This window comes from Serratia sp. CY52157, assembly GCF_052168495.1.
GTDB lineage: Bacteria > Pseudomonadota > Gammaproteobacteria > Enterobacterales > Enterobacteriaceae > Serratia > Serratia ureilytica.
Map to the genome: position 1 here is coordinate 1 of NZ_JBJNMO010000009.1, position 56,718 is coordinate 56,718.

Genomic DNA, 56,718 nt, shown 5'->3' on the forward strand with positions numbered 1-56,718 from the left:
GCGGCGGGCAACCCGGTGTACGAAAGCGTTCTTAACAGCGGCACGGCGGGCGAGGCGCGGCAGGCGTTCCGTCAGCTGTCGGGGCAAATCCATGCGGATATCGCGTCGGCGCTGGTGAATGACAGCCGCTACCTGCGTGAGGCGCTGAACGGGCGTCTGCGTCAGGCGGAAGGGCTGGCGAGCTCGTCGGCCATCAAGGCGGACGAGGACGGCGCCTGGGCGCAGCTGCTGGGGGCGTGGGACCACGCGTCGGGCGACGCCAACGCCACCGGCTATCAGGCCTCGACCTACGGGGTACTGGTGGGGCTGGACTCGGCGGCGGCGGCCGACTGGCGGCTGGGGGTAGCGACCGGCTACACCCGCACCTCGCTGCACGGCGGCTACGGGTCGAAGGCGGACAGCGACAACTACCACCTGGCGGCGTACGGCGACAAGCAGTTCGGGGCGCTGGCGCTGCGTGGCGGGGCGGGCTACACCTGGCACCGCATCGACACCAAACGGTCGGTGAACTACGGGATGCAGTCGGACCGTGACACGGCGAAGTACAGCGCGCGCACCGAACAGCTGTTCGCGGAAGCGGGCTACAGCGTGCAGGGCGAGTGGCTGAACCTGGAGCCGTTCGTCAACCTGGCGTACGTGAACTTCGAAAACAACGGCATCGCGGAAAGCGGCGGCGCGGCGGCGCTGCGCGGCGACAAGCAGCACACGGATGCGACGGTGTCGACGCTGGGGCTGCGTGCGGACACCGCGTGGCAGGTGACCCCGGGCACGACGGTGGCGCTGCGTAGCGAGCTGGGATGGCAACACCAGTACGGCGGGCTGGAGCGCGGCACCGGGCTGCGGTTCAACGGCGGCAACGCGCCGTTCGTGGTGGACAGCGTGCCGGTGTCGCGTGACGGCATGGTGCTGAAGGCGGGGGCGGAAGTGGCGGTGAACGAAAACGCCTCGCTGTCGCTGGGCTACGGCGGGCTGCTGTCGCAGCACCATCAGGATAACAGCGTCAACGCCGGCTTCACCTGGCGCTTCTGACGTTCAGCGGTCATTACAACGACAACGGAGCCGGCATGCCGGCTCCGTTTTTATTTGCGGCGGTGGGGGGAGAACGTATGATGGCGCGGCGTCAGGACAATAAAAAACCGGGACCCTGACGGATCCCGGCTCAAAAGTGGGTAAAACAGATTAGCGCTAAAGGCTCAAGCCCCGTTTTGCTTATGCAGTCCGAGCGATGTGAGCATCGTCTCAGTAGCGGCAACGGAACAAATTTTCCCTGGTGTTACTATGGTTATTATTAAAAAACGTGCTGGTGTTGTTTTTTTATAGTGTATTGCTGTATGTCTCTTTTGATACCATGTTTGACGATGCAACATGGTATGTCAAGCAACGTTTTTAACGCATAATTGCATGGGATGCTAGTTTTAGATGTGGCTTTTTCAGCAGAAATAATCAAAACGACTGATAAATCAGTAAAAAAAATCGAAGGAACAAATGGATAACAATCACCAAAAATTCGATTCACAGTCGATTGCCAATCGGGTCAGAGAGCTGTTTTTACATTACGGGATTGGAAAACGTCAGCATGCCCGAGAGCTCAGCCGCATCTTGGATCTGAGTTTTTCACATGCGCACCGCAAATTGAAAGGGCAAAGCCCCTGGACGCTGGAACAGATCAACAGCGTCGCGGCCGCGCTCGGAGAAACGCCGGCGGCGATCGCCGATTTGAGTGCCGAACACGAGGCGGCCGAACCGAACATGGCGCGCGATGCCATCTTTTTTGTGGCAGGGGTCGCGATGCCTTGCGTCGGGCACATCGGCGACGAGCTTCCCGCCGGGCGGCCGGCGGAATTTGTGGCGCTGCGCATCGAGGGGCAATGGCATATCTATCGCGCCGATGAGGCGCCGGCAGGGCCGCGTTATGGCGTCGAGCTGATCGAAATCCGGCCCGGCTATGGCGACGACGAGCGTCTGAGCATTGCGGTATTGGACGATTCGCATCAGGCGGCCGATGAGTTGGCCAAGTATCTTGGCGGCTGCGGTTTCAACGCGGTGGCGTTTTACGACGTCGACAGCTTCTGTCAGGCGTTGCAGCAAAGCCTGTTCGACGGTTACGTGGTGGACTGGCTAATCGGTGAAGAAACGGCGGATCGCTGTATCGCCACCATCCGCGCCTCCGACAACCCGGACGCGCCGGTACTGGTGCTGACCGGTGAGCTGGGCACCGATCGACGCGAATCGGAAATCGCTCAGGCGATGCGCGAGTACGATGTGCTCGGCCCTTATGAAAAACCGGTGCGGCTCCATGTGATCGAAGCCGCACTGCAACGCTGTTTTAATCTTTAGCGGGGAACACCTCGGCCAGCGCGTTCGACAGCGCATCCAGCCGAACCGGCTTCATCAGGTAGTTGTCGAACAGCGCGCGCTGATCCGCCGTGAGCTGCTCCGGCGTGTAGGCGCTGATGCCGATGATCGGCACATGGCGGTTGGGGCCGCGACGATTGCGCAGCTGCCTGGCCAGGGCGGCGCCGTCGATGCCCGGCATCTGCAGATCCAGCAACAGCGCGTCGTAAGGGCGTCTGAGCAGTTTCTGCAGCGCGCGCTCCGGCGAGTCGCACAGTTCGTGCTGGTAACCCAGCTTATCCAGCAACGCCGCAAAGGCGTCACCCACCGACTTGTTGTCATCCACCACCAGCACCTGCTGCGGTTTCTGCTGCAGAGAGGCATTGGCGGCGGCGGGCTCGTCGGCGCGTTCTTCTTCACTGATCTGCACCGGAATGCTGACGATAAAGGTGCTGCCCTTCTTGATTTCGCTGTACACCGTGATGGTGCCGTCGAGCAGCGTCACCAGGCCGTGCACGATCGCCAACCCCATCCCCACGCCGGCATATTGCTTGGTATGCGACTGATCCAACTGGGTAAAGGGTTTGAAGATCTGATCGAGCTGGTCTTTTTCGATACCGATGCCGGTGTCGGTCACTTCGATAATCAACGAACTGCCGCCGGGTTGACGGCGCAGACAGCTGTGCAGCGTAATGCTGCCGCTTTCGGTGTATTTGTAGGCGTTGGTCAGCAGGTTGACGATAATCTGCCGGATGCGCAGCGGGTCGGAATGCACCAACAGGTGGCTGCACTCCACCTCGCAGCTCAGTTTGACCTGCTCTTTGCGGGTCAAAGTAGCGATTTCGTTGGCGGTCTCCGCGATCAGCTTCTGCGCGTCGAACGGCACGATGCGCAGCTCCATCATGCCGCTGTCGAGGTGCGCGTAGTCGGTCAGATCTTTCATTTGGCTTTCGATCTGCTGCGCGGCGGTCTCCAGCCGCTGGAAGGTGTCCGCATGCTCCGCCGATACCCGGGTATTCACCAGCACGTCGATGGCCGACATCACGCTCTGCAATGAGGTGCGCAGCTCGTGGCCGATGGCGCCGAGGAAGGCGTTTTTGGTGCGGGTCGCTTTCTCCGCCTCAATCGCCTTGGCCTGCTGGCGAATGGTCAGCCGCTGCTGACGGAACACGATCAGGGTGATGGCGATCAGCGCGATCACCGAGAACATGACAATCACCAGCCCATAGAAAATGATGTGCCGTTTCTCGATGTAGTCCTCATAGGCGGCGGTGCGCTGCTTCACCTCGGCGTGGTCGGTCAGGTTGGCCATTTCGATGGCGTAAGGCTTAATGGCCTTCATGGCCGCGAAAACCTGATTGAAGTCGATTTTCGGGTTATCCAGCAGTTTATCGATGCGATCCATCTGCAGGCGCATCTGCTTGACCACTTCCGGGTAGCCCGGCTCGGCGTACAGCGGTTGCGTGGATTCGGAGACGGTTTCCAGCACGTAAAAGCGCGAATAGAGGATTTCGAACCGCAGCCGCAGGTTGTCGTTGTCCACCTGCGGCGCGTGGCTCTGCTGCTCGACGAACGTGTCGAATTCCGCCAGCTTGATGGAGAACTTGGCGATCGACCAGGAGTAGTTCTCCTGCGTGCCGGCGATGGCATACAGCCCTTTCTTCGACAGGGTGGCGCTGTAGTAATAGAGCGTGACGGTCGAAGCCACCAGAAACAGCGCGGCGAAGATGGCCGGTATCGCCAGCCTGCTGCCGTTCTTAAAGGTCGTCAGCTTCATTTGATCACGATCCTGTCGACTTGCCAGATAAAGCGCGAGTTGTACAACGGCGAGTTCAGCTCAGGCCCGGCGGCGTCACGCGGGTAAACCAGGAACAGCGGGCCGAAGTTTCTGAGCTTCAGCATCTCCCCGTCCATCTTGTAGGCCAGGATCATGTTGTACTTCTTGACGTCGGACAACGGCACGTCGATGTAATAATCGTTCAGCGCGTAGAAGGTCAGCGTCTCGCCCTTGGCGCCGACGCGCTCCAGGATGTCGGCCACCGAAATCCCTTCAAACTTCCTCTGCGGCGTCCAGGAGGTGGAGGTCGTGATGCTGTGCACCGGCATCGCCAACAGCTGTTTATCGGTGAACAGATAGCTTTTGTTGACCGGATCGGTCACGTTGTCGATCTTGCCCGCCACTTCCAGGGTAAAGCTGAGCGCGCTGCTCTGGGCGATAATCAGGGCCACGCAGGCCATCGCAAGGGTTTTGCATAGTTTGAACAGCATCGGCGTTCTCCAGAGGCGCGGGGAGGTTTGTATCAGTCCCGCTAATTTATCAGGCAGAATAATGGCAGAAAAAGCAGGCGGGTGCGAAGGGAATAGTAAACCGCACAAAAAGAACAGGCCGGTATTTACCCCGGCCTGAGAGTGGGATAAACGTAGCGCTTAGCGCATGGTGACGAACTCTTCCGCCGCGGTCGGGTGGATAGCCACGGTGTTGTCGAAGTCCTTCTTGGTGGCGCCCATCTTCACCGCCACCGCGAAGCCCTGCAGGATCTCGTCCATGCCGAAGCCGATGCCGTGCAGGCCGACGATTTTCTCTTCTTTACCCGCGCACACCAGCTTCATGCGGCACGGCTGGCGGTGCTGCGTCACGGCGCTGTACATGGCGGTGAAGGAGGACTTGTACACCTTCACGTTGTCCGCGCCGAACTTCTCGATGGCTTCCGGCTCGGTCAGGCCGACGGTGCCGATCGGCGGGTGGCTGAACACCACGGTGGCGATGTTGCTGTAGTCCAGGTGCTCGTCCGGCTTGTTGTTGAACAGGCGCTCGGACAGGCGGCGGCCAGCGGCCACGGCGACCGGGGTCAGCTCTACGGCGCCGGTGTTGTCGCCCACCGCGTAGATGCCTTTGACGTTGGTGTTCTGGAACTTATCGACGTCGATGTAGCCTTTCTCATTGGTTTTCACCCCGGTCACGCCGAGGTTCAGGTTGTCGGTCGCCGGTTCGCGGCCGATGGCCCAAATCAGGCAGTCGACGGTGAATGCCTTGCCGTTTTCCAGCTGCAGCGTCAGGCTGCCGTCGGCGTTCTTGACGATTGCTTTCGGCACCGATTCGGTATGCAGGCTCGGCCCCTCGGTGTTCATCACTTCCACCAGGGTGTCGACGATCATCGGATCGAAGGTGCGCAGCGGCGCGTGCTTGCGCACGAACAGGTGCGTTTCCGCGCCCAGCGCGTTCAGCACGCCGGCGATCTCCACGGCGATATAGCCGGCGCCCACCACGGCGACGCGTTTCGGCATGGCGTCCAGCTCAAAGAAGCCGTCGGAGTCGATGCCGTATTCCGCGCCCGGAATAGCCGGATGGCTCGGGCGGCCGCCGGTGGCGATCAGGATGTGATCGGCGGTGATGGTTTCGCCGTTCACTTCCACGGTGTGCGCATCCACGAAGCGCGCGAACCCTTTGATCACGTCAACCTTGTTCTTGCCCAGCACGTTATCGTAGGAATTGTGGATGCGGTCGATATAGGCGGTGCGGTTGGCGACCAGCTTTTTCCAGTCGAAGGCGTTGACGGTGGTGTCGAAGCCGTAGTCCGGGCCGTACTGATGGATGGCCTCGGCGATCTGCGCCGCGTGCCACATGACTTTTTTCGGTACACAACCCACGTTTACACAGGTGCCGCCCAGCTCTTTGGCTTCAATCAGCGCACACTTTTGGCCGTACATGGCTGCCCGGTTGATCGATGCGATACCGCCGCTGCCGCCGCCAATTGCTAGATAATCGTAATGTTTCGTCATCTGGGATTTCCATGAGTTGTGAATTTGAAGAGGGTAAGAGTTTAACGCCTGACCGGGGTTTGTCGCAAAGATTGCGTCGATGGCTGCGATAGGCGGACGCAGGGCGCGGTAAACCGCGCCCTGCCGGGGATTATTCCGGTACCACCCAGTTGACCAGATGGTGGCCGATGCCCGACGGCACCAGCACCTTGTGCAGCCACGGCAGCACGTTTTTCATCTGCTGTTCCAGCTTCCACGGCGGGTTGATGACGATCATGCCGGAGGCGGTCATGCCGCGCTGATCGCTGTCGGGTTTCACCGCCAGCTCGATCTGCAGGATGCGGCGAATGCCGGTGGCTTCCAGATCGCGCAGCATGCGTTTGATCTGCTGGCGCATCACCACCGGATACCACAGCGCGTAGGTGCCGGTGGCGAAACGCTTGTAGCCTTCCTGAATGCCTTTGACCACGTCCTGGTAATCGGTTTTCATTTCATACGGCGGGTCCATCAGGATCAGGCCGCGGCGCGACGGTGGCGGCAGCTGGGATTTCAGCTGCTGATAGCCGTCGGCGCGCTGCACTTTGGCGCGCTCGTCTTTCTGGAACTCGCTGCGCAGCAGCGGGTAATCGCTCGGGTGCAGCTCGGTCAGGTGAATTTTATCCTGAGGGCGCAGCAGCTGGCGGGCGATCAGCGGCGAACCGGGGTAGTAGCGCAGCGTGCCGGAACGGTTGAAGTTGTGCACCACGCTCATGTAGGCCGCCAGCTCCTCGGGCAGATCGTCGCGTTGCCACAGCAAGCCGATGCCTTCCAGGTATTCGCCGGTGCGCTCGGCGTGTTCGCCGCTGAGCTGATAACGGCCCGCGCCCGAGTGGGTATCCAGATACAGGAACGGCTTCTCTTTTTCCTTCAGCGACTCGATGATCAGGCTCTGAACGGTGTGTTTGAGCACGTCGGCGTGGTTGCCGGCGTGGAAACTGTGGCGATAACTTAACATGACGGGTGGCGGTTCCTTGTGCTCCGCAGACGGAGCATTCAATGCAATAAGGCTTATAATCTGCACAGTATAAACTGTCTGGCCGGGAAAAACCGGACTCCGTTGCCGCAGACGTTAACAGAAAGGGACAGGACGATGAGCAAACAGGCGATTTTGGCGAATTACCCCGACGCGGCGCGCTGGGCGTTCGGCGACGGCCCCGCGTTAGCCGACGAACTGCTGGGGTTGGTGCTGAGCGGGGATAAAACCGCCACCTGCAGTTCCTATGCGAGCTATCGTCGGGAACAAACCCCGAGGATCGGCGATTACAGCATCGTTCTCGATGGCCGCGGCGAACCGGCCTGCGTGATCAGAACCCTGGCGCTGCGCCTGGTGCGCTACGACCAGGTGACCGCCGAGATGGCGGCCAAAGAGGGCGAAGGCGACAAAAGCCTGGCGTTTTGGCGCCAGGGGCATCAGGCATTCTTTACCCGCGAGGGGAGCTTTGCGCCGGACATGTGGCTGGTGTTCGAAGAGTTCGAACGGGTTGAAACGCTGTGAATCACAAGGAGAAAGGATGAGCTGCATTTTTTGCGACATCGTGGCGGGCAAGGCGCCGTGCCATAAAATCTGGGAAGACGACGACCATCTGGCGTTCCTGTCCATCTTTCCCAACACCGACGGCTTCAGCGTGGTGATCCCCAAGGCGCACCACCCGAGCTACGCGTTTGATCTGCCGGACGAGGTGCTGAGCGCGCTGATGCTGGCGACCAAGCGGGTAGCAAAGCAGCTGGATCGCGCGTTCGACGACGTCGGCCGCTGCGGCATGGTGTTCGAGGGCTACGGCGTCGACCATGTGCATGCCAAACTGATCCCGCTGCACGGCACCGCGTCGCTGGAGCAGTGGCGGCCGATCGAATCGACCTCGCCGAAGTTTTTCACGCGTTACGAAGGCTACATTTCCTCCCACGACGCCGCGCGCGCCGACGACGAACAGCTGGCGGCGCTGGCCGCCCGCATTCGCCAATGCGCCGTTTAAGGCACGAACGATCAACGCCGGGCATTGATTTTCCTGTTGCCCGGCTCCATGTTAGAGATTCATACGCATTTTAAGGCTCGCCCTCGCGGCGGGCCCCAACGCTAATCAGGACTGCCCTATGACAAATCCGTTGCTGACCCCGTTTTCCCTGCCGCCGTTCTCGGCGATCCGCCCTGAAGATATCGTGCCTGCGGTGCAATCCGCGCTGGCGGACTGCCGCGCCGCGGTAGAGCGCGTGGTCGCGCAGCCGGGGCCGTTCACCTGGGACAATCTGTGTCAGCCGTTGGCGGAGTCGGACGATCGCCTGTCGCGCATCTGGTCGCCGATCGGGCACCTGAACTCGGTGAAAAACAGCCCGGAGCTGCGCGCCGCCTATGAGCAGGCGCTGCCGCTGCTGTCCGAGTACGGCACCTGGGTCGGCCAGCACGAAGGGCTGTACCAGGCCTACCGCAGCCTGAAAGAGGGCGCGGCGTTCGAGACGCTGAGCGTGCCGCAGCGCAAGGCGGTGGATAACGCGCTGCGCGATTTCGAACTCTCGGGCATCGGCCTGTCGGCGGACAAACAGCAGCGCTACGGCGAGATCGTCGCGCGCCTGTCCGAACTGGGCTCTACCTACAGCAACAACGTGCTCGACGCCACCATGGGCTGGAGCAAACTGATTACCGACGAAGCCGAGCTGAGCGGCCTGCCGGAAAGCGCCCTGGCGCAGGCCCAGGCGATGGCGCAGGCCAAAGAGCAGGACGGCTGGCTGCTGACGCTGGACATGCCGAGCTACCTGCCGGTGCTGACCTACGCCGACAACCGCGCGTTGCGTGAAGAGATGTACCGCGCCTTCGCCACCCGCGCCTCCGATCAGGGGCCGAACGCCGGCAAATGGGACAACAGCGAAGTGATGGCGGAAACGCTGGCGCTGCGCCATGAGCTGGCTCAGCTGCTGGGCTTTGACACCTACGCCGACAAGTCGCTGGCGACCAAGATGGCGGAAAGCCCGGAGCAGGTGATCGGCTTCCTGAGCGATCTGGCCAAGCGCGCCCGCCCGCAGGCCGAGCAGGAGCTGGCGCAGCTGCGCGCCTTCGCCAAACAGCACTATGGCGTGGACGAGCTCGACGCCTGGGACATCACCTATTACGGCGAAAAACAGAAGCAGCACCTGTTCTCCATCAGCGACGAGCAGCTGCGCCCGTACTTCCCGGAACAGCGGGTGGTGGAAGGGCTGTTCGAGGTGGTGAAACGCATCTACGGCATCACCGCCAAAGAGCGTAAAGACGTGGATACCTGGCATCCGGACGTGCGCTTCTTCGATCTGTTCGACGCCGACGGCGAGCTGCGCGGCAGCTTCTACCTCGATCTGTACGCCCGCGAAAACAAACGCGGCGGCGCCTGGATGGACGACTGCGTCGGCAGCCTGCGCAAGGCCGACGGCTCGCTGCAAAAACCGGTCGCTTACCTGACCTGTAACTTCAACCGCCCGCTGGGCGACCAGCCGGCGCTGTTCACCCATAACGAAGTGACTACGCTGTTCCACGAGTTCGGCCACGGTCTGCACCACATGCTGACGCAGATCGATACCGCCGGCGTCTCCGGCATCAACGGGGTGCCGTGGGATGCGGTCGAGCTGCCGAGCCAGTTTATGGAAAACTGGTGCTGGGAGCCGGAAGCGCTGGCGTTTATCTCCGGCCACTACCAGAGCGGCGAGCCGCTGCCGAAGGCCATGCTCGACAAGCTGCTGGCGGCCAAGAATTACCAGGCGGCGCTGTTCATTCTGCGCCAGCTGGAGTTCGGTCTGTTCGATTTCCGCATGCACTTCGAATACAGCCCGGAGAAAGGGGCGCAGATCCTGCCGACGCTGGCGGAAGTGAAGAAAATGGTGGCGGTGGTGCCTTCGCCGAGCTGGGGCCGCTTCCCGCACGCCTTCAGCCACATCTTCGCCGGCGGCTACGCGGCGGGTTACTACAGCTACCTGTGGGCGGAAGTGCTGTCGGCCGACGCCTACTCGCGCTTCGAAGAAGAGGGGATTTTCAACGCCGAGACCGGCAAATCCTTCCTCGACAACATCCTGTCGCGCGGCGGTTCGGAAGAGCCGATGGCGCTGTTCAAACGCTTCCGTGGCCGCGAGCCGCAGCTGGATGCTATGCTGCGTCATTACGGCATTAAAGGATAACCCGACACGTGAGCGTGTGTTTATTGTGTGAAGCAGGCGCCGATCCCGGCGCCTTGTCTGTTTTGGCGCAGCGCTGGCGGCTGACGTCCGACGACGATGCGCCGATGGCGCTGGTACTGACCCCGCAGCGGCTGGAGCTGCGCAAGCGCGACGAGCCGAAGCTCGGCGGGATCTACGTCGATTTCGTCTCCGGCGCCATGGCGCACCGGCGCCGTTTCGGCGGCGGCCGCGGCGAGGCGGTGGCCAAGGCGGTCGGCATCAAGGGCAGCTACCTGCCGGACGTGGTGGACGCCACCGCCGGGCTGGGGCGCGACGCCTTCGTGCTGGCGGCGCTGGGCTGCCGGGTGCGGATGCTGGAGCGCAATCCGGTGGTGGCGGCGTTGCTGGACGATGGCCTGCAGCGCGGCTATCAGGATGCGGAAATCGGCCCGTGGCTGCGCGATCGTCTGACGCTGCTGCACGCCTCCAGCCTGACGGCGTTGGCGGATCTCAGCCCGCGCCCGGAGGTGGTGTATCTCGATCCGATGTTCCCGCACAAGCAGAAAAGCGCGCTGGTGAAGAAAGAGATGCGGGTGTTCCAATCGCTGGTGGGCAGCGACGATGACGCCGACGGCCTGCTGGAACCGGCGCGCCGTTTGGCGACCAAGCGCGTGGTGGTGAAACGCCCGGACTACGCGCCGCCGCTGGCCGACGTGCCGGCGCACGCCGCCACGCTGACCAAAAGCCACCGTTTCGATATCTACATGCCGCTGTAATGTCAGCCGGGCCCGCCTTGTCGGGCCCTCAGTTTTCCTCCCGCAAACTTTTCCCCACGCCGCCGCCCGGATGCACCGCCAGCAAGGCGGCCTTGTCATAGCCGCTGCGCGTCATCAGGCAGGCGCAGGCGGCGTCGAAGATCGCCAACACCAGCACAATCGAGGTGGTGGCCAGCATGTTCAGCGGATCTATCTCCTTTTGCACCCCGGTGGCGATCGTCAGCTGCGCCGCCTGCGCGATGGCGGAGTGCGGGTTTTCCGTCACCGCGATCAGCGTCACTCCCTTGGCCTGCAGCGTCGGCAGCAGGCGGGTCAGCTCGTCGGAATTGCCGCCGCGCGAGATCAGGATCAGCAGATCGTCGGCGCGCAGGAAGCCCAGATCGCCGTGCGCCGCGCCGGTGGCGTCGAGATAGACCGCCGGCCGCTCCACGCAGGCCAGCATATGGGCTATCTTGCGCGCCGCAATCCCCGAGGTGCCGACGCCGGTGACGGCGATTTTACCGCGGCAGTCGGCCAGCAGCGCCAGCAGCCGTTGCCAGGTGCGCGCATCGAGGCGTTCGCCCAGCTGCGCCAGCTCCTGGCTGTAGGTTTGCCAGCCCTGCACGGCCTGCCGCCACTCTTGCTGCATCACGCCTCCTCCTGCATCAACCGGCGGTATTTCATGTGGTCGTTGTACAGCTCGTGGAACACCCGGTATTTGCGATCGTAGTAGCTTTTTATCTGGTTGGTCTGCGGCGTCACCGTCTTGCCGATGCGGCTCATGGCGCTCATCGCCTCCGGCAAGGTGTCGAACACGCCGGCCGCCACGGTGCCCATCATCGCGCCGCCCAGCAGCATCGCTTCGCTCTCCTCCGGCAGCAGCATGGCGCAACCGGTGGCGTTGGCGTGCTCCTGCACGAAGATCGGGTTCTTGGTGCCGCCGCCGCTGGCCATGATGGTGTCGATGCTGTAGCCGCTGTGGTTCATGGTTTCGATGATGTGGCGGGTGCCGAGCGCGATGGCCTGAATGGTGGCCAGGTAGTGCAGCGCCATGTCCTCCGGCGTGCGCGACAGCTTCAGCCCGGTCAGGATGCCGGTCAGCGTCGGGTTGGCGCGCGGCGAGCGGTTGCCGTGGAAGTACGGCAGCATGTGAATGTCCTGCGTCAGGAAGGCGATGTTCTCCGGCTCGCCGGCCATGCGGCGCAGAATGGCGTTCAGCACCTCATAGATGGTCTGGCCCTGAGTTTTCGCCTGCGCCAGCAGCTCCTGATAGCACGGGTGCGACTGGATGACGTGGTCGATCAGCGCGCCGGTGGCGGACTGGCCGCCTTCGTTCAACCAGTATTCCGGCAGGATCGCCGAGTAATACGGCCCCCAGACGCCGCCGATAAAGCGCGCGGTGCGCGACATCGCCATATGGCCGGTGGAGGTGCCGCCGATCAGCGCGACGCGGCGGTTGAAGTCGGCCACCTCGCCGGAGACGCCGGTGGCGCCCAGCGTGCCGAGGGTGCCGGCGTGGGCGTCGATGATTGACACGCTCACCGCCGTGCCGGCGATCAGCCCCATCTCGCTGGCGGCGCGCTGAGTCAGGCCGTGGCCCAGCGGCTCGCCCATCATTTTAACGTCGCTGCCGATCTTGGCCGCGTCGTGTTCCAGCACGTCTTCCAGCCCGATCTGCTGGAAGTAGCTCTTGTCCCAACGCTGCTCGTGGCCGAGATAGGTCCACTTGCACACCGTCGAGCACAGCGAGCGGGTGGCGTCCTGGGTGGCGCGCCAGGTGAGGAAGTCCGGCAGATCGAACAGGTAACCGGCGTTGGCCCAGGTGGTGGGCATGTGTTGCTTCAGCCACAGCAGTTTCGGCGTCTGCATCTCCGGCGAAATGATGCCGCCGACGAAGTCCAGCACCCGGTGTTTGGTGGCGTTGATGCGCTCGGCCTGGGCGATCGCCCGGTGATCCATCCACACGATGATGTTCTGCTCGGTGCGGCCGGAGGGGCTGACGGTCAGCGGCTTGCCCTCTTTATCCAGCACCACCAGCGAACAGGTGGCGTCGAAGCCCAACCCCTTGACCTGGATCGGGTTGATGTCGGCCTGGTTGACCGCGTCGCGCACCGCATTGCACACCGCCTGCCAGATGTTATCCGACGACTGCTCGACGAAATCCGCCTTCGGCCGGTACAGATCGATGGCCCGGCTGGCCTGGCCGACCATGCGGCCATTGAGATCGAATACGCCTGCGCGCGCGCTTCCGGTGCCCACATCTACGCCAATAAAATAGCTCGCCATTATTTTCTCCTCAGGCTTTTCGATTCTGTAACGCGATAAACAGGATCAGCACGCCGCCCCACAGGGCCATGGTCAGGTAGCTGCTGACCCCCAGCAGATTGAGGCCGCTTTCCAACATTTGCAGTACGATCAGCGCCAGTACCAGCCCCAGAATACGGCCGAAACCGCCGTCCGGGTTAATGCCGCCCAGCACCGAGGCCAGAATGGTCACCAGTAGATAAGATTCGCCGTAGCCGGCCTTGGCCGAGTTGAACTTGGCCATCATCAGCAGGGCGGCGCCCCAGCCGAGCAGCGCCGACAGGATGTACACCGCGATCTGCACCCGCGCGGTGTTCACGCCGCTGAAGCGGGTGGCCTGCTCGTTGGAGCCGATCAGGTACAGGCTGCGCCCCAGCGTGGTGTGCTCCAGCAGCAGCCACAGACCCACCGCCACCAGCAGGAACAGGATCAGCGCCACCGGCACGCCGAGCACGGCGCCGTTGCCGAGAAATTGAATCGCCGCCGGGAAGCCGGAGATCACCGCGCCGTTGGACAGCAGAATATTCAGGCCGGTGATCAGGGTCATGGTGCCGAGCGAGGCGAGGATCGGTGAAACGCCGATCCAGGCCACCAGCGCGCCGTTGAGCGCGCCGATCGCCACCGCCACCAGCAGGCCGGCCAACAGCGCCAGCGCCAGGAACAGCGGCTGGTCGGGATGGCTGACGATGATCGCCGCCATCACCAGCGAACAGGCGTTGGCGCCGGCGATGATCGACAGGTTGATGCCGCCGGTCAGCATGGTGATGCCCATGCCGAGCGCCAGCAGGCCGAGGATCGGCAGCTGCGAGGCGATCGACTGGAAGTTGCCGAGGCTGAAGAAGCGCGATCCGAGCAGCCCGGCGAACAGCAGCGCCACCGCGATGATGATCGCGCCCTGCAGGCGAATGATCCGATCGTTTGGGATCAACCGAGTTAACTGCGTCATGTCAGATCTCCTTGAGCAGCTTGCGTTTTTCGTTCCAGGCGGTGGTGCTGATGCTGATCAAAATGATCGCGCCGCTGAATACCTGGTGCCAATAGGCCGAGACGCTGAGCAGCGTCAGCCCGTTTTGCAGGAAGGCCAGCAGCACCACGCCGAGCAGGGTGCCGGTCAACGATCCGCGGCCGCCGCTCATGCTGGTGCCGCCCAGCACCACCGCCGCCAATACCGTCAGTTCGAAGCCGAGCAGCGAGTTGGGCGCCACCGACTGGGTGATCTGCGCCTGCACCACCGCCGCGACGCCGGCCAGAATGCCCATATAGCCGTAGACGCAGAAGTGCAGCCGCAGCAGGTTCAACCCCAGGCGCGACGCCGCGTCGCGGTTGCCGCCCATGGCGTAGATCTGGCGCCCCAGCCGGGTGCGGTTCATCAGCACGCCGGTGACGACGATGGTTGCCAGCAGGCACAGCAGCGGCAGCGTCAGGCCGTAGTCGTAACCGTCGGCGCCCTGGAACGAGAACCAGTTGATGCCGTTCATGAACCAGTCCGGGAAGCCGTACAGCCAGGTGCCGTTGGTGGCGTATACCAGCAGGCCGTAGAACAGGTTAAGGGTAGCGATGGTGATGATGATCGCCGGCACTTTCAGCCAGTACACCAGGAAACCGTTCACCAGCCCGAGCAGCAGGCCGACGCCAATCGCCAGGGCGAACGCCAGCGGGAAGCTGCCGCCGTGCTGGATCACCCAACTGGCCATCACATACTGTGCGATGGCGGTGACCGCCGGGAACGAAATGTCGATGCCGCCGGCGATCAGCACCACGAACAGCCCGCAGGCCAGGATGCCGAGAATGGCGTAGCTGGTGGCGACGTCGGTCAGGTTGCCGAGCGTCAGAAACTCATCGGTGCCGGCGCTCAGGCCGATCGCCAGCAGCAGCACCAGCAGGCCGAGATAAAACTCGTGCCGCCCGGCCAGGCGGGCCAATAATGACTTATCCATTCACCACCTCGGCGATCTGTTGTTCGGTACTCTGGTGCGGCGCGAATTCGGCGATCAGCTCGCCTTTGCGCATCACCATCACCCGATGGCTGTTGTAATAGGCTTCCGGGATCTCGTCGCAGATCATCAGCACCGCCATGCCCAGCTGCGCCAGATCGCGGGCGATCTGATAGATCCCCTCTTTGTTGGCGATGTCGACGCCGACGGTGGGCGAGTCGAGGATCAGGATCTTCGGCTGGGTCGCGACCCATTTGGCGATGGCGATGCGCTGGGCGTTGCCGCCGGACAGGGTTTTCACCGGCAATGCGCTGTCGGACACCTTGATGTTCAAATCGCGGATCAGCCGGTTGACCAGCTCGGTCGCCTTGGCGTGATCCAGCAGCCCGAGCGAGGTATGCAGCCGATCGAAGACGGTGACGATGGTGTTGTCGTAGATCGATTGCTCCATGATCAATCCCTGCGTCAGACGATCTTCCGACACGTAGCCGATGCCGTGGCGCACCGCTTCGCGGTTGTTGTGCAGCTGCACCGGCCGGCCCTCGATGCGGATCTCGCCGCTGTCCGGCCGCGTCATGCCGAACAGGCTGAGGCACAGTTCGGTGCGGCCGGCGCCGAGCAGGCCGACGATCGAGACGATCTCGCCGCCGCGCAGCGCCAGATTGACGTTGCGGTATTTCTCGCCGCGGCTGAGGTTGCGCACCTCGAGCAGCGGCGCCTGTTCGGCCGGCGGCAGCGGGGGCAGCGGGCTGTAATGAAAGCGTTGGCCGGTCATCAGGAACGCCAGTTCATGGCTGTCCAGTTCGCTGGCCGGCCAGGTGCCCACCAGCTTGCCGTCGCGCATCACGCTGATGCGATCGGCGACTTCCATCACTTCATCCAATCGGTGGCTGACGAACACCACGCAGATGCCGGCCGCCTTCAGTTCGTTGACCACCCGCAGCAGGCCGTCGACCTCCTGGCGGGTCAGCGAGGCGGTCGGTTCGTCCATGATAACCAAGCGCGCTTCGGCGGCGATGGCGCGGCAAATCGCCACCAGCTGCCGATCGGCGATCGACAGTTTTTCTACTTTTTTATCGGGATCGATGTGTACGCCGACCCGCGCCATGGCGTCCAGCGCCGTCTGGCGCATCACCCGCTTGTGCACCCAGAAGTGGCCGCCGGGCAGGTAACGGTGGATGGCGATGTTTTCCGCCACCGTCAGGTTAGGGAACAGCGACAGGTCCTGGTAGATCACCTGTATGCCGTAATAACCGGACAGCTGCGGCGTCAGGGCGTGGAAGAGTTTGCCTTCCAGCGAAATATTGGCGCCTTTTTCCGGCTGATAGACGCCGGAGATGATTTTAATGATGGTGCTTTTGCCGCAGCCGTTTTGTCCGGCCAGGCAGTGCACTTCGCCTTTATTCAGCGTCAGGTTGATCTGGTCTAATGCCAGCACGCCTGGGAATCGCTTGCTGATATTCTCCAGGGTGATAAATGCGGGGGAGGCTGTCATAACGTTAACCTGTGCTTGCGTAGCGGCCGAAGCCCTGGGCGCAGCAACGCTGCGCCCCTACGAGGGTTTAACTACTTTCCCGGTGTGGCGAAATTACGCGAAAAATCAGAATCCGAGCGATTGGGCGTTGTCTTTGGTCACTTCCAAAATCTTATTAAACCGAATCACTTTGTGTTCCATATCGACGTCGGCTTTGCCGAGGCCCTCGATCGACAGGTCCTTATTCACTTCTTTGCCCTGCAGCAGCTGGTCGGCCACCGTCACCAGCGCATAACCGGCGTCTTTCGGATCCCACAGCAGCGCTTTCTTGATGTCGCCGCGCATCAGGTAAGGAGCGGCCTGCGCCGGCATGGCGATGCCCACCACCGCGATTTTGTCCTTGGCGCGTTTCTTGGCCACCGCCTGGCCGGCGCCGATTGGGCCGAGCGAACCGAAGCCGATGATGCCCTTCATCTGCGGATAGGTTTTCATCAGATCCAGCGTGGTGGCGTAGGATTTGTCGATGCTTTCCGCCACCGGCAAGCGCGAGGTGACTTCAAACATGTCCGGGTATTTTTCTTTCTGGTATTTGATGGCGGAATCGGCCCAGGCGTTGTGCAACGGCACAGTCAGCGAGCCGACGTAGATCGCGTAGCCGCCTTTGCCGCCCATGTCTTTCGCCAGCTCATCGACGTTGGCCTGCGCGTATTTCTCGCTGTCGATGGTCTCGATGTCCCACTGGCCGATCTGCTGGTCCGGGGATTCATGGGTCAGCACCACGATGCCTTTGTCGCGCGCTTTTTTCAGCACCGGCTCCAGCACCTTGGCGTCGTTCGGCACCACGATGATGGCGTTGACGTTCTTGGCGATCAGATCCTCAATCACCTTGACCTGCGCAGCCGGATCCGGCGTAGACGGGCCGGTCTGGTAAGCGTTGACGTCGAGTTTTTTCGCCGCTTCGTTGACGCCCACTTCCATGCGGTTGAACCACGGAATGCCGGTCACTTTGGCGACCACGGCAATCTCATATTTATCAGCGGCGAACACAGGTGTTGTCGATAACATGCACGCAGAAACCACACATGCATTTAATAATGCGAGGTTAAATTTCATTAGCTGTACCTTTTTTTATCTGTAGGGGTGGCGGTTTTTCCACCGCTGCAGATTACAAAGGAATGGAAGAGGGAGCGTAGCCGAAGTTAATGAAATGTGATCTGCGCACATTTAAGTAAAATACTGGCGTATTTAGTGTTAAATAAATGTTTAATTATTTGGTGGTGGTAAACTTACTACCAATTAAACGGCCATAAATAACTTTTTATTAACTTTAAATTAACGTTCTCGCATCATTTTGATGGCTTGGGCGCGGAAAAAAATGCCGGCGAAGGAGCCGGCATTGAAGCATTTAATCGATGTGTGAACAAGATCACCTTTGCGCCCGATTACAGCACGCCCTGGGCCAGCATCGCCTCCGCAACCTTAACGAAACCGGCGATATTCGCGCCGTGTACATAGTGGGTTTGCTTGCCCTCGCCGCCGTATTCCACGCAGGCATGGTGAATATCCGCCATGATATGTTGTAAACGTACATCCACTTTTTCCGCCCGCCAGCCGATGCGCGCGGCGTTTTGCGCCATCTCCAGCCCCGAGGTGGCCACGCCGCCGGCGTTGGCCGCCTTGCCGGGCGCGAACAGCACCCCGGCGTCGAGGAAGGCGTCGGTGGCCTGGATGGTGGTCGGCATGTTGGCGCCTTCCGCCACCGCTTTCACCCCGTTGCGGATCAGCGTCTGCGCCGCCTCGAGATCCAGTTCGTTCTGGGTGGCGCACGGCAGGGCGATATCCACCGGCACGTTCCACGGCTGCTGGCCCGCCAGGTAGGTCAGGCCGCGTTCGCGGGCGTAGTCCGCCACCCGGCCGTAGCGCTGGTTTTTGATCTCCGCCAGGTGCGCCAGCTTCTCGGTGGTGAAGCCGTCTTCGTCCACCAGAGTGCCGCCGGAATCCGACACGGTGATCACGCGCGCGTCCAGCTCCAACGCTTTCTCGATGGTGTACTGCGCCACGTTGCCGGAGCCGGACACCGCCACCCGCATGCCCTCAAAGCCCAAGCCGTGGCGCTGCAGCATGGCGTCGGTAAAGTACACCAGGCCGTAGCCGGTCGCCTCGGGGCGGATCAGGCTGCCGCCGAAGGAGAGCCCTTTGCCGGTAAACACGCAGGCGGTGTTGTTGGACAGTTTCTTCATCATGCCGGCCATAAAGCCGACTTCACGGCCGCCGACGCCGATGTCGCCGGCCGGCACGTCGGTGTCCGGGCCCAAGTGGCGATACAGTTCGGTCATCAGCGCCTGGCAGAAACGCATGATCTCGCCCTGGCTTTTGCCCTTCGGATCGAAATCGGAGCCGCCTTTGCCGCCGCCCATCGGCAGGGTGGTCAGCGCATTCTTGAAGGTCTGCTCAAAGCCGAGGAACTTCAGGATCGACAGGTTCACCGACGGGTGGAAGCGCATGCCGCCCTTGTAGGGGCCGATGGCCGAGTTGAACTGGACACGAAAGGCGCGATTGACCTGCACCTGGCCGCGATCGTCCACCCAGCTGACGCGGAACTGAATGATGCGCTCGGGCTCCACCAGGCGCTCCAGCAGCGCCTGTTCGCGATAGCGCGGGTTGCGCTCGATAAATGGCCACAGCGAGGTGAACACTTCGCGCACGGCCTGCAGATATTCCGGCTGGTGGGGGTTATGGCGTTGTAACGAGGACAGGAAAGACTCTACCGATACGGCATATTCCATGGATAACTCCTTTTAGCATTAAATTTTCCCCCGCTATTTCTTATAGATTTGGGTATAGGTGATGCCCGGGGGAGGATGTTGTGTCTTTAGCGACTATATCATCGGAGGGCGGTTGATTATCAAGCGATTAATCGGCGTGGCGGCATGAAAAACGCCCGCAGGGCGCGGGCGTTGGGCAGTTAAGTTAGCAAGCGCTTACTTTATTCGTCTTCTTCGTCGCGCAGCGGCACGATCAGCATATCGATGTGCACGGTATTGATCAGCTGGCGAGCGGAAGACATCAGTTTGCTCCAGAAGTCCTGGTGGTGGCCGCACAGCACCAGATCCATGTCGTATTTCTTGATGGCGTCCACCAGCACCTGCGCCAGATCGCCGCTGCCGCTCAGGGTCTCGGTGATCGGGTAGCCGGCGTTTTGCGACAGCTCGGTCAGCGCCTGGTGGGTTTCTTCAGAGATGCGCTTTTGCATGTCGCCGAGATTGACGTCGATAAGGCCAGTATAGAGATCGGAATAGTTGACATCGACGTGGATCAGAGAAACTTTGGCGTTATACGGCCGCGCCATAGAGACGGCTTTTTCTACCAGGATCTTGCTTTCCGGGGATAGGTCTACCGCGATCAATATGTGTTTGTAAGCCATAAGAATACTCCTTCCATAAACATGCCGATTAAAAAGGGTTAGCAGGCGTTCCGTGTACCCGCCTGGCGCTTTTGGTTCCATAGTATCATTCGGATAACGCAATGATATGTTGGGGCGATCACACTGCGCCGCATCGAAAATCTCTGCGCACGATACCTTTCGTTGTACACCCGCGCGGCGAAAAAGCCTAAGGGTTATGCGGGTTTTAACGGTCTGACCGCTTGAATTATAAGCGTTATTAAACAAAGTATAGCGCTAAATGTGCAATCAGCGCTCCAGATGCGGTTGCAGCAGGCTTTCAAACCACTCGTGAAACACCGCCAAACGGCGGGAACGCTGGCGGCGATGGGGGTAGATCAGGGCGATCGGCATGGAGGCGGCGCGGTAACCGGGCAGGACTTCCACCAGTTCACCGGCGTCGAGCAGGTGTTGCACGTCGTAGCGCGGGATTTGCATCAATCCCAGCCCGGCGCGGCAGCAGGCGATATAGCTTTCGGCGTTGTTGACCACCACCCGGCTGGGCAAGTCGAGCCGCTGGGTGTGCCCGTCGCCGGTCAGGTATTCCCAGGGGGATTCGCGGCCGGTTTTGGGCGAGGCGTAGCCGATGCTCCAGTGCCCCTCGGCGAGATCGGCGGGATGAAGAGGATGGCCGAATTCGCTCAGGTAGGCGGGGCTGGCGCAGTTGATCAGCGCGATATGGCCGAGCGGGCGCATCACCAGGCTGCTGTCGTGCAGATCGCCGACGCGCACCGCGCAGTCGACCCCTTCCTGCACCAGATCGATGGCGCGATCGGCGGAGCCGAGCACCAGCTGCAGATGAGGGTGGCGCCGCAGCAGGCTGGGCAGCGCCGGCGCGATCAGCCGACGGGCGATGCGGCTCGGCACATCGACGCTGAGCCGCCCGGAGGCCTGCCGTTGGCTGGCCTGAAACGACTGATCGATATCCTCCACCTCGGCCAGCAGCGGGCGCAGCCGTTCGAGCAGCTGTTCGCCGTCGGCGGTCAGCCGCACTTGCCGTGTGGTGCGGTGCAGCAGGCGCACGCCCAGCTGCGTTTCCAGTTGCTGAACGGCGGCGGACACCGAGGCGCGCGGCACCTCCAGCGCATGGGCCGCCCGGATAAAGCTGCCCATCTCCGCCACCTGCACGAATACGCGGTATTGATTGAATCTGTCCATCTCGTTGACCTGCTGTTCCTTGGCGCCGTTTCTGACAGAGAGTGTAGCCGCATGGCGCGGTTGCGCGCGAGCAGGTGCGGGGGCGATAGGTGCCCCCGCCGGGTTTATTTGGTGGTGTAGCCGCCGTTGATCAGGATGGTTTGGCCGGTTATCCACCAGCCGTCGCTGACCAGATGACGGATGAACGGCACCACGTCTTCGATATCGGTCAGGCCGGTTTGGCTGAATGGCGACAGCGCCGCCGCCGTCTTGTGGTAGGCCACGGCGTCCGCGCCTTCCGCCGGGTAGAAGAACGGGGTATCCATCGGGCCGGGGCCGACCGCCGTCACGGAGATGCCGCGCTCGCCGAACTCCTTGGCGGCGGCGCGGGTGAAGTGCTCCACCGGCGCTTTGGTGCCGGCGTAAGCGGCGTAGAACGGCGTGAAGGCGCCGAGCAGCGAGGTGACCAGCGTGCAGATTTTGCCGTTGTCGTTAAGGTGCTTACCCGCTTCTTTCAGGAAGAAGAACGCGGTTTTGGCGTTGACCGCGGTCATCTCGTCGTACTCGGCTTCGCTGATGTCGATCAGCGGCTTTTTCAGCACCTTGCCGACGGTATTGATGGCGATATCCGGCTTGCCGACGGCGGCGACAGCATCGGCGAACAGCTTCTCGACCGCGCCTGCGGTGGTCAGATCGGCCTGCAGCGCGACGCCTTGCGCCCCGGCGGCCTGAATGGCGGCGACGGTTTTCTCCGCCTCGGTTTTGGAGGCGGCGCTGTTGTAGTGGATCACCACCGCTTTGGCGCCTTGCTCAGCCAAATCGCGCGCGATCAGCCCGCCGAGGTTCTTGGCGCCGCCGGCGATCAGGACGGTTTTTCCCTTGATTGAATGGTTTGCCATAACAGTTTCCTTGGATAAGCGTAACGGAAACCTGAGTCTAGCCAGCGTGGGGGGAAAGATCAGCGGCGTGGCGCGGGATAGACTATCCATAAAAACAGCCTAATCGAAAACGGGCGGTTATCGCTTATAACGCCCCGGCAGGTGACTTTTCGGCACAGGGCGGTAAATTTTATCCACTGCTCAGGCCAGTTTGCGTTTCATTAACCTACAATGATGGATGTGGGCCTCATCATTTCTCCTCTGAGTAGAACCATGCCGTGCAAATCTCATCGTGCGGTGCGGCAACGTCTTCGGAGGCGGTGGGTTATGGGCGTGGCCCGTGCAGGCAAAAAAAGGGGATGAGAGCGGTAAGCTCCAGCAGAGTATCGGGTAATGAGGTAGGGCGGTTGGACCCGGCGGATGGCCGCGGATAACAACGCCTTGAGGGGGCAATCATGATCAGTACCGTCGCGCTGTTTTGGGCCTTGTGTGTGGTGTGTGTGGTTAACATGGTGCGGTATTACTCTTCTCTGCGCGCGCTGCTGGTGGTATTGCGCGGCTGTGACCCGCTGCTGTACCAATATGTCGACGGCGGCGGCTTCTTTACCGCCCACGGCCAACCCAGCAAGCAGCTGAGGCTGGTGCGTTATATTTTCGCGCAGCGCTATGTCGAGCACCACGATCCGGAGTTTATTCGCCGCTGCGAGCGGGTGCGCGGGCAGTTTATGCTGACTTCGGCCCTGTGCGGCCTGATGGTCATCTGCCTGATGGCGATGATGATTTGGTATTAATGCCTTTCTGTTTCCCTTGATGCAGGCAAAAAAAAGGCGGCCATGCGGCCGCCTTCCTCATGATGCTTGTCGCTTAGATCAGCTTCAACGCGACCCAATACAGCGCACCGGAAAGCAGAATCGAGATTGGCAGGGTGAGCACCCAGGCCAACAGGATGTTCTTCACGGTTTTGCTCTGCACGCCGCCGCCGTCCACGATCATCGTCCCGGCAACCGCCGAAGAGAGAACGTGGGTGGTGGAGACCGGCATGCCGGTATAACTCGCCACGCCGATCGACAGCGCCGCGGTCATCTGGGCCGATACGCCCTGGGCGTAGGTCATGCCTTTCTTGCCGATCTTCTCGCCGATGGTGGTGGCTACGCGTTTCCAGCCCACCATGGTGCCGAGCGACAGCGCCAGCGCGACGGCGACGATGATCCACATCGGCGCGTACTCGACGGTCTGCAGCAGATCCTGACGCAGGTTCTTCAGGAAGCGCTGATCGGCGGATGAGGTTTCCGGCAGCTTGGCGACTTTATCCGCCGTGTCGGTCACGCACATCAGCAGGCGGCGCAAATGGCTGCGCTGCTCAACCGTCAACTGATCGTAGCTTTGCAGGTTGGTCAGCATGCCCTGAGCCAGCTCGATCGCCGGCATGGCGCGCGAACTGTCGCAGTGGAACTCGGCCGGTTTGCCAGGCGTGGCTTCGTCATCCGGGCTTGGCACCAGCGGCGTCAACGACACCGCATGCGACAGCGCGTCGCCGTGCTGCTGGTAATATTGCTGCAGGTGGGTCACGGCGTCACGCGTACGGGTGATGTCATAACCGGTTGCATTCATATTGACCACGAAGCCGGCCGGGGCAACGCCGATCAGCACCAGCATGATAAGGCCGATGCCTTTCTGACCGTCGTTGGCGCCGTGCGAGAAGCTGACGCCAATCGCCGACAGGATCAGCGCGATACGGGTCCAGAACGGCGGCTTGCGTTTGCCGTCGACCTTTTCACGTTCCGCTGGGGTCATGTGGATACGCTGGCGTTTCTTGGTGCCACTCCAATAGCGGCGCAAGGCGAACACCATCACTCCCGCCACCATCATGCCGACCAGCGGCGAGAACAGCAGAGAAAGGAAAATGCCAATCATTTTCGGGACGTTAAGCGCATCCACGACCGAAGTGTGGGTCATCAGGGCGTTGGTTAAACCGACACCGATGATTGCGCCTATCAGCGTATGGGAACTGGACGCCGGCAGACCGAAATACCAGGTGCCGAGGTTCCAGATGATTGCCGCCAACAGCATGGAGAAGACCATGGCTAATCCGTGTGCTGAACTGACGTTCAACAACAGATCGGTAGGCAACAAGTGGACGATGGCGTAAGCAACACTCAAACCGCCGAGCATTACGCCAAGAAAGTTGAACAAACCTGCCATCACGACCGCAAGTTGCGAGCGCATGGCGCGGGTATAAATAACTGTAGCGACCGCATTGGCCGTATCATGAAAACCGTTGATGGCTTCATAAAACAACACGAACAACAATGCGAGAATTAACATCAGGCCGGTATGGAAATCCAGGCCAGCGAACAAATGCAGCATAAGCGTTACGCCAGTTTGTGGACATGAACGCCGCGCATTATCAGTGACAACCGGGGCCGGGGAAAAGGAAAATATGACGTTTTTTTGATTTGGACATGACGAAATGGTGGCGTGTCTATAACAAAAATATGGAATATCAACGCGTTAATCTGCTCTGACCTCTGTAATATTTTCTTACTATGGCGTTGGCGGCGCGGGGGCTTTACAATCTGCCGCCGTGAATTTGGCGGTGACCGGCGGCGAAACGGCGTAATATGGCGCTCTTTTGTCGCGATTGTGGTTTTGATAAGTGAGGCTCAGGTGGAACAGTTTGATGTCGTAGTGATTGGGGCGGGCGCCGCCGGCATGTTTTGCGCCGCGCAGGCGGGGCAACTCGGTTGCCGCGTGTTGCTGCTCGACAACGGCAAAAAACCGGGCCGCAAGATCCTGATGTCCGGCGGCGGGCGCTGCAACTTCACCAACATGTACGCCGAACCGGCGGCCTATCTGTCGAACAACCCGCATTTTTGCAAGTCGGCGCTGGCGCGCTACACCCAGTGGGACTTCATCGATCTGATCAACCGTTACGGCATCGCCTACCATGAAAAAACGCTGGGGCAGCTGTTCTGCGACGATTCGGCGCAGCAGGTGGTGGATCTGCTGGTCAAAGAGTGCGAGCTGGGCCAGGTGACGATGCGCCTGCGCAGCGAAGTGTTGGGCGTGGAGAAAACCGAGAACGGCTACCAGCTGGCGCTGAATGGCGAAAAAGTAAGTGCTCGCTCACTTGTGGTGGCCAGCGGCGGATTATCCATGCCGGGGCTGGGCGCCTCGCCGTTCGGTTACAAGCTGGCGGAGCAGTTCGGCCTCAGGGTGCTGCCGACGCGCGCCGGGCTGGTGCCGTTTACCCTGCATAAGCCGCTGCTGGAGCATGTGCAAACGCTGTCCGGCGTGTCGGTGCCGGCGGTGATCACCGCCGAGAACGGCGTCAGCTTCCGTGAAAGCATCCTGTTCACCCATCGCGGCCTGTCCGGCCCGGCGGTATTGCAGCTGTCCAGCTACTGGCAACCGGGTGAGTATGTGAGCATTAACTTACTTCCTGAGCTTGATCTGGCGGGCTTCCTTGATGAACAGCGCCTGCAGCACCCGAACCAAAGCCTGAAAAACACCCTGGCGCTGCACTTGCCGAAGCGGCTGGTGGAATGCTTGCAGACCCTGGGACAACTGCCGGAGGCGACGCTGAAGCAGCTGAATGCGCCGCAACAGGCGGCGCTGGTGGATCTGTTGCAGAACTGGCGCGTGCAGCCGAACGGCACCGAGGGTTATCGCACGGCGGAGGTGACGCTCGGCGGCGTCGACACCAACGAACTTTCTTCCAAGACGATGGAAGCCCACAAGGCGCCGGGGCTCTATTTTATCGGCGAAGTGGTGGACGTGACCGGGTGGCTGGGCGGTTACAACTTCCAGTGGGCCTGGAGCTCGGCCTGGGCCTGCGCCCAGGCGCTGGCGGCGCAGGGGCGGTAACGTTCAGCAGTGACGGGTTAGGCCGATTTTTTTGGCATAAAAGGCAGACACAACCCAGCGACCGCTGCTGCTGCTGCATAAAGCATCAGCAGGTAGGCTGTCGAAAGCGCCTCCGGATCGCCGAGCCCCCATTCATTAGACTTGTGAACCATTTCCAACGCCATGTCCGGTGTCAGCAGCAGCCGAGAGGGAATGATGTTCGGCAAGACAGCGAATACCAGGACAAAAATCACCGAGGCGATCGGTTTTCTCAGCTGATGAGGCTCCATTTTCTCTCTCATCCCGCCGGCCCTTTCAATTCCACGCGATTGCCGTCCGGATCGCTGAAATAGATGGACGGCCCGTCGCCTTCCGCGCCGTAGCGCGATTCGGCGGGATCCGCGTCGATCCCCTGCGATCGCAGGTAGGTCAGCAACGCGTCTTCGTTGAACGGATCGATGCGCAGGCAAAAGTGATCGACGTTCTGCTGTCTGGCATCGGGCGGCATGCCGCCTTTTCTTCCTAGCATGCCGTTGACGTCCACCAGATCGATCATGGAGGCGCCGGCGCGCAGGTGCACCAGCCCCAAATCCGGCCGCTGTTTGGCGATATCACAACCGATGACCTGGGTATAAAAACGCAGGCTGTTCTGCATATCGCGCACGCGCAGAACCACATGATCCAACTGTTGCAGGTTGAAAGGGCGCACGGTCATCTCCTCAAATGAACATCTCCTTTACAGCATAAGCGGCGATGGCGGATTTATCCTGTTTCGCGGCGTTGCCGCTTCGCGCGGCCAAACCAAAAAAAAAACGGCCGATGGGTGCAGCCATCGGCCGTGGGGCTTGAGTGTTCAAGCGTTAACGAGGGAAGTTACCGCTCAGCGCATCCAGGCCGCCCTGGTAGATGCCGCTGAACAGGGCGATGGCCTCGTCGTCGCTGATGTTGACCGGCGTGAAGCTGCCCGACCATTCCACGCGCGCCACGTTGGCGTCGTCGGTGGCGTGCACTGACAGGGTGGACAGGTAATTCACCACCGGGAACGGCGCCTGCATGATGGAGTAGCTGTAGCTGCGTTGACGGTTGTCGAACGCTTCCAGCCGCTCGATGACGGTGCCGCCGTCGGCGGTGGTTAAAGTGCGCACGCGGCCGCCTTGCGAAATGACGCTTTTCGGAATGAACGGCAGCCAGTCAGGCAGGGCGTCGAAGCCGCCGATCAGTTGCCATACGGTGTCGGCGGATGCCGGGATGTCCATTGAGACGGATGTAGTAGCCATTTTCTTTCTCTCTCTTAATATCGGTTTCGGGTACAGGGTTACATCGCCAGCGTGTCTACGACGCCGCCGTCGACGCGCAGCGCCGCGCCGGTGGTGGCCGAAGACAGCGGAGACGCGAGGTAAACGGCCAGGTTGGCCACTTCATCAACGTCCGCCGCGCGCTGAATGATGGAGCTTGGGCGTTCGGTTTTAACGAACTCGTCGGCCTGATCGCGGGCGCTGCGCCCGGATTTGGCCGCCGCATCCGCCAGCATGTCTTGCAGGCCTTCGGTAAAGGTCGGCCCCGGCAGGATGGCGTTGACCGTCACGCCGGTGCCGGCGAGGCGTTTCGCCAGGCCGTGAGACACCGCCAGGTTGGCGCTTTTGGTGACGCCGTAGTTGATCATGTCCGCCGGGATGGCGACGCCGGATTCGGACGACACGAAAATAATGCGTCCCCAACCCTGCTCGGTCATGCTCTGCGCATAGTGGCGCGCCAGCCGCACGCCTGAGAGGACGTTGACGTTATAGAAGTGCATCCACTCGCTGTCCGGCACGGTAAAGAAGTCGTTATCGTTGAAAATGCCCAGGTTGTTGATCAGCACGTCGGCTCTCGGTTCCGCGGCGAACAGGGTTGCAGCCCCATGTTCCGTCCCGAGATCGGCGACCACGCCGCGCACCTGCGCGCCGGGCACGTTGGCGCTGATGTCGGCGATGGCGTTATCGACCCCGGCTTTCTGACGGCCGACGATCACCACGGTGGCGCCCGTTTTGGCGAGCCCGCGCGCGATGCCGAGGCCGATGCCGGAGGTGGAGCCGCTGACGACGGCGACTTTGCCTGAAAGATCCAGTTTCATCATGTATCTCATCGAGTTAATGGGGGTAATGGGGCCATGCGGCCCCATAAAACTTAACGAATCGGCAGCGGCGCGTTGTCGGCCACCAGTTTCTGACGGCGCATTTCGGCCCAGAATTCAGCTGGGATAACGGCGTCCAGCGCAGCCAGATCTTCGGCCATGCGGCCAGGGCGGCTCGAACCGGGGATCACGGCGGCGACCGCCGGGTTAGCCAGCGAGAACTGCAGCGCGGCGGCTTTGACGTCGACCTGGAAGCGAGCGGCGATCGCTTTGATTTGCGCCACTTTCGCCAGCACCGCCGGGGATGCTTTCTGGTATTCGTAGTGCTCGCCACCGGCCAGCACGCCGGAGTTGTAAGGGCCGCCGACGACAATGTCGACGTTGCTCGCCAGGGCTTCCGGCATCAAACGTTGCAGCGCGCGTTCATGATCCAGCAGGCTGTAACGGCCGGCCAGCAGGAAGGCGTCCGGCTGCGTTTCGCTCAGGCCCAGCGCCAGTTCGCAAGGCTCGACGCGGTTGACGCCGAGGCCCCAGGCCTTGATCACCCCTTCTTCACGCAGACGGGTCAGCGCGCGGAAAGCGCCGGTGCGGGCGATGTTGAACTGTTCAATCCAGTTGTCGCCGTAGAAATCCTGGGCCGGATCGTGGATCCAGACGATATCCAGGCGCTCGGTTTTCAGGCGCTTCAGGCTGTCTTCGATGGAACGCAGCGTGGCGTCGGCGGAGTAGTCGTTGACTATTTTGTTCTTCAAGCCGTGTTCGAACAAACCGCCTTTCTCGCCCAGATCGCGGGCGGAAGTGTCTTCTTCTTCGTCCAGCATGATGCGGCCCACTTTGGTGCTCAGCACATACTCGTCGCGTGGGTAGTGCGACAGCACTTCACCCATGCGGATTTCCGACAGGCCGGAACCGTAGAGCGGCGCGGTGTCGAAGTAGCGGATGCCCAGATCCCAGGCGCCGCTGACGGTGGCTTGCACGTCGTCTTGCGGGATGTTGCGGAACATATTGCCGAGCGGTGCGCCGCCCAAACCGATCTTGCCGGGTAAAATATTTCTGATGCTCATGTCAGGTCCTCAATACGTTATCTTTTCAGGGAAATTGGGGGGCGCACAGTGCGTCTGCCCCGTCACGAGGCTAAAGATAGCGTGGCAAGTTGTGACTTGATAGGACATAATTTGTCTAAGTTAAGTCCTTTGAGGTCTCACATGATCGATTTACGTCAGTTGAAATACTTCGTCGCGGTGGCGGAAGAGGAGCACGTCGGCCGCGCTGCCGAACGGCTGCACATTTCCCAGTCGCCGCTGAGCCGGCAGATTTCCCAGCTTGAGGAACGTCTCGGATTGATGCTGTTTGAGCGCAATCAGCAGCGCATTCGCCTGACCGCCGACGGCCAGACGTTTCTGGCCGAAACCCGCGCGCTGTTGACGCACGCCAACCGGCTCGAATCGCTCGGACGCCGCCTGGGGCGGGGTGAAGACGGCGGGCTGTGCATCGGCTATATCGAAAATGCGATGCACTCCGGCGTCTTGTCGAACGCCTTGCGGTCGCTGCGGGTGTCCCGGCCGGATGTGCACATCGTGCTTTACAGCCAGCCTTCTTCCATGCAGTTGGAAGGACTGCGGCAGCGTAGCCTGGACGTGGCGCTGGTCAATACGGCGCCGGATCGCGACGATCAGGATTTGGACTATACGCAGGTGTTGGACGATCGCATGCTGCTGGCCCTGCCGCAGACGCATCCGCTGGCGGACAGGGAAACGCTGCAGCCGGCGGATCTCACCGATCAGGCCTGGATCTCGGTGATCCACAAAGAGGATGCCCATTCGCGCGACGACTTCGTGGCGGCCTGCGTGAAGGCCGGGTTCGATCCGGATATTCGGCTGGAAGCGGGCGAGCCGCTGACGGCGCTGGGGCTGGTCGCCGCCGGGTTGGGGATGACGCTGATCCAGCACAGCCTGCGGCATAACGCGCCGCAAGGCGTGGTGCTGCGCGAGCTGCCCTGGATGCAATACACCACGCAGCTGTGGGCAGTGTGGCACAAGGCCAACCTGCGCCCGCTGGTCACCCACTTTCGCGAAGTGATGTCGGCCGGGCCGGCCTGCCACTGATCGCGCGGCGGCGTCCGGCCCGGATGGCGCCCGCTACGGCGCAGCGCGCAGGGCCGCGACGATCGCCGCCAGGTCGGCGCGCTGCTCGTCTGCCAGCGCGGGCTGCGCCTGCGCGGCATTCTCCGCCAGCAGGGTTTGCAGGCCGATCAGCCAGTCATAGATATAAAACGCGGTATTTTTGGTCGGCGTCGGCGCCAGCCGGGTTAGCCGCTGCTGGCCGCTCCAGTCCACCGCCGGCTGCGGCGGCGGGGTAAAGATCGGCTGGCCGGGATTGACGCGGCTCTCGGGGCGCGTGGCCGCGTCGCGCCGCTGGAAGCCGAGCCAGGCGACGAAGTCGCCCAGTAGCGCCAGCGCCTGGCTGATCTGCCGATCTTCACCCTGTTCCGGCAAGCTCCCGGCGCACAGCGCGCGCTCCAGTTCGTCGTCGAGCCGCAGGCGGCAGGCGGCGCCGATCAGCGCATCGACCAGCAGTTCGAGGTGCGGCCTGTCGACGCCGAGCAGATCCAGCAACCGGCGGCTGTCAGGCAGCGCGCGCAGATGGTTGACCCAGTCGGCGAAGATCCGCGCGGCGAAAGGCGATGCGGGCTGCTCGCCGGGTGCTGCAGGGTCTTGCGCACCGAACAGATCGATATCCAGCCCAAACGGCGAAGGCGGCGTCGTCTGGGACGGCGTCGTATGCTGCTGTTGCTGATAAAGCTGGCGCAGCGTATCGCGCTGGGGCAGCAACCGTTCCAGCAGTTCGCCGTGGCGGCCGGCCTGCGCCTGCAACGCGCGCAACAGCTGCTGGGCGCGTTGCTGCGCCGCGTGCGGATCGGCGACGGAGAGCCAGTTGCCGAGCAGGCTTTCCGTCAGTTCGCGCTGCAACTCTTCACGCTGTTCGAGCAAGCGCGCTTGTTTGTGGGCCGGGCGCGCCTGTGCAGCCAGGTAGTTCACCATCCGGCGGCAGTCCTGCTCATCCAGCGCCAGCAGCGTGGCCCAGCTGTCGCCGGGCTCGCCGACCTGACGCTGGACGGCATCGTCGGGCCGCGTTTTGCCTTCCTGACGCAGGTCGAACGGCGTGATCGCCCAGATTAAACCGGGCTTGCGGCGCTGGCGCAGCGCCGGGGTTTCCCCCTGGGTGTGGTTGACCCAATCGGCGAGCGCCTGGCCGACGCGCGCGGTGTCCTGCGGCGTGGCGGCGGCATCGGTCACCAGCAGCAGGCTGGTGTGCAGGCCGTCGGCGCAACGGGCCAGTAAATGGGCGCGCTTCGCCTGCTGCAGACGCTGCGCCGGCTCCGCCTGCGGACAGATGCGGCTGCCGGGCAGGTCGATCAGCGCCACGTCGGCGGGCAAGCCTGCCTGCGTCGTCTGCGGCAGCAGGGTGGTCACTTCTGCGGTCAGCCAGGCCAGATCGCTCAGTGCGATCGCCCGTTGATCGCCGTTTTCGGTCATGACGGCGATCGTGGCGTTTTCCGGTGCGGCGCTTGCGGTCAGCAGCGCCAACGCGCGGCGCGGGGCATGAACCCGTCTGCTGCCGTCGAGCGCCTGCAACGCGTGCGCCAGCTGGCGGTAACGCGCCGTCAGCGTCGCTTCCTCTCCCCACAGCGGCGCAAACAGGCGCGCGCGGTCATCGATGCTCAACTGCGGCGCCAGCGTCACCGCCTGCGGCCAGAAGTGCCTGTCGAGCGTGGATTGCTCTTTGTCGCCGTGGCGGCGCAGGCTGTCCCACAGCGCCAGTACGGCATTGCCGTCGAGGCCATCGATGGCAACCGCCTGTCGGTGGCGCGTCAGCGCTTGCAGGTGGTCGGCGATGGCGCGGGCGTCGCAGTCCGGGCGGAAGCCGCTCATCGCGGCGGCGTCAATCGTCATGGCCAACCACTGCGCTTCATCGAGCAAGGCGAGGGCGATCGGATAATCGGCGGGCCCCGCCTCGGCCGCCGTGCAGTAGCGCACCGCGAGCGAAAGGTCCGCGTCGAAGCGCTTCGCGCCGGGCGCCAGCGCCGCCAACAGATGGGCTTTGGCGGCGGCGTTGTGGCCATATAAACCGATGGCGACCTGCGCAGACCGTGTGTTTTCCAACAGTGCGGCGCGGTTATGGCAACGCCGCAAACGCTGTATCAGCCGATCGGCTTCCCGCTCCAGGCGGGCGGAGTGACGGCGTGCGGCGTTCACCCAGTCGATCGCCTGCAAAATGCCGGCGCTGAGCGCGTTATTCGGAGCCGCTGGGGCGAGGGTTTGCGTGTTCATCGTGGGTAAATGCTCCCGCTGTCTATCCAGTAGTGGGTCGCACCGGAGGCGCTGGCAGCCAGGGTATTGAGTTTCAGTTGTAGGTGGTGCGCCGGGACGGGGCTGCCGTCGGCCAGCAGCGCCTGGGCGATCTTGACGCTCTCGGCACCCTGCTCGGCGCTGGCGGTGATGGCCAGCCGCAGGCCGATCACCGCGTCGCCGGCCAGCTTGCGCGCCAACTGGGCGTCATTGATGGTCAGCGTATAGAGCGGCGAGGCCGGCCAGCGTTCGTTGTCCAGCTGGCGGAAGCCCAGACGCAGCGGGCCGCGCAGCTGGAAGCTGCCGGCGGGATCGAGCGCGAAATCGGCGCGATCCAGATCGATGTCGCGGTAATAGACGTTATCGTCCGCCAGCATGTTGTTGCCGTCCAGCATGCCCAGATAGCGAATGGTGGAGTAGGGCTGGAAATCGCCGACGTTGAAGTAAAAGCTCTCCAGCCGCAGATCGATCGCCAGCAGGCACAGCATGGCGCCCACGGCAGCGGTGGATTTCGGGTTGTCGATGCGGCCGCGTTTGTTGAATGGGTACCAGCTGCGGGTGTGGTAGCCCTCGAGCGGCAGAATGCGGCTGGCGGGCAGCGGCTGCAGATGGCGCAGCAGCGCCTGCACGCCGGGGAAGCGCGCCGGGCGGCCGGTCAGCAGCAACACGTCGCAGGTGTACAGCGCCACCACTTCGGCCAGCAGGCGCAGACAGCGGCCGATGCCGATGCGATCGGACAAGAAAGCGGCGTGCAGGTCGGCCAGACGGATCACCAGCGGGGTGTGCAGGATATCGAAGGCGTCGCTGTCGGCTTCGCGCTGCACTTCGCCGTTGATAAACGCCAGCACCTGCGGCGTCGGCCGCTGCGGCAGCAGATCGCCGAGGCCGGCGGCGATTTCCGCGCGGCTGTCCAGCGGATCGTACTGCTCATAGGCGGCGAGCAGCGCGCGTCCGGCGGGCATGAAGATCTGCAGCGCGGCCTGTTGACGCAGGGTGGAAAGCCCGTCCATGCGCCCTTCGTTGCCGAACAGTTTGTCCATCAGCGCCGCAGCGGCGCTCACGCCGGCGGCCTCGAACGCCTGTTGCACGGCGGGCAAGACAAACTGCTGGATGATGTCCAGCAAGATATCGTCGCCGGCGACCTTAAAGCCCTCGCGGAACAGCAGGCGCGGGTTGATTTTGATGTTGTTGCCTACGCCGTCATCGAGCGAGTAGTGCGTGATCGCCAGATCGGTGGTGCCGCCGCCGATGTCGATGGAGGCGATGCGCAGCGTCTTGCCGGGCTGTTCACCCGGCGCCAGCGGCCGATCGGGCCGAGCCATGGCGGCGAAGAAGGCGTCGGTGCGGCCGGCGAAGTTCACCTGGGTTTCGTTGTACAGATAGACCATCTGGCCGCAGGTGGCTTCGTCCCACTCGATCTGCACCTGCGGCGCCGGGAAGCGAGTGTGCGCGCCGTCGAACGGCGCATCCTGCGGGTGCCAGCCGAGGGCTTTCCACACCAGCCCGATCGCTTCCTGCATGCGGCGGCGGAAGATCTCACGCTCCGGCTTCGGCATCGCCGACGGCAGCGTCAGGATGATGGCGCGTAAACGGCGCGGGGCGGCGGCGTTCGGCATGCGGCTGCGCTGGGCGATGCTGTTGATCTGCATCAGCGCCTGCGCCAACAGCTCGCTCAGCATCAGGCTCATCACCGCGCTGCGGCTGTAATGGGCGGCGAACACCGGCAGCCGTTCGGCCGTCGGCAGGGCGGACAGCGGCACGCCCTCGTCGTTGATCAAGGTGGTCAACGGCGCGGCGGCGGCCATCGGCTCGTGCCGCTCGTTGAAGCGCCAGCCGGGCGCATAGCGCTCTTCGTCCCACAGATAGCGGCGCGGGCTGGAGATGCCGGTGGTGCCTTCATGCCCTTCGCGTCGCTGCGCCAATTGCGCGGCTTCACGGCCGACGCGGGTGATGGACGGCCATTGGAAGGCGTCGTCGCGTCCGCTCTGGAAGGACAGATGTGGCTTGCCGAACGCGGCCCGAGAAAACTCCACCCGGCTCTCGAACAGTTCGTTGTAGACGTGATGCGGTTCGGACAGCGAACGCAGCTGCAGCTCATAGGTTTGCTTCAGGCCGTTGCTCTCTTCCGGATGGTCTTCGACCAGCACGCCGCAGGTGTGAGAATTGCCGACGTCCAGCACTAGATCGACGTCGATCGCCGGCTGTTGCAGCGTCGCCGCCGCCATTTTTATCTGCGGCACCGTCAGCTGATGGCCGAGCATGTGCAACAGGTTGAGGTAGTGCGCCTGATATTCGAAGGTTTTCAGCCCGGCGTTGATCTCCGCCTCGGCGCGCTGTTCCCGCTCGGCGGCGCGCTGGCTGAACGCCTCGCGCAGCCAGCCGTCCACCCAGGTCAGATCGAGGAACTCGCCCAGCTCGTGGTTACGGTGCGCCAGCGCGAAGCTCAGATCGGCGCCGAGATCGCTCTCGCCCGGCGCCAGCGCTTCCTGGCCGGGCACGGCGGCGCGGGTATCGAAGGCCAGCACCACCCGCAGCAGGTTGCCGTCCTGATCCGGTTCATCCAGCTGCACCACCTGCAGGCGAGCCCAGTTATCCGGGCCTGACAAAAATATCCCCGAGGCGGTATAGCGCAAGAACGGTAACGGCAGCCAGAGCTTATCCAGCAGGCGCAGCGACTGCTGCAGCGGGTAGCTGAACTCCGGCCGCACCACTTCGGCGGCTTGCCCGCCCTCGGCCGGCAGCTGATATTTGCCGCTCTCGGCTTCCCATTGCAGGCGCAGCAGCGGGCCGCTGGCGGTCTTGCGCACGAATTTGCCGGGAAACTCGGCGTCCAGCCGCGGGGTCAGGGCAAAGTCCATAAACTGAATGCCGCTGTCCTGAATCAGCGTAATGCCGTGTTTGTAGTCCGTAAGGGGTGCCAGCATCATTTACTCTCGCGCTTGAACGTCATGGGATAGGTGGTGTCCGCATCGTAGCGGCCGGTGCATTCCGCGGCCCCGGTCTCGCCCTGGCGGCAGACGATTTCCGGGATCTGGTAGCGGCTGCCGTCGCTGCAGCGCGCTTTGGTGCGGCTGTTGATCACCAGATTGCCGGACTGCATCAGCCCGGCCTCGACCGCCACCCGGCAGGTGACGCCGTCGCCGTAGGCGATGACGGCGCTGCCTTTGCCCGCGTTCAGGCGGTATTGCAGGCTGGGGCGCTTGCCGGTGATCGGATCTTTCAGCGCCACCGTGGCGCGCCATTTGCCGTTAAGGAAACGGGTGGAGCCGGCCTTCACCGCCTCGGGCGGCAGCACCAGCGCATTTTTGTCCGCTGGCTGCGGGATGACCGGCGCCGGGGGCGGCGGCATCAGCGTGGCATGCGCCAGCGGCAAGCGCAGCTCAGGCAACGGCGCGGCGGTTTTTTCCGGCGGTGCCGGAGGGCGCACCTCAGCCGGCATCGCCGGTTGCGGCGGCGGTGAGCGGTGCAGCCAGGCGGCCAGCGCCGCGCTGCCTAGCAGCAGTACCGGCAACAGCCACAGCGCGTGGCGTCGACGCGGGCGAACAACGGCGCGGGATTCGGCGGGCGCCGTCGGGGCGGGCACCGGTTCAGGCTCGGCGGCCGGGGCCGGTTTTACCGGTTCGACAACGGCCGGTTTGCGCGGAGCGGCGGCGATCGGCGCCGGTTTTTCCACTTCCGATTCGAGCGGGCGCAGGCAGGCTAACGGATCGTCCGGGCTCTGCGCCTGCGGTTTGATAAAGCCCCAAAAGGTCAGCACCGGCCGATCGTCCACCAGGTAGACGTGGTTGGGATCGGGAATGTGCATCGCTTTGGCCAGCAGCGCGCCGAACAGGCGGTGGCTGGGGTGATCGGTCGCCCGGGTCTGTTCGGTCAGGCTGCGGAAGGTCGCCAGACAGTGTTCCAGGTGGCGCACCGCCTGCGCGCGCTGGGTATCGCTTGCCGCCAGCCAGGAGGTCACCTTGCCCGGAAAGGGCGCATACCAGTCGATGCGCGTGCCGCTTTCGTTCGGCTGGGGGATCGCCAGACAGTCGGCGGCCTGCTGCTGTCGGCGAAGACGCAGGGTTTCCCGCAGCTGCTGCGCGCAGGCGTAGATCGGTTGCCCGTTTTCGCCTAAAGCCAGCACATCATCCAAACTGCCACTGCGTAAGAAGGGTTTCACCACGGCGCCGCACCTTGTCCTGTTCTGCAAAAACGCATAAAAGTCCATGGTACCCCGCCGGCGATGCCGCCAAACGGCCAAGGACAGCCCGAAAAACGCCCTTCTTTGACGTTAGCGGCGCACTTTGGCAACCGGCACAGTGAAAATCTCGCTATCTGGACCTGTTTGTGAACCGCTTTATCTGAAAAATAGAACGCAGCCCCGGCAAGCGACGCCGGGGGAACGATGTTCTCTTTCACTATGACCTCGCCTCGCGGGTTGCCGATTTCGGTATGCCTCAGGCGTGCGGAGCATTTGCATGATGGACAGTCAGTCTGAAAAAACGCTTGTTGTTACCCCTGCTCATCCCGCCGTCGGGCATTCGGCTCAGGGCTGGATGAACGGTTTCCTCGGCATGATTATCTTCAGCGGCTCGTTGCCCGCCACCCGGGTGGCGGTGCTGGAGCTCGATCCGCTGTTTCTGACGGCGATCAGGGCGGCGATCGCCGCTTTGCTGGCCCTGTGCGCGCTGCGGATCACTCGCCAGGCGCGGCCGACGCGGGCCGATTTGCCGCCGCTGCTGTTTGTAGCGCTCGGCGTGGTCATCGGTTTTCCGCTGCTGACGGCGCTGGCGCTGCAGCACACCACCTCGGCGCATTCGCTGGTGTATATCGGCCTGCTGCCGCTGGCGACCGCCGGTTTTGGCGTCTTGCGCGGCGGTGAGCGCCCCAAGCCCGCTTTTTGGGCTTTTTCGGGCATTGGCGCCGCGCTGGTGGGGGCGTTCGCGCTGAGCCAGGGGAGCGGCGGCGCCTGGCAGGGAGATATGCTGATGGTCGGCGCGGTGCTGCTGTGCGGTTTGGGTTATGCCGAAGGCGCGGTGCTGTCGCGCCGGATCGGCGGCTGGCAGGTGATCTCCTGGGCGCTGGTGGCGGCGTTGCCGTTGACGCTGGCGGCCGCATGGTGGGCGGCGCCGGCCGCTTGGCCCGTCGTCAGCGGCGCCGCCTGGCTGTCGCTGGCTTACGTCTCGGTGTTCAGCATGTGGATCGGCTTTATCTTCTGGTATCGCGGCCTGGCGCAGGGCGGCATCGCCGCCGTCGGGCAATTGCAGCTGCTGCAGCCGTTCTTCGGCCTGGCGCTGGCGGGCTGGCTGCTGCAGGAAACCGTCCAGCCGATGATGATCGCCGTGATGGCCGGCGTGGTGGTTTGCGTGTTCGGCGCCAAGCGCTTTTCTCGCTAGGCCCCGTTGCGGGCGCAGGCGCGGATCACCTCGCCGAGCCGTTCCACCGCCTGCTGCACCTGGCGGTCATCGTAACCGCCCAACCCCAGCACCAGACCCGGCTCACCGTGGCCGGGCGCATACATCGGCGATACCGCCCGCAGCGCCAATCCGGCTTCGTTGGCCTGCTGGGCGACCTGCACGTCGTCGAGATCTTTCCTCAGCCACAGCACCATGTGCATGCCCTGATCGCAGGGCTGCACCCTCCCCAATTCGGCCGGGATGCGCGCGTTGATCGCCTCGATCAGCACCCGGCGTTTCTCGGCGTAGACGCCGCGCATTTTGCGGATATGCCGGTCGAGATACCCTTCGGCGATAAAGGCGGCCAGTACGTGTTGATCCGCGCTGGGCGGGTGACGATCCATCAGGATCCGGGCGCCGCAAAAGGCGTCGACCAGCGGCGGCGGCACGATGGCGTAACCCAAGCGCAGCGAAGGGAACAGCACCTTGCTGAAGGTGCCGAGATAGAGCGTCCGTTCGGGCGCCAACCCTTGCAGCGAAGGGAACGGGTGGCCGGCGTAGCGCATCTCGCTGTCGTAATCGTCTTCCACGATCCAGGCCTGCCGTTCTCTGGCCCAGGCCAGCAGGGCGCTTCTTTTCGCCATGCTCATCGGCATGCCCAGCGGATATTGATGCGACGGCGTGACAAAAGCGGCGCGGGCGTCGGCGGCCAGGCGCACGCCGGCGGCGACGTCGATGCCGTCGTCGGCGACGGGCACCCTGATCATGTGCCGATCGCGAAACAGGCTGTTAAAAAGGGCGGTGATGCCAGCGTAGGCGGGATCCTCGACCCAGGCGCTGTCGCCGGCGTCCAACAGGATCTGCGCGGCCAGATACAGTCCCTGCTGGGTGCCGGCGGTGATGAGGATTTGCTGCGGCGTGCAGTTTACCGAGCGGGAACGGCGCACATAATCGCAGATGGCTTCGCGCAGCGGCAGGGCGCCCAACGGATCGCCATAGCCGGATGGGGCGCCGGGGCCGCGCGCCCGGATGCGGTTGCCGAGCCGCCGCCAGATATCGTCGGGCGCGGTATCGCCGATCGGGACCGACACGGTGAATGGCACCGACGGCAGCGCCCGCGCCTGGGCGGCAAAACGCGCCAGATGCTGCGCCTGTGAAGAAAGCGGCACGGCTGTGGCCGGAGCGGTTTGCACCGTGGCGTGTGGCGTGCGGCGCGGCGCCTGATAGTGGGCGACCCGGGTGCCGGAGCCGGGCTGCGGTTCAAGAAAGCCTTCCGCCGTCAGCTGAGCAAACGCCTCCAATACCGTGCCGCGCGCCAGATTCAGCGCCGCCGACAGCCGGCGCGTCGAAGGCAGCAGATCGCCCGCTTTCAGATCGCCTTTGTGGATGGCCCGGCGCAGTGCCTGCGCCAGTTGGTGGCTTAGCTGCCCCGCCTGGCGGTCAATCTCACCGAGGGCGGGGACGTCAACGACTTGGGCTGTTCTGGGCATGCATTCCGGTCCATATTAAAAAAAGAAATTGCTTAGGCAGAGTAAACCACTTTATCTCGCCATGCATGCGTTGCCGAATTCGCGGTGCCGCGGCATGGCGGTTGTGTCTGCTTCGCCATAATTTAGTGACGTCTGACGATCAATATAGAGGGGGCATGTTGCTGATTGCTTGTGCCTGTCAGCGTGGCGACTGTTTTCATCGCGGACGTAGAGCATTTATATTGCGAGCGGCGTTGAATATGGTTTGCCTGAGTGAACAGGAGCGGCGCTGAATAAAGCGCACGATAATAAACAATGTGAGGAGGGGCGCGGCAAATGAATAATTTTGCGAGATTGTCCCCGGATAGGGCGCGTGACGGTGATTGGTGAACGTAGGGGGTGGCCTTTGCACTGTAAGAGCCTAAATGCGGTTCATTAATGGTGTAAATGTTAATTTTTTGGTGTTTATGTTTGTTAATTGGCGTTTTGGATGAAATTTAATGCTATTTAAAATATTAAAATTTATCGAAGGTATAAGTCAGATATGCTGCAAACTATTAATTAAATCTATTTTTTGTTTATTAAAATCTATTTTTAGTCATTCAGTATTATTTTATTTTAAATAATATTAAAAAATCAACATATACATCTGCAAAAATGTTTTTTTCTGTATCATTGCTCCAGGTCATTCAAACGAGGCGAGAGGCGCTGTTGGTGCGCAGAGGACAGGTTCTCAGCGTTGTAATGCGGAATGCTGATGAGAGGTTGAGTCTAAAAAAAGTAACGCTTTTTTGTGTTTTTGAAGTTTTCAGCTAGTTTATCCGAAAATGCAGAGTGAAAGACTCACCGCAAAAGGAATGACGGAGTTGATATTTTTTTCTGATAACTTTCTTGCCTTGGTCAAAAATAAGGTGAGGCCGGCTTTTAATGGATATTAAATCTGTTTTAAGACGTTTATGGTCATTATGGCTGATGAGTTAGCAGGGATTGTCTCAGAGTGTTCTGAAATTATAATGTCATAGCGATATTATGATTCTGAGTTATTTGTTTTTTATTTTATCCAGGGAATTGACATGATGGAACGCAATCTTTTTGGTTTTATCATCGATAACGATATACAACTCGATATCGCTAATAAGCGGCTGGTGCGCATTAATTCTTTATCGCCGGAAAAACTGGTGTTGTTTAGTGCCGTGACGCTCAATGATGCCATGGTGCGGCTGCTGGTTTTTTTGCTGATCCAATATGGTAAAGGCCGGCAGCTTTCGAAGAATGAAATACTGAAAAAAGTCTGGGATGAAAATCATTATTCTTCGTCCAGTCAAAAACTCTGGCAAACCATGAAAGAGCTGAGGATAAGGCTCGATGCCATCGGTTTGCCGCACGACTTCATAGTGAATGTGAGGGGGTCGGGTTATACCCTGAATAATCCTATCGTTACGCCTTTGTTCTACGAGTGAGCTTATTGAACGTGCGTTGCAAGAAATAACGTATTGCTTAAGGAGCTCGTTCCCGCTGGCTATCACCTACGGAAATAGAACGCGTTATAATTAAAATCATCAGGAGTATATATGAAAAAGACCTCCGTAATAGGATTGGCCTTGCTGGGCTGCGTTGGTCAGGTGCAAGCCGCCAGCACCGGGACGATCAATTTTAGCGGTACTGTATCTGCGATGACCTGTGATGTACGGGTCAATGGGCAGGAAGCCGATGGTAATGTTGCTTTGCCGGTTGTAAGCGAGAGTCAGCTGAGCGTGATGAGCTGGACTGCAGGTCGTACGGCGTTTGAGCTGAAGTTGAATAATTGCCAGGGCGCCTTGAAAACCACGACGGCGTTCTTTGAAGCCGGCTCCGGCGTGGATTCGAGCGGGCGCCTGCGCAACCTCACGGGCACGGCGAAAAACGTCGTGCTGCAGCTGCGTGAAGGCTCTGGGGCGTTCAATCCGATCGTCGCAGGCAGTCAAAACCAGATAGCGAACGCTACCTATTACACCATCACCAATGGCATGGCGACCTTGCCGTATACGGTTGAATATTACGCCATGGGCGCCGCGACCGCCGGCTCGGTGGTAAGCAACGTCGTATATTCACTGCAATACAAATAACCCGTATTTCAAGGGGGGAGTTTCCCCCCTGTTTCTCAGCTATTTATTGGGGCGATTATTATGAGCAGACAGGCTCGTATTTTATCGCAGGCTTTCTTGCTTGCAGTTATTTCTCTTTTTTCGGCGATGACATTTGCCAGCGTGGTGATTAGCGGTACGCGCGTTATTTATTCCTCGGAGGCGAAGGATGTCACCGTTAAATTGAACAATGTCGGTAAAGCGCCGGTATTGATTCAAAGCTGGATCGATGACGGTGATATGACGGTGAAGCCGGAAAATATCCGCGTGCCTTTTATTTTGACGCCGCCGATTAATCGCGTCGATCCGGGCAAAGGGCAAACCTTGCGCCTGAGCTATACCGGGGCGGCGCTGCCGATGGATAAAGAAAGCGTTTTCTGGTTGAACGTGCTGGAAATCCCGGCCAAAAAACAGCTCAAAGATGATGCCAGCCTGCTGCAAATGGCTTTCCGTTCGCGCATCAAGCTGTTTTTCCGTCCGACGGGCTTGAACGGCGACGCCAATGACGCGGCGCAGAAAGTGACGTGGTCCGCCGCGCCGGGCGGCGTGAAGGCGTTCAACCCGACGCCGTATTTCGTCTCGTTGGTGAGCCTGGCCGTCAATGGTAAGGAACGTGAAGGGCAAATGATCGCGCCGTATTCCTCGCTGATGTTTAACGGCATTCGCGCCGCCGCAGGAACCCAGATCGCCATTGAATTCGTCAATGACTACGGCGCCGTCAATAAATTCGATGCGCTGGTGAAGTAAGCGAAGCACATCGCCATTTAATGCCTCATCGGCAGCAGCCGAACCTTGCGGAAAAAAGTTCATGACCGAATATGTTAGCGTTGCGCATGGCCTTCGCACGGCCTCTGCGCGCTTAACGCCGGCGGCGCTGTGCGTGCTCGGCGCATTAAGCGGCGCTCAGGCGTGGGCCGACGACCGTGTGCCGCAGGCCATCGCCGGAAAGGTCGAATTCGACCCGTCGTTTCTTAACCTGAGCGATCGCGCCGGCGTCGATCTGGCGCGCTTTGCGCGCGGGGCGGCCGGGCTGGCCGGCACGCATCGGGTGGCGTTGTTTATCAATGACGAGGCCTTTGGCAATAAAGAGATCGAATTTCGCAGCCGCGCCGATGAGAGTCTGTATCCCTGCCTGACGCCGGCTATCGTCAATAGCATCGCTTTTAACGACGCCGCGCTGCCGGCAGGGGCGCTGGCGCCATTGGCGCAGGGCGAACCCTGTTTTAATCTGCCGCGGCAGATTCCGGATGCGCAGGTCAACTTCGACAGCGGCGAGCAGCGGCTGGATATCGTGGTGCCGCAGATTTATATGCGCAAGACCGCGCGCGGCAGCGTTGACGCCGCGCAGTGGGACAGCGGCGTCTCGACGTTGTTTCTTAATTACAACCTGAACGGGTATTCCAGCACGTCACGCGGAGCGGACTATAACTCCGTCTACGCCGGTTTGTCCGGCGGGGCCAACTTCGGCGCCTGGTATTTGCGCCATAACGGTGCCTATAGCTGGACGCAAAACGGCATTTCGCAATACGACAGCATTAACACCTTCCTGCAGCGCGATATTCCGCCGCTGAAGGGCAGAGGCGTGATCGGCCAGGCGAACACCACCGGCCAACTGTTCGATACGCTGGCGTTTAACGGCGTGCAGCTGGCCAGCGATGAGCGCATGTTGCCGGAATCGCAGCGCGGCTATGCGCCGGAAATTCGCGGCATCGCCAGAAGCAACGCGCAGGTGACCGTGCGGCAAGGGGGGCAGGTCATCTATCAGACCACGGTAACGCCGGGGGCATTTCTGATCGACGATCTGTATCCCACCGGTTACGGCGGCGATCTGGAAGTGACGGTGCGTGAAGCTGACGGCGCGCAAAGCGTCTTTACCGTGGCTTATGCGGCGGTCACCCAACTGCTGCGACCTGGCGCCGATCGGTACGAAGTCGTCGTTGGCAAGGCCGACAGTGACAGCCTGCGGGAAAAGCCCTGGCTGTATCAGGCCACCTACCAGCGTGGTTTATCCAATGCGCTCACCGCCTACGGCGGCCTGCAGGCCGCCCGAGATTATCAGGCGGTGCAGTTGGGCGGGGCCGTCGGTTCCTCGCTGGGCGCACTTGGCTTCGATGTGACGCAAAGCGACAGTCGTTTGGGTCGCGAACGGCGTCAGAGCGGGCAGAGCTACCGCCTCAGCTACAGCAAGACCGTGAATGACATCGGCAGCAGCCTGTCGCTGGCCGCTTACCGATTCTCTACCTCCGGCTATATGGATTTCATGACCGCCATGCAAACGCGCGACCGGCTGAGGCAAGGCGGCGGAGAGGGCGATATCGCGCGCGCTCGCAATCGGGTGACGTTTTCCATTTCGCAGGGGTTGGCGTCTGGATGGGGACAGCTGTATGTCAGCGGCTCTGTGCAGGATTACTGGAACGGGCAGGGCAGCGACAAGCAGTATCAGTTGGGGTATAGCAACAGCTATAAAGCCGTCACCTACGGGTTGAGCATGACGCGCAGCCAGGCGAGCAATGGCCGGGCGCAAAACAGCTATCTGCTGAATTTCAGCCTGCCGTTAGGGCGCCGTGACAAGGCCGGCACGCCGCAGCTGCGGCTCGGATTGGCGCATGACAGCGACGGGTTGTCGAGCCAGCAGGCCACCCTCTCCGGCAACCTGGGGGCCGACAGTCGGTTCAGTTACGGCATGAGCGCAATGAACGCCAATCGCAATGGCGGCAGCGGCTCGGTAAACGGTCAGTATCGCAGTCAGGCGGCGCTGCTCAGCGGCGCTTACAGTTCCGGTAAAGGCTACCGCAGCGCCTCCGCCGGGTTAAGCGGCACCGTCGTGGGGCATGCCGGCGGCGTCTCGTTCAGCTCTTACGGCTCGGAAACGTTCGCGTTGGTGGAGGCGAAAGGGGCCGAAGGCGCCAGCGTCTCCGCATATCCAGGGGTGTATGTGGATGCGCAAGGCTATGCGCTGGTGCCGTATTTGACGCCGTATCAGCTGAATGAAATCAGTCTGGATCCCAAGGGCAGCGCCCCTGATCTTGAAATGGATGAGACCACGCAGAAGGTCGCGCCTTATTCCGGCGCGGTGGTGAAAGTGAAATACAACGCCCGCCAGGGCTCGCCGATTCTGATCGATACCGCTGCCGCCGGCGCGCCGGCGCCGTTCGGCGCCGAAGTGATCGACGAAGGCGGCGCCGTGGTTGGCGCCGTGGGGCAGGGCGGGCTGGTGTATGCGCGCGTCGCTCAGGACAGGGGCGCGTTGCGCGTTCGCTGGGGGGCGGATCGCGCTGCGCAGTGCGCCCTGAATTATGTGCTGATGCCGCAGCAGAAAGGCGGCCGGCCGGTATTGCAGCGCTTTAGCGCGCCGTGTCGCAGCGGCGTTGGCGCAGAAGGATGAGACCTATTTTTTGCTCGGGAACGCCGTCGGGCACGGCTGCAGCGACGGCGTTTCAGCGCACGGGAGAGAATGAGATGACACAGAAAAACCGCCAGGGTATTTGGCGCGGCATTGCCTTGTTGGCGCTGTTGCTGGCCCAATCGGTGTGGGCCGACTGTTATTACAGCGATAAGTCGGACGTTAAAAACGATCTGAATATCACTGCGCCCATTGTATCCAGCAATATCACCGTGGGGGCAGAAGTGGCCCGGGGCGCTACGCTGTATACGCAAAATTTTAACCCCACTTTCAGGAATGTGTACGTCGAATGTTCGACGGCGCAACCGTTCATCGCGATAGACATGGGTTATGAGCCGCCGCCGCATCCTCTGTCGGAGTGGAGTGGCGGTTTTGGCAAGGTTTATCAGACGGGCGTGCCGGGCGTTGGCGTGTTTATCGATAACCACGCTTTGTCCTTCACCCTGCCGTACACGTCGCGGAGCACGGAGAGTCATACCCTGTACGGGTGGTCGTCGAATCTTTTCAAATACCGCATTCGGCTGATAAAGACCGGCGATATTCAACCCGGCACCATCACCGGCGCCGATTTGCCCTGTTTGGTGACCCAGGTTGGGCCGGCAAGCTCGCCGTTTACCGCTATGCGGCTGTGTTTTACCGGCTCGATCAATATCGTCGCGCAGAGTTGCACCACGCCCGATGTTTTCGTCGCCATGGGGAAATACGATATGGGACGAGATTTCACCGGAAAAGGCAGCGTAACCGAATGGAAAGACGCCTCGATCCGCCTGATGGATTGCCCAAAATTTTACGGTACGGCCGAAGCCCATTATTCCGATAGCGGCAACAGCGGCATCGTCAGCGCAACCGCCAACAGTTTAGGGGTGTCGTTAGCGCCCAATACGGCGGTGGTCGATGGCGACAACGGCATTATGGGGCTTAAAGACGGCAGCGGCAGCGCAAGCGGCGTCGGCATCCAGTTGGCCTATAGCGCGTCATCGCCGCGGCCGGTGCAGTTCTCGCGGGAAATTAAGGTGCCGCTTTCCCCCGCCACGCCCACGTCTTTCACCATCCCGTTGCAGGCGCGTTATATTCAAACCGAGCCTACCGTCACGCCGGGCGCCGCCGATGCGACCGTGACCTTTAACATCAATTATTATTGAGTGGGCGGGCTGGTCAACTCAGCCCGCGCTGATTCAGTAGCACCTTATTCAGCTCGCTGTTTTTACGCACGTTGAGCTTGCGCATCGCCGAACGCTTATGGGCGCTGATGGTTTTCTGGCTGCGCTGCAGCAGGCCGGCGATGCTGCAGGCGGACATGCCGCTGCTCATCAAACCCAGCACCTTTTTCTCGCAGTGGCTGAGCGCGGCGATGCGGCAAGCCTGGCATTTCCACTGGCCGGCGGCGTGCAGCGCCACCCACGGATGCAGGATGAACTTTTCCAACGCCATCTGCAGCTTGAGGCGAATGGCGTAGGCCGAATCGCGCCGATGGATGCTGAACAGCGGCGGCAGGTTTTTCACCTGTTGCTGGGTCGCGTCGTCGAGGATCAGCAGGGTCAGCTGCCGCTGGCGCGGAACGCCGTGAGGGCTTTGATAACAACAGGCGCAGCCCCAGCGCTCTTCCGGCGTGCGGAACACGATTTCGATGTTATCCAACGCCTGCAGCGCCAGCGGCGAGAACTGCGGGTACCGGCGGTGGCATTCGTTCAGGGAGTGCAGATAGTCCTGCAGCAGCAGACGCAGCCCCTGCTGGTAGAAGTTATCGCTGTCGAACAGCGTGAAGCGAATATCTGGCATGGGTGACTCCTTAAAAAGCCGTGGCGCCGCGCCGGAGCAAACGGTGACGGCCCATCGCCGGCGTTCGCGCGCCGGTCGTTTTCCTGATTTCCCTGGGACGGTGCGGGGCTTATTGGTACGCCAGCACAAAATTGGCGATGGACGTGAATTCGCCTTCGGTAATGCTTTGGTTTTGAATCGCGCTGGGCCGCCCTTGCACATAGGCGGTGAAGTTCAGGCTGTTGGGGCCGTTTTGCAGCGCGACGGCGCTGGTGGCCTTATTCAAATCGATGTCTGCGCCCTGATGATCGAACAGGGCGATGGCGGCGCCGTTCGCGCCGTTGTTGATCGCCAGCTTGCCCGGCAGCTCACCGTCTTCGGTGCCGCTGAAGGTTACGCTGACGGATTTGAATACCGTGGTCTTGCAGTCGGTCAGCTTGATGCTGAACGGTACCGGTGTGGTGTGGCCGTAGCGATACAGGGTTTTGACGATCACCGTGCCCATCTCCACCAGCTGATCGGCGGACTGCGGTTCGATATTGCACGGCCGGCTCACCACGGTACCGTGGAACTGCACCGGCGCGCCGATAAGCTCGGTGTTCGCCGCCGCCGGCATGGCGGCAAACCACCAGGACGCGCAGCTGAGCAGCGCTAAAGCGCGTAGACGCATTTTCCGTTCCTCCCTCGGTTACTGGAATGCCGCCACGATGGTGGCCGACGCGTTGAATTCCCCTTCGCCGATCTCCGCGCCGCCGTTGGCGAACGGCGCCGCCACCAGGTTCCAGGAGCCGCCGTTGCCGATGTTCGGCACCGGGTAAAACTCGTTCGGAATGACCAGCTGGCCGTTGTGCGTCAGCCGGATGCCGAGATCGTTCTTGTCGGTTTTGAACACCTCGTTGCTGAAGGAAGCGGCCGTGCCCGAGACCGCCAGCTTGATGTTCAGCGTGCCGTCCTCGAAGCTGCCGCCCTCGCACTGGAAGCGCACCGGAATGCTTTGCGGATAGTTCGAGCCGTTGAGATCGCTGCCGCCGATTTCGCCGAACTCCACGTTGATCAGCTGGCCTTCGTTCACCACGCATTTATCCGGCACGTAGAGGATCGCGGACTGGATAAACACCTGCGCCATCGGATTGGGGCCGAAACCGCCGTCGGTCGAGCCGAGGCGGCCGTACATCTCGATGATCTGCCGATCGTTAATCTCGACGCCGTTGATGATCTTTTTGCGCACCCGGAAGGTGATCTTGCCTTTGGAACCGCTGCCGTAGTTGTTGACCTGTAAGTACGGCGGCTGGCAGCGGTGTTGGCTCAGCAAATTCGATTCGTTGTAAAAAGGCACTGTGACGTAGGCGTTCTTGTTGCCGGCGATCCACACCTCGGCTTTTAAATCCAAAAAGTCATTCAGTTTTAAATAGCCGTTGCCGTAGTCGGAGGGGGGCAACGCCGAATCCGACTTGTAAAAGTGCGGGCTGGTGGGAATAGGGGTATCGCAATACACCTTGCCGGTATAGGTGCCGCCCAGATCATAGGGAAACAGTTTGGTGAACCCCACCTGGTTGGTGATGTTGCTTTCATTCAGATCGATATAGAACTGTTTGGGGCCGCCGTCCGGCGTGACGTAGCCGTTGGCCCAGGCGGCGGGGGCCGCCAGCGCGATCGCCAGCGGCAGGCAGAATTTGGTCAGTTGAGTTTTCATCGCGTTCTCGAACCTCACAGGTAAATCACCTGAATGTGCGCCACGGCGGCAAACCCGGCCGCCATCACCGCCCGCTGGGTGGATTCCACGCTGGCGCTGAACCACAGGGTGTTGCTGCCGGGCTGCAGAATGTAAGGGCGGCTGCGTTGATTCAGCTCCAGCGCCTGGCCTTGTTGGTCTTGCAGCCGCAGACCGATGCCCTGCACGCCGCCGTTCAGCTTCAGCAGCGATGGGTTATCGACGTCGCTTTCGCCGAGAAACACCAGCGTGGCGGCCTGCTCACCTTGCAGGTAGAGGCGGCCGGCGTCGCCGTTGCGCGGGCCGGCCGGGTTATCCGCCAGCGCGCGCGCGCCCAGCAGGCAGTTGCGGAACGAGAGGCGAAAATGCACCGGCGCGCTGCGATCGCCGGCGTTGCGGAAGTCGCGTGCGCTGACGTCGCCCAGATCGACGGACTGATCCCGGCTGTCCGGCGTCAGGCTGCAGGGAGAGCTGAGCAGGCCGCCGTGAAAGCTGACGGTGCCGGTGGTGCCTTCGATCACGCCCAGCGGCGTTGCCGCCATCGCGCCGCCGCCGCACAGCAGTGCGCCGAGCAGCAGCGGGCGCAGTCGATCGGTGAATTCAGCCATGCTGGACCTCCTTATTTTTTCTCGGGCACGGCGGTGCAAACGCCGCCATTGCAGACGAAGCGCAGCTCCGGATGGCCGCCGTAGTCGTTGATGTAGGTGATGACGAAGCTATTCATGCCGGTCTCTTGCAGCTTGAGGCTTTCGCTGGATTTCGGCTTCAGCATCAGCGGCTGAAAACCGCCGATCGCGCCGCCGCCCTGTTTTTGCGTCTGCCGCGTCATGCCGGTCAGGGTGATGTAAAACGGCGTCGGGTTATCGACGGTGATGGCGCCGCCGCTTTTACGGAACACCAGCTTTTCCTGCCACACCTGGCCCTTGGGCGCGACGATGGCTTTCGGCCGATAGAACAGTTTGATCTGCGTTTGCAGCGCCAGCTGCATCACGTTGGTTTTGGTGCTTTTCGGGGGAATTTCGCGCAGGTTGAAGTAGAACACCGACTCGCGATCCTGTGGCAGGCGATCCGCCTCCGGCGTCTTGGTGATGCGCACCACGCTGCGCTCGCTTGGTTCCACGCGCTGCAGCGGCGGCAGCACCACCAGCGGCGAGGTGATTTTCTGGTGCTGCTCGTTCTCAAGCCAGGATTGCGCCAGGAAGGGCAGCTCTTTGTTTTCGTTGACGATATTCAGGCTGATCGATTTGGCGTCGCTCACATAAACGGCGCGCGTGCGATCCAGCGATATCGCCGCGTCGGCGGTGGGCAGTACGGCGCTCAGGGCCAGGCCGGCGGCGGTCAGTAGCGTTATCGGGTGTTTGTTCATGTCATTATTTCTCAGCGTTACGGATTACAGGGTGGCGCACGGCAGCAGCAGCTGGTCCAGCGGCTTGGCGGCGCCCGGGATCACGATGCGGCAGCGGCGTTGGCCTTCCCAGGCGACGTCCAGTTTTTCCTCCGGCTGCACGCCGGTCAGGTAAACCGAGCCGCCGTCGTTGACCACCGCGACCTCGCGGCCTTTCTCGCTCAGCACCGCGGCGCCGAATGGCGGTTCGCTGCCGTCCGCGAGGCGAATGGTGGCCAACAGCTTGCTGCCTTTCACCACCTCGAAGTGGCGATAACCGATGGCGCCTTCGGTCAGCGTGCCTTGCACCACGGCGCGAGTGGCCTCGACGTCGTCCGCCAGCTTGTTGACGTCGATGCGGGTGTCGGTGTTGTAGTAGCTGGTGATGTCGGAAATCACCGCCAGCCCGAAACGGTTGCTGTAGGCGCGGCCGTTGTTGATCGGCACGCCGGCGATGCCGTCGGTGTCGAGCATCATGCGGCTGCCGCCGTTGCTCGAGTTCTGATGCGCCGCGATGCCGTGCCGGGTGGCGGTGAGGCCGCCGCGGAACGAGCCGCCGATCGACGAGTAGCTGTCCTGCTGGTAAGAGGCGCTGGCGTTCAGCGAGCCAAACGAGGCGTTGTGGGTGTAGTACCCGCGCGCCAGCGATTTGCCGGACTGATTAAAGCCGCCGCTGACCTGCCAGGTATTGTCCGGATCGCTGTAGTCGTTGTACGACGCGGTCTGCGTGACATCGCCGTTGTTGGTTTGCAGCGCATAACCGACGCGCCGACGGTCGCCGATCGGCACGGTGAAGTTGAGCATCACGCTGTCGTCGGTGCGGCCCTGGTAATAGGTGCGGTAAGCCGACAGCGAGGCGGTGATGTTGCTGATATCGCCGACGCTGAACAGCTTGCTGGCCGACAGCCCGTAACGGTCCTGGGTTCGCGCATCCCAATAGGTCTGGTGCGAGTAGGTCAGGTAGGCGGTGATCGCCTTGGCGCTGTCTTCCGCCATAAAGGTTTTGCTGGCGGTGATGGTGTACAGCTCTTTCTGGCGGCCGTTGTAATTCTTGTCGTAATCGCCGTAACGCTCCTGCAGGTACTGCGACATGTTCATGAACTTGCGCTGCGAGAAGCGGTAGCCGGCGAAGGTGATCTGGCTGTTCAGCTCATCGAACCGTTTGGCGTAGTTGAGCTTGAACGACATGCCGCTGGCGGTCGGCTCGCCGGGCAGACGGGCGATCGACTGGGTGACGTCCAACGACATGGCGCCGAACACGTTCAGATCGCGGCCGAGGCCGAGCGCCCAGGCGTTATAGTCGCCGCCGAGCAGCGCCCCGCCATACAGCGACCAGGCGTTGCTCAGCCCCCAGGAGAAGTCGCTGGCGGAAAACAGCGGGCCCTGGGTGCGGTGGTCGTAGGCCGAGGTTTTGCCGAGCGCCACGTTGTAGCGCACGTAGCCCGGGCGGGTCAGGTACGGAATGGTGGCGGTATCCACCTGGAAGGTCGAGACGGTGCCGTCCTGCTCTTCCACCTTGACGTCCAGCTTGCCGCGCACCGAGCTGTTGAGATCCTGAATGGCGAACGGCCCGGCGGGCACGGTGGTTTCGTACAGCGTGCGGCCTTCCTGCGAGACGGTGATCTTGGCGTTGCTCTTGGCGATGCCGCGTACTTCCGGCGCGTAGCCCTGCAGGTTCGGCGGCAGCATGCGCTCGTCGCTGGCCAGATTGAGGCCGGTGAAGCGATAGGCGTCGAACACCCCGGAGTCGAGATAAATCTCACCCAGCGTCAGCTTGGCGGCCTGCATCGGCAGCGCGCGGTAGGCGTAGATCTGGTTCCAGTCGAAGCCGGTGCTGCGATCGCCGGCCTGCTGATTGTAATTGGCCTGGTAGTCCGCGCGCAGGCGCCAGGGGCCCAGGTTGGCGCCCAGCGTGCCGTAGCTGCTCAGGTTCTGGGCGGTGTTGTTGTTGTGATTCTGCTTGCCTAACTGGCCGCTCAGGTTGTAGTCCAGCAGCAGGCCGGGAATGCCGTCGTCCCACTGCTCGGGCGGCGTCCAGTCGGGATCGGAGTATTTCATCCACGCCTGCGGGATGGTGATCGCCAGCACGCCGCCGCCGATGCGATCGGAGACGGTCGCGCCTTTGATGCCGCGAATGTCGGCGCACTGGTTGTCGTGCCACAGGGTGACTTTTTTGGCCGCTTCTTCTTTCAGCGCCATTTTTTCCACCAGATCAGGCGGCAGGCACACCTGGCTGCCGCTCTTGTTATCCGGCGACGGGAAATACTGAATGCTGCGCTGGGGCAGCGTTTTCTGGTTGATCTTGATGTCCAGCAAATAAGCGCCGGGCATGACGTAGTCGGCATCGGAGAAACGCGAAAGATCCACTTTGCTGCGCTCGCCGATATCCAGGACGTCGGTATTGAATTCCGTGGCGGAAAATGCCGGACGCACCCAGAGGAAAGATAGAATGACGAGAAGAGGTAGGTGTTTCCGTGTCAGTAATGACGTCATAGCATAATCACTCATGGCAAGTCCGCGCCCAATAGCAGGTCATCCGTGCGACCTGAATACGTAATGCTGTGCAGCGCCCGCCGGCGCTAGAGATAAGACAGGGTGAATTTGGCCAGAGAGCTGAAGCCGCCCGCCCGCGCCTTATCGGGATGCAGGCGCAACTGCGCGCCAAAGCGCAGCGTGTTGTCGCCGGCGACGATCTGGTAATCCGCCGTCGTGCTGCCGAGCGGGATCGGGGTGCCGGCATCGGTCAACAGCTCGATAGCCACGCCCTGCGCCTCGCCGTAAACGCCCAGCAGGGAAGGATCCCGGCTGTCGGCGGTGCCGTCGAAGGTGACGTTGGCCGCGCGATAGATGAAGTCAGGCTTCACCTGGCTGGCCAGTTCGCAGTTCACCAGTTTGATCGTGAAATGACGGCGGCTGCCGATCAGCACCGATTGCCCGTCCTGCGAGGCATCGGTCATGGAGATCAGACCGAAATCGACGGTTTGATCCAGGCTGTCGCTGGCGATGCCGCACGGCGTTTCAACGATGGTGCCGCCCAGGCTGACTTTGCCGTGGCCCTGATTTTTCACTGCCGCCGCCGCGCTGCCTACGCTGAGCGCGATGAGCAACAGGCCGCAAAGGCGGATAGTCATGCTGGCGTCTCCCTGTCTTGCCCTGTTCCCTTGCCGCTCTCGTCGGCATGCAATCAAGCGGGGGATGCCCTGAGACATCCCCTGTGGGGTATTACAGGTAAGCCAGGGTGAAGTTGGCCACGCTGGTGAAGTCGCCCGGCACCACGGCGGCGGAGGCGCTGCTGCCCTGCAGGTAAGCGGCGAATTTCAGCGAGTTGTCGCCGTCGTTCAGGCCCTGACCGTCGGTCGCCGTGCCCAGTTCCACTTCCTTGGAGTGCAGGTTGTCGTAGATCACGATGCCGGCGCCGGTTGCCGTGCCGCTCAGGGCCAGCAGTTTGTTGTTGACCGGATCAGGCGTGCCGGTAAAGGTCACCTTGACGTTTTTCATGGTGGAGATGGAGCAATCTTTCAGTTCGATGTTGAAAGGTTGCATGCTGGATTTACCCTGGTTAGCCAGGATGCGGCTGCTGATTTGGCCCATTGGTACGGTTTGGTCAACGGATTCCGGCGCGACGCTGCATGGCGCATCGATAATTTCGCCGGTAAAGGTGACTTTACCGCTGCCCTGATTAGATGCGGCGTGAGCAACAGATGCAGAAGCGAAAGCAATCACGGTTGCCAGCATTAATTTATTCAGTTTCATTTCTCAGGTTCCTGTAGAGAGTTTTTAAATAAAAAGAACAGCACATCTAAATCCCCCGCAGCGGCGGCAACGTCATGTCGCCGGCCGTACGGTTGGAGCCAGATCCTTTTGCTCTGGGCAATACGCCAACATCCGTTATTTATGAGAAATAACGAGATTGGGAAAATCGACAATGGATTTTCTGGTAAATAAAATACGAGTTTTACGTGTGGCGTGTTGCTGGGAATATTCTTGCAAATAATAGTATTGCTTGGAAATAGATTTTATTAAATTAAGTCAAATTCAGAATATAAAACCAAAAGGAAAAAGAAATATATTTGCTTTAAAACCAATAGATCGTATACAAATATTATCCAGTATAAATCACTATATAAATAACGATATGCGAGATATTAGATCGGGGGAAATAGGCTGATACCTACAATTCGCCATATTGTTTTGCTAATATCGCCCTGAGGCAGCAGATGATGAATTTCCCTTTAGAAACAAAATATAAAACATAATCTATTGTTTTTATTGTTGTTTCGTGGTTTTCTTCTCCTAAGGGATTGGTTTTTTTATTCGTGTTTAGCCCGCGTTTAGGTCTAATTCATTAACAATTAAATAACAATGTCATCGGTAGTGAATTATTCTATCGCACTGCGGTATAGGGATTTTTCACTGCCTAACCCATTTTGATTAATCAAATTAAGGCATGTGCTGTTGCCGTTCGCCACATAATGATGACCTAAGTGACAATTAAAGGATTATAAACGGAATGATAACGATGATTAATGCTTGCGGCGGCCGCCGCACGGTAGTTTCTGCTATATTTTTACTGTCTGTCATGTCGCTGTCAGGCTGCGTGGGCGGTAGCAAGACAAACCTGGATTCCGTGAAAAAACTTTCACAGAACAATCCTAATGATAAATCCGATGAACAACGTATCGCGCTTTGCCAGCAACGGGTTAACTCATTAAAAAATATTAATCCGCAGAGTTACCAAAAACGCATTGCCTATTTTAACGGTCTGCTTTCCAACGCTTCCGGATATGCCGGCGTGCGCGGCAATGTGGATGAAAGCACCCGTAAAGCGATTGATGCTCTTTATCAATATAAAACCGAGAAATTCTGCGCCGACGTTGAACATGAGCTGATGTCCGATCTGTCCAACCGGGTCGAGAATCTGTAGCCATGAAGCGATGCGCGCAAAGATGGGCGATGGGGCTTTGGCTGTTGGCGCTGAGCGGCGCCGTTTGCGCCGCTGACGACGGCATTCCCGCCCTGTTGAAATTTGCCGAACAGCGGCAGGCTCCGCCGGCCGCGCTCAAGGAGGAAACCGCGCGTAAACCGGCGCCCGCACCGGCCGCCAAACCGGCCGCCGTCGCGGGGGCAGACGGCGCTCGTTTAACTTCTCTGAAGCACTCTGTACAACAGCAGGCGGAGAAAATCCGTCAGCTGGAGCGCCAGTTGGCGGCGGCTCAGGCCGCCGCGGCGCCGAAAAGCGAGCGGACCGATGTCGATATTCGGCCACTGGCCGATGCCCTGAAGGCGTTGCGGCAGGCCGTTGCGCCGTTGCCTGAGGTCACCGCGCTGGCCGCTTCGCTCACGCGGGCCGAACAGCGCAGCGCAAGCTTGACGGCGCAGTTGGCACAGCAACGACAGCGGGTAGACACCTTGCTGGCTGAGCGGCGGCAGGCGGCTGAGGCCCCGGTGCTGGCCAGCGAGGCGGACAAGCAGGCGTATGCCGCCGGCGTATCGCTGGGGCGCGATATTTTGCATCTGCAACAGGAGAACCAGCGCGCGGGACTGGAGGCGGATCGGCGGCTTTTGCTGGCGGGCATCGCCGATACCCTGGCCGGGCGGTTGCGGCTGGATGAGGCCGCCATCGACAGCGCGCTGCGCACGGCGCAGCAACGTTTGCAGCAGACGCAACAGACACAGGCTCCCCCTCCGGACGGCAAGGCCTATCTGGCCGATTTCGCCCGCCAGGAGGGAGTCAAGCAAGATGCGCTCGGTTTCTACTACCGGGTGGACTATGCCGGCAGCGGTGCGATCGGCGCCGACGATCGGGTGGATATCGTGGTGCGCGAAAGCCTGACCGACGGCCGGGTGATCAAAGACATGGAGCTGGCGGGAACGGTGATCTCGCAGCCATTGACGCGCTATCCGCCGCTGTTTCGCGCGGCTATCGAGAAGCTGCAGCGCCACGGCTCGATCACGCTGGTGGTGCCGCCGGCGCTGGCGTACGGCAAGCAGGGCAGCCCGCCGGCGATCCCTCCGGACGCCACCATGATTTATACCCTGCGCATCGCTGACGTGCAGTCGTGAGCGGGGAGCTCAGCAGTAACCACTCAGGAGGAATGCTATGGCCAAGGCGCCGAAAACGTTTGAAAGCAGAAAATCGCTGATGCTGAATGTGTTGCAAGGATTGTGCAGGGATCGTGTGGAAGGCTCCGGCGGCCATCATCCCCCGCCGGAGCAGTGGCCGAAGACCCGCGAGCTGGCTGATAAATGCGGTGAAAACATTTATACCACCCGCACCCTGCTGCTGGCGCTGGAAAAGGAGGGCAAGGTCCGCTGCACCCACCGCAGCATCAACAATTCTCTACGCTGGTACAGCTGCGACGAACAGGCAGCGATAAAAAAAGAGTGATTCGACCCTGACGGTCGCTTTTGACTATCTTACAGCTAAACATTAATTAATCTTATTATTTGGCGGGGCGTTTCGCTCCGCCAATCCTCCTCTCCGCTTTCCGCCCTCCGCGCAGGCATTGCTAAGATGTTTTTTGCGACCATATACTTATCGCTCAGACGGGAACAGGTGTAGGGAGCTGGCATCGTAATGAAGGAAAAGAAAGACATACTGAGATTGGATGATATTCATTATCAAATAGACCGCCAGGTGATCCTGGACTCCGTCTCTTTCACGTTGGGTGAGGGCGAGTTCAAACTGATCACCGGGCCTTCCGGCTGCGGAAAAAGCACGCTGCTGAAAATCATCTCTTCCTTAATGAATCCGACCAGCGGAAGCCTCTATTTCGACGGCCAGGCGATCGACGAGATGTCGCCGGAGGCGTATCGCAAGCAGGTCTCTTATTGCTTCCAGACGCCGGCGCTGTTCGGCAATACGGTTTACGACAATCTGGCGCTGCCGTATCAGATCCGCCAGGAACCGCCGGCCGAGCGAAAAATGAAGGCCGATCTGGCGCGTTTCGGCCTGCCGGAGGCGATGCTGACGAAAAGCATCAATGAACTGTCCGGCGGGGAGAAGCAGCGCGTGTCC

At 61.2% G+C, this 56,718-nt stretch carries 51 protein-coding genes (1 of these 51 only partly in view); 19 read left to right on the plus strand and 32 right to left on the minus strand.

Going from position 1 to position 56,718, the window contains the following annotated elements; all coding sequences use genetic code 11:
- A partial coding sequence (locus ACJ8IP_RS22215) for an autotransporter outer membrane beta-barrel domain-containing protein (protein ID WP_442524526.1) occupies positions 1-1,029 on the plus strand: 1,029 nt, incomplete at its 5' end.
- A gap of 456 nt (positions 1,030-1,485) precedes the next feature.
- Entirely contained in the window at positions 1,486-2,337 is an 852-nt protein-coding gene (locus ACJ8IP_RS22220; protein WP_033645361.1) for a helix-turn-helix domain-containing protein, read from the plus strand.
- Here ACJ8IP_RS22220 and ACJ8IP_RS22225 read toward each other — a convergent pair.
- The 4 genes from ACJ8IP_RS22225 to ACJ8IP_RS22240 all read right to left on the minus strand — a co-directional run bounded on the left by ACJ8IP_RS22225 (position 2,327) and on the right by ACJ8IP_RS22240 (position 7,087).
- Positions 2,327-4,111 carry an ATP-binding response regulator gene (locus ACJ8IP_RS22225; protein WP_033651793.1) on the minus strand — a complete coding sequence of 595 codons (1,785 nt, stop codon included), beginning with the start codon at positions 4,109-4,111 and terminating at the stop codon, positions 2,327-2,329. The two genes, ACJ8IP_RS22220 and ACJ8IP_RS22225, sit on opposite strands and share 11 nt — an antisense overlap.
- Positions 4,108-4,602, minus strand: a complete 495-nt coding sequence (locus ACJ8IP_RS22230) for a molybdopterin-dependent oxidoreductase (RefSeq protein ID WP_049202894.1) — start codon at positions 4,600-4,602, stop codon at positions 4,108-4,110. The genes ACJ8IP_RS22225 and ACJ8IP_RS22230 overlap by 4 nt, the downstream gene beginning before the upstream one ends.
- Before the next feature lie 159 nt (positions 4,603-4,761).
- The gene (gene gorA / locus ACJ8IP_RS22235) at positions 4,762-6,114 is read right to left on the minus strand and encodes a glutathione-disulfide reductase (protein WP_033645358.1); all 1,353 of its coding nucleotides are present in this window, start codon (positions 6,112-6,114) and stop codon (positions 4,762-4,764) included.
- 130 nt (positions 6,115-6,244) lie between these two features.
- Positions 6,245-7,087, minus strand: a complete 843-nt coding sequence (locus tag ACJ8IP_RS22240; protein ID WP_033636386.1) for a 23S rRNA (adenine(2030)-N(6))-methyltransferase RlmJ — start codon at positions 7,085-7,087, stop codon at positions 6,245-6,247.
- Between the two features lie 135 nt (positions 7,088-7,222).
- On the opposite strand from ACJ8IP_RS22240, the gene ACJ8IP_RS22245 reads away from it, so the two are divergent.
- From ACJ8IP_RS22245 to rsmJ, 4 genes are all read left to right on the plus strand, one after another.
- Positions 7,223-7,627, plus strand: coding sequence for an ASCH domain-containing protein (locus tag ACJ8IP_RS22245; protein ID WP_060660146.1), 405 nt, complete (start codon positions 7,223-7,225; stop codon positions 7,625-7,627).
- A gap of 16 nt (positions 7,628-7,643) precedes the next feature.
- Positions 7,644-8,105: an HIT family protein gene (locus tag ACJ8IP_RS22250; RefSeq protein ID WP_033651785.1), complete on the plus strand. Its 462-nt coding sequence runs from the start codon at positions 7,644-7,646 to the stop codon at positions 8,103-8,105.
- A 118-nt stretch (positions 8,106-8,223) separates the two neighbouring features.
- Positions 8,224-10,266: an oligopeptidase A gene (gene prlC, locus ACJ8IP_RS22255; RefSeq protein WP_182074743.1), complete on the plus strand. Its 2,043-nt coding sequence runs from the start codon at positions 8,224-8,226 to the stop codon at positions 10,264-10,266.
- Positions 10,267-10,274: 8 nt separating this feature from the next.
- Positions 10,275-11,021: a 16S rRNA (guanine(1516)-N(2))-methyltransferase RsmJ gene (gene rsmJ / locus ACJ8IP_RS22260; protein ID WP_033645355.1), complete on the plus strand. Its 747-nt coding sequence runs from the start codon at positions 10,275-10,277 to the stop codon at positions 11,019-11,021.
- Between the two features lie 28 nt (positions 11,022-11,049).
- Here rsmJ and ACJ8IP_RS22265 read toward each other — a convergent pair whose 3' ends face one another.
- The 10 genes from ACJ8IP_RS22265 to ACJ8IP_RS22310 form a co-directional block, all read right to left on the minus strand.
- A complete protein-coding gene (locus ACJ8IP_RS22265; RefSeq protein ID WP_069100177.1) occupies positions 11,050-11,649 on the minus strand; it encodes a KpsF/GutQ family sugar-phosphate isomerase in 600 nt (199 codons plus the stop codon).
- Complete coding sequence (locus tag ACJ8IP_RS22270; RefSeq protein WP_004931001.1) at positions 11,649-13,286, minus strand: FGGY-family carbohydrate kinase; 1,638 nt, start codon at positions 13,284-13,286, stop codon at positions 11,649-11,651. The genes ACJ8IP_RS22265 and ACJ8IP_RS22270 overlap by 1 nt, the downstream gene beginning before the upstream one ends.
- 10 nt (positions 13,287-13,296) lie before the next feature.
- Positions 13,297-14,250, minus strand: coding sequence for an ABC transporter permease (locus ACJ8IP_RS22275; RefSeq protein WP_016930441.1), 954 nt, complete (start codon positions 14,248-14,250; stop codon positions 13,297-13,299).
- A gap of 1 nt (position 14,251) precedes the next feature.
- On the minus strand, positions 14,252-15,241 hold the full coding sequence (locus ACJ8IP_RS22280) for an ABC transporter permease (RefSeq protein ID WP_015379367.1): 990 nt from the start codon (positions 15,239-15,241) through the stop codon (positions 14,252-14,254).
- Positions 15,234-16,733, minus strand: a complete 1,500-nt coding sequence (locus ACJ8IP_RS22285; RefSeq protein ID WP_442524527.1) for a sugar ABC transporter ATP-binding protein — start codon at positions 16,731-16,733, stop codon at positions 15,234-15,236. The genes ACJ8IP_RS22280 and ACJ8IP_RS22285 overlap by 8 nt, the downstream gene beginning before the upstream one ends.
- A gap of 105 nt (positions 16,734-16,838) precedes the next feature.
- Positions 16,839-17,825, minus strand: coding sequence for an autoinducer 2 ABC transporter substrate-binding protein (locus tag ACJ8IP_RS22290; protein ID WP_033636379.1), 987 nt, complete (start codon positions 17,823-17,825; stop codon positions 16,839-16,841).
- A gap of 329 nt (positions 17,826-18,154) precedes the next feature.
- Positions 18,155-19,498 (minus strand): NADP-specific glutamate dehydrogenase, encoded by a 1,344-nt coding sequence (gene gdhA / locus ACJ8IP_RS22295; RefSeq protein ID WP_021505207.1) that lies wholly within the window; start codon positions 19,496-19,498, stop codon positions 18,155-18,157.
- Between the two features lie 200 nt (positions 19,499-19,698).
- A complete protein-coding gene (uspA, locus tag ACJ8IP_RS22300) occupies positions 19,699-20,136 on the minus strand; it encodes a universal stress protein UspA (protein WP_004930988.1) in 438 nt (145 codons plus the stop codon).
- Between the two features lie 267 nt (positions 20,137-20,403).
- Positions 20,404-21,312: a LysR family transcriptional regulator gene (locus ACJ8IP_RS22305; protein WP_042785536.1), complete on the minus strand. Its 909-nt coding sequence runs from the start codon at positions 21,310-21,312 to the stop codon at positions 20,404-20,406.
- A 104-nt stretch (positions 21,313-21,416) separates the two neighbouring features.
- Positions 21,417-22,190 (minus strand): SDR family oxidoreductase, encoded by a 774-nt coding sequence (locus ACJ8IP_RS22310; protein WP_033645349.1) that lies wholly within the window; start codon positions 22,188-22,190, stop codon positions 21,417-21,419.
- A gap of 434 nt (positions 22,191-22,624) precedes the next feature.
- Here ACJ8IP_RS22310 and uspB point away from each other — a divergent pair, with 434 nt between their 5' ends.
- Positions 22,625-22,960: a universal stress protein UspB gene (gene uspB / locus ACJ8IP_RS22315; protein WP_164107036.1), complete on the plus strand. Its 336-nt coding sequence runs from the start codon at positions 22,625-22,627 to the stop codon at positions 22,958-22,960.
- Positions 22,961-23,033: 73 nt separating this feature from the next.
- On the opposite strand, the gene pitA is transcribed toward uspB, so the two are convergent.
- Positions 23,034-24,536 carry an inorganic phosphate transporter PitA gene (gene pitA / locus ACJ8IP_RS22320; protein ID WP_033645348.1) on the minus strand — a complete coding sequence of 501 codons (1,503 nt, stop codon included), beginning with the start codon at positions 24,534-24,536 and terminating at the stop codon, positions 23,034-23,036.
- Between the two features lie 300 nt (positions 24,537-24,836).
- Between pitA and ACJ8IP_RS22325 the strand changes: the two genes are divergently transcribed.
- Positions 24,837-26,036 carry an NAD(P)/FAD-dependent oxidoreductase gene (locus ACJ8IP_RS22325; protein ID WP_033651781.1) on the plus strand — a complete coding sequence of 400 codons (1,200 nt, stop codon included), beginning with the start codon at positions 24,837-24,839 and terminating at the stop codon, positions 26,034-26,036.
- A gap of 17 nt (positions 26,037-26,053) precedes the next feature.
- On the opposite strand, the gene ACJ8IP_RS22330 is transcribed toward ACJ8IP_RS22325, so the two are convergent.
- The 5 genes from ACJ8IP_RS22330 to ACJ8IP_RS22350 form a co-directional block, all read right to left on the minus strand.
- Complete coding sequence (locus ACJ8IP_RS22330; protein WP_164107037.1) at positions 26,054-26,305, minus strand: hypothetical protein; 252 nt, start codon at positions 26,303-26,305, stop codon at positions 26,054-26,056.
- Between the two features lie 8 nt (positions 26,306-26,313).
- Complete coding sequence (locus ACJ8IP_RS22335; RefSeq protein ID WP_164107038.1) at positions 26,314-26,730, minus strand: VOC family protein; 417 nt, start codon at positions 26,728-26,730, stop codon at positions 26,314-26,316.
- 145 nt (positions 26,731-26,875) lie between these two features.
- Positions 26,876-27,292, minus strand: coding sequence for an SRPBCC family protein (locus tag ACJ8IP_RS22340; RefSeq protein WP_047026516.1), 417 nt, complete (start codon positions 27,290-27,292; stop codon positions 26,876-26,878).
- Positions 27,293-27,330: 38 nt separating this feature from the next.
- Entirely contained in the window at positions 27,331-28,128 is a 798-nt protein-coding gene (locus ACJ8IP_RS22345) for an SDR family NAD(P)-dependent oxidoreductase (RefSeq protein ID WP_033645342.1), read from the minus strand.
- 53 nt (positions 28,129-28,181) lie between these two features.
- A complete protein-coding gene (locus ACJ8IP_RS22350) occupies positions 28,182-29,192 on the minus strand; it encodes an aldo/keto reductase (RefSeq protein WP_164107039.1) in 1,011 nt (336 codons plus the stop codon).
- A 141-nt stretch (positions 29,193-29,333) separates the two neighbouring features.
- Between ACJ8IP_RS22350 and ACJ8IP_RS22355 the strand changes: the two genes are divergently transcribed.
- On the plus strand, positions 29,334-30,233 hold the full coding sequence (locus ACJ8IP_RS22355; RefSeq protein WP_033645340.1) for a LysR substrate-binding domain-containing protein: 900 nt from the start codon (positions 29,334-29,336) through the stop codon (positions 30,231-30,233).
- Positions 30,234-30,266: 33 nt separating this feature from the next.
- Here ACJ8IP_RS22355 and ACJ8IP_RS22360 read toward each other — a convergent pair whose 3' ends face one another.
- The 3 genes from ACJ8IP_RS22360 to ACJ8IP_RS22370 are packed head-to-tail and all read right to left on the minus strand — an operon-like array spanning position 30,267 to position 36,639.
- A complete protein-coding gene (locus tag ACJ8IP_RS22360; protein WP_164107040.1) occupies positions 30,267-32,459 on the minus strand; it encodes a virulence factor SrfC family protein in 2,193 nt (730 codons plus the stop codon).
- Positions 32,456-35,401, minus strand: coding sequence for a virulence factor SrfB (locus ACJ8IP_RS22365; protein ID WP_047026536.1), 2,946 nt, complete (start codon positions 35,399-35,401; stop codon positions 32,456-32,458). Before ACJ8IP_RS22365 ends, ACJ8IP_RS22360 begins: the two co-directional genes overlap by 4 nt.
- Positions 35,401-36,639 (minus strand): SrfA family protein, encoded by a 1,239-nt coding sequence (locus ACJ8IP_RS22370; RefSeq protein WP_164107041.1) that lies wholly within the window; start codon positions 36,637-36,639, stop codon positions 35,401-35,403. The genes ACJ8IP_RS22365 and ACJ8IP_RS22370 overlap by 1 nt, the downstream gene beginning before the upstream one ends.
- Before the next feature lie 298 nt (positions 36,640-36,937).
- Between ACJ8IP_RS22370 and ACJ8IP_RS22375 the strand changes: the two genes are divergently transcribed.
- The gene (locus ACJ8IP_RS22375) at positions 36,938-37,852 is read left to right on the plus strand and encodes a DMT family transporter (protein ID WP_072626851.1); all 915 of its coding nucleotides are present in this window, start codon (positions 36,938-36,940) and stop codon (positions 37,850-37,852) included.
- On the opposite strand, the gene pdxR is transcribed toward ACJ8IP_RS22375, so the two are convergent.
- A complete protein-coding gene (gene pdxR, locus ACJ8IP_RS22380; protein WP_033645337.1) occupies positions 37,849-39,342 on the minus strand; it encodes a MocR-like pyridoxine biosynthesis transcription factor PdxR in 1,494 nt (497 codons plus the stop codon). The two genes, ACJ8IP_RS22375 and pdxR, sit on opposite strands and share 4 nt — an antisense overlap.
- A 1,052-nt stretch (positions 39,343-40,394) precedes the next feature.
- On the opposite strand from pdxR, the gene ACJ8IP_RS22385 reads away from it, so the two are divergent.
- The 5 genes from ACJ8IP_RS22385 (at position 40,395) to ACJ8IP_RS22405 (ending at position 45,989) form a co-directional block, all read left to right on the plus strand.
- Complete coding sequence (locus tag ACJ8IP_RS22385) at positions 40,395-40,781, plus strand: winged helix-turn-helix domain-containing protein (RefSeq protein ID WP_050440145.1); 387 nt, start codon at positions 40,395-40,397, stop codon at positions 40,779-40,781.
- A gap of 111 nt (positions 40,782-40,892) precedes the next feature.
- Entirely contained in the window at positions 40,893-41,426 is a 534-nt protein-coding gene (locus ACJ8IP_RS22390; protein WP_164107042.1) for a fimbrial protein, read from the plus strand.
- A 60-nt stretch (positions 41,427-41,486) separates the two neighbouring features.
- A complete protein-coding gene (locus ACJ8IP_RS22395; RefSeq protein ID WP_047026513.1) occupies positions 41,487-42,191 on the plus strand; it encodes a fimbria/pilus periplasmic chaperone in 705 nt (234 codons plus the stop codon).
- A gap of 61 nt (positions 42,192-42,252) precedes the next feature.
- A complete protein-coding gene (locus ACJ8IP_RS22400; protein ID WP_442524528.1) occupies positions 42,253-44,829 on the plus strand; it encodes a fimbria/pilus outer membrane usher protein in 2,577 nt (858 codons plus the stop codon).
- Positions 44,830-44,948: 119 nt separating this feature from the next.
- Positions 44,949-45,989, plus strand: a complete 1,041-nt coding sequence (locus tag ACJ8IP_RS22405) for a fimbrial protein (RefSeq protein WP_198036331.1) — start codon at positions 44,949-44,951, stop codon at positions 45,987-45,989.
- A 13-nt stretch (positions 45,990-46,002) separates the two neighbouring features.
- Here ACJ8IP_RS22405 and ACJ8IP_RS22410 read toward each other — a convergent pair whose 3' ends face one another.
- From ACJ8IP_RS22410 to ACJ8IP_RS22445, 8 genes are all read right to left on the minus strand, one after another.
- The gene (locus tag ACJ8IP_RS22410) at positions 46,003-46,626 is read right to left on the minus strand and encodes a LuxR C-terminal-related transcriptional regulator (protein WP_033645336.1); all 624 of its coding nucleotides are present in this window, start codon (positions 46,624-46,626) and stop codon (positions 46,003-46,005) included.
- A 109-nt stretch (positions 46,627-46,735) separates the two neighbouring features.
- Positions 46,736-47,275, minus strand: a complete 540-nt coding sequence (locus ACJ8IP_RS22415) for a fimbrial protein (protein WP_046687944.1) — start codon at positions 47,273-47,275, stop codon at positions 46,736-46,738.
- 18 nt (positions 47,276-47,293) lie between these two features.
- A complete protein-coding gene (locus ACJ8IP_RS22420) occupies positions 47,294-48,298 on the minus strand; it encodes a fimbrial protein (RefSeq protein WP_049205605.1) in 1,005 nt (334 codons plus the stop codon).
- A gap of 14 nt (positions 48,299-48,312) precedes the next feature.
- Positions 48,313-48,924 (minus strand): fimbrial protein, encoded by a 612-nt coding sequence (locus tag ACJ8IP_RS22425; protein WP_198793395.1) that lies wholly within the window; start codon positions 48,922-48,924, stop codon positions 48,313-48,315.
- 11 nt (positions 48,925-48,935) lie between these two features.
- The gene (locus ACJ8IP_RS22430; protein ID WP_033645332.1) at positions 48,936-49,682 is read right to left on the minus strand and encodes a fimbrial biogenesis chaperone; all 747 of its coding nucleotides are present in this window, start codon (positions 49,680-49,682) and stop codon (positions 48,936-48,938) included.
- 24 nt (positions 49,683-49,706) lie between these two features.
- Entirely contained in the window at positions 49,707-52,208 is a 2,502-nt protein-coding gene (locus ACJ8IP_RS22435) for a fimbria/pilus outer membrane usher protein (RefSeq protein ID WP_033645331.1), read from the minus strand.
- A gap of 71 nt (positions 52,209-52,279) precedes the next feature.
- Positions 52,280-52,831, minus strand: coding sequence for a fimbrial protein (locus ACJ8IP_RS22440; RefSeq protein ID WP_033645330.1), 552 nt, complete (start codon positions 52,829-52,831; stop codon positions 52,280-52,282).
- A 91-nt stretch (positions 52,832-52,922) separates the two neighbouring features.
- Positions 52,923-53,453 (minus strand): fimbrial protein, encoded by a 531-nt coding sequence (locus ACJ8IP_RS22445; protein ID WP_019455211.1) that lies wholly within the window; start codon positions 53,451-53,453, stop codon positions 52,923-52,925.
- 757 nt (positions 53,454-54,210) lie between these two features.
- Here ACJ8IP_RS22445 and ACJ8IP_RS22450 point away from each other — a divergent pair.
- The 4 genes from ACJ8IP_RS22450 to fetA all read left to right on the plus strand — a co-directional run.
- Positions 54,211-54,624: a hypothetical protein gene (locus ACJ8IP_RS22450; RefSeq protein WP_198793394.1), complete on the plus strand. Its 414-nt coding sequence runs from the start codon at positions 54,211-54,213 to the stop codon at positions 54,622-54,624.
- Between the two features lie 29 nt (positions 54,625-54,653).
- Positions 54,654-55,763 carry an FKBP-type peptidyl-prolyl cis-trans isomerase N-terminal domain-containing protein gene (locus ACJ8IP_RS22455; protein WP_233092784.1) on the plus strand — a complete coding sequence of 370 codons (1,110 nt, stop codon included), beginning with the start codon at positions 54,654-54,656 and terminating at the stop codon, positions 55,761-55,763.
- Between the two features lie 37 nt (positions 55,764-55,800).
- Positions 55,801-56,088: a FaeA/PapI family transcriptional regulator gene (locus ACJ8IP_RS22460; protein ID WP_033645326.1), complete on the plus strand. Its 288-nt coding sequence runs from the start codon at positions 55,801-55,803 to the stop codon at positions 56,086-56,088.
- Positions 56,089-56,277: 189 nt separating this feature from the next.
- A protein-coding gene (gene fetA, locus ACJ8IP_RS22465; protein WP_198793392.1) for an iron efflux ABC transporter ATP-binding subunit FetA crosses the window boundary here: on the plus strand, positions 56,278-56,718 show its 5' portion. The gene runs 237 nt beyond the window's last position; 441 of the gene's 678 nt are visible here — the first part of the coding sequence; it begins with the start codon at positions 56,278-56,280; the stop codon falls past the right edge of the window.

What these genes read in the sequence shown, in the direction of transcription:
- ACJ8IP_RS22220 (WP_033645361.1), top strand. Translation starts at nt 1,486, where the DNA reads ATGGATAACAATCACCAAAAATTCGATTCACAGTCGATTGCCAATCGG.
- ACJ8IP_RS22225 (WP_033651793.1), bottom strand. Translation starts at nt 4,111, where the DNA reads ATGAAGCTGACGACCTTTAAGAACGGCAGCAGGCTGGCGATACCGGCC.
- ACJ8IP_RS22230 (WP_049202894.1), bottom strand. Translation starts at nt 4,602, where the DNA reads ATGCTGTTCAAACTATGCAAAACCCTTGCGATGGCCTGCGTGGCCCTG.
- gorA (WP_033645358.1), bottom strand. Translation starts at nt 6,114, where the DNA reads ATGACGAAACATTACGATTATCTAGCAATTGGCGGCGGCAGCGGCGGT.
- ACJ8IP_RS22240 (WP_033636386.1), bottom strand. Translation starts at nt 7,087, where the DNA reads ATGTTAAGTTATCGCCACAGTTTCCACGCCGGCAACCACGCCGACGTG.
- ACJ8IP_RS22245 (WP_060660146.1), top strand. Translation starts at nt 7,223, where the DNA reads ATGAGCAAACAGGCGATTTTGGCGAATTACCCCGACGCGGCGCGCTGG.
- ACJ8IP_RS22250 (WP_033651785.1), top strand. Translation starts at nt 7,644, where the DNA reads ATGAGCTGCATTTTTTGCGACATCGTGGCGGGCAAGGCGCCGTGCCAT.
- prlC (WP_182074743.1), top strand. Translation starts at nt 8,224, where the DNA reads ATGACAAATCCGTTGCTGACCCCGTTTTCCCTGCCGCCGTTCTCGGCG.
- ACJ8IP_RS22265 (WP_069100177.1), bottom strand. Translation starts at nt 11,649, where the DNA reads ATGCAGCAAGAGTGGCGGCAGGCCGTGCAGGGCTGGCAAACCTACAGC.
- ACJ8IP_RS22270 (WP_004931001.1), bottom strand. Translation starts at nt 13,286, where the DNA reads ATGGCGAGCTATTTTATTGGCGTAGATGTGGGCACCGGAAGCGCGCGC.
- ACJ8IP_RS22275 (WP_016930441.1), bottom strand. Translation starts at nt 14,250, where the DNA reads ATGACGCAGTTAACTCGGTTGATCCCAAACGATCGGATCATTCGCCTG.
- ACJ8IP_RS22280 (WP_015379367.1), bottom strand. Translation starts at nt 15,241, where the DNA reads ATGGATAAGTCATTATTGGCCCGCCTGGCCGGGCGGCACGAGTTTTAT.
- ACJ8IP_RS22285 (WP_442524527.1), bottom strand. Translation starts at nt 16,733, where the DNA reads ATGACAGCCTCCCCCGCATTTATCACCCTGGAGAATATCAGCAAGCGA.
- ACJ8IP_RS22290 (WP_033636379.1), bottom strand. Translation starts at nt 17,825, where the DNA reads ATGAAATTTAACCTCGCATTATTAAATGCATGTGTGGTTTCTGCGTGC.
- gdhA (WP_021505207.1), bottom strand. Translation starts at nt 19,498, where the DNA reads ATGGAATATGCCGTATCGGTAGAGTCTTTCCTGTCCTCGTTACAACGC.
- uspA (WP_004930988.1), bottom strand. Translation starts at nt 20,136, where the DNA reads ATGGCTTACAAACACATATTGATCGCGGTAGACCTATCCCCGGAAAGC.
- ACJ8IP_RS22305 (WP_042785536.1), bottom strand. Translation starts at nt 21,312, where the DNA reads ATGGACAGATTCAATCAATACCGCGTATTCGTGCAGGTGGCGGAGATG.
- ACJ8IP_RS22310 (WP_033645349.1), bottom strand. Translation starts at nt 22,190, where the DNA reads ATGGCAAACCATTCAATCAAGGGAAAAACCGTCCTGATCGCCGGCGGC.
- uspB (WP_164107036.1), top strand. Translation starts at nt 22,625, where the DNA reads ATGATCAGTACCGTCGCGCTGTTTTGGGCCTTGTGTGTGGTGTGTGTG.
- pitA (WP_033645348.1), bottom strand. Translation starts at nt 24,536, where the DNA reads ATGCTGCATTTGTTCGCTGGCCTGGATTTCCATACCGGCCTGATGTTA.
- ACJ8IP_RS22330 (WP_164107037.1), bottom strand. Translation starts at nt 26,305, where the DNA reads ATGGAGCCTCATCAGCTGAGAAAACCGATCGCCTCGGTGATTTTTGTC.
- ACJ8IP_RS22335 (WP_164107038.1), bottom strand. Translation starts at nt 26,730, where the DNA reads ATGACCGTGCGCCCTTTCAACCTGCAACAGTTGGATCATGTGGTTCTG.
- ACJ8IP_RS22340 (WP_047026516.1), bottom strand. Translation starts at nt 27,292, where the DNA reads ATGGCTACTACATCCGTCTCAATGGACATCCCGGCATCCGCCGACACC.
- ACJ8IP_RS22345 (WP_033645342.1), bottom strand. Translation starts at nt 28,128, where the DNA reads ATGAAACTGGATCTTTCAGGCAAAGTCGCCGTCGTCAGCGGCTCCACC.
- ACJ8IP_RS22350 (WP_164107039.1), bottom strand. Translation starts at nt 29,192, where the DNA reads ATGAGCATCAGAAATATTTTACCCGGCAAGATCGGTTTGGGCGGCGCA.
- ACJ8IP_RS22355 (WP_033645340.1), top strand. Translation starts at nt 29,334, where the DNA reads ATGATCGATTTACGTCAGTTGAAATACTTCGTCGCGGTGGCGGAAGAG.
- ACJ8IP_RS22360 (WP_164107040.1), bottom strand. Translation starts at nt 32,459, where the DNA reads ATGAACACGCAAACCCTCGCCCCAGCGGCTCCGAATAACGCGCTCAGC.
- ACJ8IP_RS22365 (WP_047026536.1), bottom strand. Translation starts at nt 35,401, where the DNA reads ATGCTGGCACCCCTTACGGACTACAAACACGGCATTACGCTGATTCAG.
- ACJ8IP_RS22375 (WP_072626851.1), top strand. Translation starts at nt 36,938, where the DNA reads ATGGACAGTCAGTCTGAAAAAACGCTTGTTGTTACCCCTGCTCATCCC.
- pdxR (WP_033645337.1), bottom strand. Translation starts at nt 39,342, where the DNA reads ATGCCCAGAACAGCCCAAGTCGTTGACGTCCCCGCCCTCGGTGAGATT.
- ACJ8IP_RS22385 (WP_050440145.1), top strand. Translation starts at nt 40,395, where the DNA reads ATGATGGAACGCAATCTTTTTGGTTTTATCATCGATAACGATATACAA.
- ACJ8IP_RS22390 (WP_164107042.1), top strand. Translation starts at nt 40,893, where the DNA reads ATGAAAAAGACCTCCGTAATAGGATTGGCCTTGCTGGGCTGCGTTGGT.
- ACJ8IP_RS22395 (WP_047026513.1), top strand. Translation starts at nt 41,487, where the DNA reads ATGAGCAGACAGGCTCGTATTTTATCGCAGGCTTTCTTGCTTGCAGTT.
- ACJ8IP_RS22400 (WP_442524528.1), top strand. Translation starts at nt 42,253, where the DNA reads ATGACCGAATATGTTAGCGTTGCGCATGGCCTTCGCACGGCCTCTGCG.
- ACJ8IP_RS22410 (WP_033645336.1), bottom strand. Translation starts at nt 46,626, where the DNA reads ATGCCAGATATTCGCTTCACGCTGTTCGACAGCGATAACTTCTACCAG.
- ACJ8IP_RS22415 (WP_046687944.1), bottom strand. Translation starts at nt 47,275, where the DNA reads ATGCGTCTACGCGCTTTAGCGCTGCTCAGCTGCGCGTCCTGGTGGTTT.
- ACJ8IP_RS22420 (WP_049205605.1), bottom strand. Translation starts at nt 48,298, where the DNA reads ATGAAAACTCAACTGACCAAATTCTGCCTGCCGCTGGCGATCGCGCTG.
- ACJ8IP_RS22425 (WP_198793395.1), bottom strand. Translation starts at nt 48,924, where the DNA reads ATGGCTGAATTCACCGATCGACTGCGCCCGCTGCTGCTCGGCGCACTG.
- ACJ8IP_RS22430 (WP_033645332.1), bottom strand. Translation starts at nt 49,682, where the DNA reads ATGAACAAACACCCGATAACGCTACTGACCGCCGCCGGCCTGGCCCTG.
- ACJ8IP_RS22435 (WP_033645331.1), bottom strand. Translation starts at nt 52,208, where the DNA reads ATGAGTGATTATGCTATGACGTCATTACTGACACGGAAACACCTACCT.
- ACJ8IP_RS22440 (WP_033645330.1), bottom strand. Translation starts at nt 52,831, where the DNA reads ATGACTATCCGCCTTTGCGGCCTGTTGCTCATCGCGCTCAGCGTAGGC.
- ACJ8IP_RS22445 (WP_019455211.1), bottom strand. Translation starts at nt 53,453, where the DNA reads ATGAAACTGAATAAATTAATGCTGGCAACCGTGATTGCTTTCGCTTCT.
- ACJ8IP_RS22450 (WP_198793394.1), top strand. Translation starts at nt 54,211, where the DNA reads ATGATAACGATGATTAATGCTTGCGGCGGCCGCCGCACGGTAGTTTCT.
- ACJ8IP_RS22455 (WP_233092784.1), top strand. Translation starts at nt 54,654, where the DNA reads ATGGGGCTTTGGCTGTTGGCGCTGAGCGGCGCCGTTTGCGCCGCTGAC.
- ACJ8IP_RS22460 (WP_033645326.1), top strand. Translation starts at nt 55,801, where the DNA reads ATGGCCAAGGCGCCGAAAACGTTTGAAAGCAGAAAATCGCTGATGCTG.